The organism is Acinetobacter sp. S40, from assembly GCF_016624705.1.
Lineage (GTDB): Bacteria > Pseudomonadota > Gammaproteobacteria > Pseudomonadales > Moraxellaceae > Acinetobacter.
On record NZ_JACVTU010000017.1, the window covers coordinates 1 to 48,219 of the forward strand.

Genomic DNA, 48,219 nt, shown 5'->3' on the forward strand with positions numbered 1-48,219 from the left:
TGTTTCGCGTCGGGATGCTGCGTATTCTATACATTTTGTAAATCAACGCAACCCCTGAAAGCATTTATTTTCAATAGATGCGCTTTTTTTCATCGATTCCGCTTTAAGCGTTCAACAAATGAACGTAAATTGATTATTCTTCAAACCAATCATAAAAAAAGTACATGTGAACATGTACTTTTTGGAGTGTATTACCCATATGATGAGTCAATGAATATGGTAATTACCTCGTACATCAATGACTTCTCGAATCATTTGCTGTCTACCCACATAGCTTTCCCCAAAGAAAAATAGTTTTGCTCGGTAAGGTAATCTTGACATGACCATACTCGATAATTGGTAATTTTCAACAACATCTAATTTATCTAGATAATAATGTGCTAATAAATACTGTTGTTCTTCGATAGCAACAGGATCTGTGTCAAATAAAAAAGTGATTAGCCAGTTGAGGTGTTGTTGATCAAATCCCATGGATAGCTCTCCTCTCGTTGTTTTTATCCACTAAATCATAGTTTTACTACATGCATATCATTTTCATTGAATAAATTTTATCTAAATGTTGCGGGTAGATAATGTATTCTCCTTAAACATGTAGCAGATTTTCTGTTTAATTTATTTATACCGTAGTTTTTTATTTTTTACAGGATTTATTTGGCTTTTGCTAAAAGAATAAAATGGATCTAATTTCCACTGTGTTTGCACTATTTTTATGTATTTATGCTAATAATCAAAGTGATAATCACCATAGTTGTACAGGCCATATTCATAATTTAACAAAGCCTTATATTTGATAAATAAAAAAAGCAGACTTAAAGCCTGCTTTTTTTAGGAAGTTAACAAACTTAATCTGTAAATATTACTCGAGCAATGGCTTTTTTACCCGCCTGAATAATATATGTCTTGTTCTCTTTCACTGAAAAATTTGCATCGACCACATTCCAGTCAACTTTAACTGCTCCGCGCGCTACGGCATCTTTGGCTTGAGCGGCATTTTTGGTCAGACCTGCCAAACGCAGAATAGAAGCAATAAAGATTTCTCCAGCAAACTCACCACGAGAAATAATAATTTCAGGCGTATCTTCTGGCACTTCACCGTCAGTAATAATATTACCTGCGCCTTTATGAGCATTTGCTGCTGCTTTGGCGCCATGAAAACGTTCTACTAGTTCAATTGCAAGAATTTTCTTCAATTCTTGTGGATTACGACCATCAGCCATTTCTTTAAGCAGACTTTGAATCTCATCCATGGATTTAAAGCTGAGCAACTCAAAATAACGTTCAATCAGCGTATCCGGCATAGATAACACTTTTTGATACATCGCACCTGGTGCATCAAATACGCCAATATAATTGCCCATTGATTTGGACATTTTATTGACACCATCTAAACCTTCAAGAATTGGAACAGTAATACAAACCTGAGAGTCCTGCCCATAACGCCCTTGTAAGGTACGTCCCATTAATAAATTAAAGGTTTGGTCTGTTCCACCTAGTTCTACATCAGCTTCAAGTGCAATCGAATCGTAACCCTGTACCAGTGGATATAAAAATTCGTGAATCGCAATCGGCTGATGGTTATTATAACGCTTCGTGAAGTCATCACGCTCTAGCATACGTGAAACAGTTTGCTGACTAGCTAATTGAATGAGATCAGCTGCTGATCTTTGATTAAACCATTCTGAGTTAAAACGAACTTTGGTTTTATTGGGATCAAGAATTTTAAAAACCTGTTCCTGATAGGTTTTGGCATTAGCCTCTACCTGTTCACGCGTCAACGGCGGACGTGTCGCACTTTTACCCGTTGGGTCACCAATCATGGCAGTATAATCGCCAATTAAGAACGTAACTTCATGTCCTAGATCCTGAAAAGTTTTGAGCTTATTGATCAACACCGTGTGACCAAAATGCAAGTCTGGTGCAGTAGGATCAAAACCAGCCTTAATTTTTAAAGGACGATTTTCCTTGAGTTTCTTTAACAGATCCTCTTCGGAAATAATTTCATGAGTGCCTCGTTGAATGAGGGCAAGCTGTTCTTCAGCAGGCAAGAAATTTGACATCACAAAACCTAAACACATCAGTTATTCAATTTGTGCGATATACTAACACTTTTTCAGCAGATTGCAGGCGAAGTTACTCATGACATCGATCTATATTGGGGTAATGACCGGTACCAGCATGGATGGGGTCGATTTCGTTGCTGCCTCATTTGATCCCTTACATCTTCATGCAACTTTGACTATTCCTTTTGAACCTGAGTTACGTGATGAGCTTATGGCGCTTACTTTGCCAGGGGATAATGAAATTGATCGAATGGGTAAGGCTGATGTGACACTTGCCACGCTGATTGGTCAAGGTATTAATAAACTGATCGAAAAGAATCAATTAGATCGTAATCAAATTAAAGCAATTGGCTCGCATGGACAAACTATTCGTCATCGTCCTGAACATGGATTTACCCTGCAAATTGGTGATCCCAATATAATTACGGAAATTACTCAGATTCCTGTGATTTCTGATTTTCGACGTCGCGATATGGCTGCAGGTGGACAGGGCGCGCCTTTAGTACCTGCATTTCATCAAGCGATTTTTCAACATTCAACGATTCACCGCGTTATTTTAAATCTGGGTGGCATTGCCAATGTCAGTATGCTGCCCGCAGGGCTGCCTGAAGATGTCTATGGCTTTGATACAGGACCTGCCAATATTTTAATGGATGCATGGTGCGAACGTTATACTGGCCACCCTTATGATGAAAATGGTAACTGGGCAGCTTATGGTCAACCCATTCGCGGACTATTAGAACGTTTGCAAGCCCATGAGTTTTTTTCAAAGGAACCGCCAAAAAGTACGGGCCGTGAAGACTTTAATATTGACTGGTTAGATGATCAGCTTGCAGACTGGCGTAATGATGAGCTGGAATATGATGAGCTAGAAGATACCCCAGAAAATGTACAAGCAACTTTACTGAAACTCACCACTCGTGCGATTAAAAAAGCAATTTATCGTTCTGATCTTGATACGGGTGAAGTTTACGTGTGTGGTGGTGGTGCTTATAACTCACATTTATTGGAGCAATTGCGCTGGCGTTTGCGCAAACACAATTGGTCAGTACAAAGTACCAGTGTGCTAGGATTATCTCCAACATGGGTTGAGGCGACCGCATTTGCATGGCTAGCTATGCGCTTCATGACACAGCAAAGTGGTAACTTGCCTTCTGTTACAGGTGCCAAAGATTTTCGTATCTTAGGCACTATAACCTGTGTTTAAGCTATCGATCCATTTTGACAAAAAATCCCCAATTGGGGATTTTTTATGATCATCAGACTATAGAAAATATTTAGATGGAAAAAGATGAACCACAACCACAAGTAGTGGTAGCATTTGGGTTCTGTACAATAAAACGAGAACCTTCAAGACCTTCAAGATAATCTACAACTGAACCTATCAGGTATTGATAACTCAATGAATCAACCAACATGGTGACATCACCATTTTCAAACTTGGCATCATCTTCATTGGCGCTTTCAGCAAAATTAAAACCATAAGAAAATCCAGAACAGCCACCACCCGTCACGTAAACACGTAGCATTAAATCCTGATTCCCTTCGCTGTCACGGAGTTGACGCACTTTTTTGGCAGCATTATCTGAGATAACAAGAGCTTGGGCATTCATGATGGACATTCCTCAACCTAAATCTGATGTCTTAAAAAGAAAAAGACCATATACAGTATAACATACACAATATATGGTCAGTTCTGGAAGTTTAAACTTTATTCAGAGTATTTGTATCAGGATTATTTGTAATTTTCGTCCTGTAAAGCACACTCAAAGTTTTTCGGATTTTCTTTACAGCGGAATTGCCATAACAATTTCATCATGCGTTTATCGTAAACTCCCTTTTTGGTCAGATTAATTCGAGATTCTCGCATTAACTTTTGATAACCTGGTTGATCAGCAGCAGGCACATCCATCCAATATTTTTGTGGAATATCCGCTTTCATTTTTCCCAAAATCGTAAATGCTCTCGGTAATTGTCCTTTGACCCAATCACGTGATTTTTGACCGAATCCCGCAGGGAATTTATCAGGTCGAATGATCAAGTTTCCAGTGACCTGTAAAATAGGGTAATTCACAATCGCACCAGTTGTTCCCAAACCTTTATGTAATTCGAGCGCTTTAAATGCTGCTGCTGGGGCACCAATAATATCAACCTGATGGTTATTAAATTTTGCTCCGAAATTAGTTACATCAGCACTAACAGCCTGCGCACCAATTTGCTGAACCATAATTTTTTGTGCTTCATCATAATCTAAAACAGCAATTTTTTTGCCTGCTGCTTTGGCCACAGTATTGATATTACGGTCATTGACCAATAAATAAGCATCTCCAATCGGAATAACACCCACTACTTCATATTGACCTTGTGTCATATATTTAGAAAATGCAGGACTTGATAATCCCTGCATAATCTTCACCGCCAGCTTTAAGTCAGTAATTGCACCAATCGCATCTAGTGATCCCGTAAAGGCATTAAATTGGCGACCGCGTAAACCCGTGATACTTACTCCATCACATTTACCGGCTTTAAAATCATCTGCAATCACACTTTCATTCTGGCTAACTTTTAGTTCAATATCAGCTCCCCAGCTTTTAGCCGCTAACTGATAGTCTTTCATCAGGCTATAGACATCACCATTTTTTCCCACCAAATCAAAAACACAGATTGTTTGCTTTGCCTGCACTCCCATCGATGCTGCAAACAAACCAGCTGTCATTGCGAGCGTTTTTGACCATTTCATATGCATACCTTCCATTATTGCCTTTGTTCTTTTTTTGCTTGATGAACATGCAGTCCTGCACCTTCACATAGTCCAGTCCAATTAAAATCTATAATTTCACATTGATGTCAAATAACAGGTTTAAAACCATATAGGTTCCCTGCCGTCACTGATCCCTGTGAACTTAATTCTTTAGTTTTAGATTATCAATTTTTAAATCTGCATCAATGGCTTAACTGACAGGATTTTAGAAATAAAAAAACTCGGAAATAATTCCGAGTTTTTTCAATAAAATCAATATTATTCGCCAGGCATTGAACATTCAAAATTGGCTTTATCTACTGAACAGCGCGCTTTTTTCAACACAGACATCATGCCAGCATCATATACACCACGTTTAGTAAGATCGATACGACCATCACGTAATAGTTTTTGATATTTCAATTTGTCTTCTGGTGTTAGATTCATCTTGTATTTTGCAGGAATTTGCGCTTCCAGGCGATTGATCATGGCAAAGCTCTTCGGCAATTGTTTAATGAACCAATCACGAGATTTTTGACCAAAACCAGCAGGGAATCCTTCAGGGCGAATGACCAAGTCAGCAGTTACATGCAAGACAGGAAAATTCATCATCGCACCATTCGTGCCTAAACCTTTATTTAACTCAAGCGGCTTATAGGCATATGCTGGTGCACCAACCATATCAACCTGGCCGTTATTAAATTTTGCAGCAAAGTTAGAAATATCAGATAGAACTGCTTGTGCACCTACGCGTTGTACCATAATTTTTTGCGCATCGTCATACCCCAAGACTGCAAACTTTTTACCTGCCGCTTTTTCTACAGAGTTAATGCTTTTATCACGTACAAAAATGAAAGCCGACCCCAATGGTGCGATGCCAGCGACTTCGTATTTTTTACCGCCCAGATTTGAGGTTAATTTTGCTGCATTACGCGCATCCAGAACATAGGTAATCGCACGTTGCGCAATCTGGTTGTTTGGAACACCGCCCAACGAGTCGATCGAACCCGCAAATTTATTATATTGACGGGCACGCATGGCTGTCATGGTTACTGCATCACATTTACCAGCTTTAAAATCATTATCTGCAACTGCTTCATCCTGACGTGGAACCAGCGTAATATCAGCACCCCAGCCTTTAGCTGCCAATGCCCATTCTTCCATCATTTTATACGACTCACCTGATTTCCCTAGCAAATCGAATACACATACTGTTGCGGCTTGAGCTGTTACCGAAAAACCAGCAAGAGTGGTTGCGGCCAGAGCAAATGCGATTTTTTTCATTTTGTTATTCCTTCGTACCAAATTTCCAGTTAGGAGTATCCTTACACGGCAAATATTAATCGGGTTATTTAAAAAAAAATAGAGTATTTACTCCATTTTTTGTGGAAAAATGAATATTTATTGTACAAAATCGTGAATAATTTCTTGTTTTAAGTAATATTCAGTAAAAAATATATAAACAATACTTTAAAATATAAAGAGTTTTCTTAAACTTTTTTTATTCGATAAGAAAACTCCGAAGTCATTTTAGAAGGTCTTTTATTCGCCGCTTAGAGAACATTCAAAGTTGGTTCGTTCAACTGTGCAACGTGCGCGTTTAAGTACTGTCATCATATTCGGGTCATAAATCCCTTGTTTTGCGAGATCTATACGCCCATCGCGTAATAATTTTTGATATTTTATTTTGTCTTCATTGGATAAATTGATTTTATATTTATCAGGAATACCGGCTTCTAAACGGCGCACCATGGCAAAATTTTTCGGTAACTGATTTAGAAACCAATTACGCGATTGTGGGCCAAAATTGCTGGGAAATTTGTTTTGCCGAATAATCAAATCAGCGGTAATATTGGCAACAGGAAAGTTAATCATGGCGCCATTGTTACCCAAGCCTTTTTGAATTTCTAGCGGTTTATAAGCGTAGGCTGGAGCAGGCACAATGTCGACTTGCCCACTATTAAATCGAGCGACAAAATTTGAAATATCAGAAGCAACAGGAACCGCACCAACACGCTGACTCATAATTTTTTGCGCTTCGTCATACTGCAAGATTGCGATTTTTTTCCCTTTAGCACGTTCAAGATTATTGATATTACGATCACGTACAAACAAATAAGCCTGACCAATCTGCACAATACCGGCGACTTCGTATTTATCGCCATCCATCGTGGTGGTTAATCGATGATTGTTACGTTTATCTAATACGAAAGTAATCGCTTTTTGCGCAATAGAATTATTTGGAACAGCGCCCAGTGCATCCACCGAACCTGCAAACTTGTTGTACGGGCGGGCACGCATAGAAGTGATATACACACCATCGCATTTACCTTCACGAAAATCTTTTTCAGCCTGAGCCTCATCCTGACGTGGAATAAGATTAATATCCGCATTCCACGCTTTCGCTGCTAATGCCCATTCTTCAAGCATTTTGTATGAGTCACCTGCTTTTCCCAACAAATCAAACGCACAGACGTTAATTTGGGCATGAGTGGTCGTCATGCACCCCAACAACACTGTTGTACCCAGTATCGAAAGTCCTTTATTCATCATCGCATTCCTTTTCCGACTTGTTCTTGCTTAGTTTTTGTTCTGTACTTATTACTATAGTAAGCTTAAGTCAATAAAAATAGAGTTTTAGCTCTATTAAGTCTTAAATCCTGTAAATTTTCTGACGAAATGCATAATTTTTTTTGACACATTTCATGTTTTCGTTAAAAAATGCAAAATTGACTAAAACTTTGTCTTCTTCTGCATATCCCTTTAAAATGCTCACTTTCTTTTATGATGTAGCGTGTTCATTTCCATGATTCAGCTTGACCAGTTTTCAATTCGCCGCGGCGGACGTGTTTTATTTCAAAAAGCATCGATGCAACTGCATCCAGGCTGGAAAATTGGTTTAACAGGTGTGAATGGTGCTGGAAAATCTACTTTATTTTCAGCCCTGCTCGGTGGTATTGAAGCAGACAGTGGCAGTTTAAGCCGACCAAATATTTGGACTGTTGCCCACATGGCGCAAGAAATTAAAGCTTTAGACATGAAAGCAATTGATTTTGTGTTATCTGGAGATGAAGAATATTGGACCATTCAGAATCAACTCAATGCTCCAGAACAATTAAATAATGATCAATTGGCTGATTTATATAGCCGTTTTGATGAAATTAATGGTTATTCAGCTTCAGCTAAAGCCTCTCAACTTATGGCAGGTTTAGGTTTTTTTGAACATCAATCGCAATTAGATGTTTCCAGTTTTTCTGGTGGTTGGCGCATGCGTCTCAATTTGGCACGCACCTTAATGAGCCGTTCAGATTTATTATTGTTAGATGAACCCACTAACCACTTGGATCTCGATGCCATTTTATGGCTAGAGGACTGGCTGAATAGTTATGAAGGAACTCTGGTTCTGATTTCACATGATCGGGATTTTTTAGATGCAATTACCGATCATGTTTTACACATCGAAAATCAAGAGCTCACACTTTATACAGGAAACTATTCTACTTTTGAAACAACACGCGCTGAGCGCTTAGCACAACAGCAACAAGCCTTTGAGAAACAACAGGAAACTCGCGCACATTTACAAAAATATATTGATCGATTCAAAGCACAAGCCACCAAAGCACGTCAGGCACAAAGTCGAATCAAACAACTGGAACGGATGCAAGAACTTGCGCCCGCGCATGTGGATACGCCTTTTACGTTTAGTTTTCGTGAACCGACTAAAATGAGTTCACCACTTTTGGCATTGGAACATGCAGATATTGGTTATGCCGCTAAATTAATTGTTACCAATGTGAATCTACAAATTACGCCCACCAGCCGCATCGGATTGCTCGGTATGAATGGTGCTGGAAAATCAACTCTAATTAAATCTTTGGTGGGCGATCTTCCACTTATTCAAGGTCAACGCTATGCCTCCGAGTTACTCAATATCGGTTATTTTGCCCAACATCAAATGGATGCTTTAGATGGTAATGCCAGTCCAATGCTACAACTGTCGCGCATTGCCGATAAAAAAATCAGTGATGCCACTTTACGTGCTTTTTTAGGCAGCTTTGGTTTTAGTGGCGAACGTATGGATACGCCAAGTGAAAGCTTTTCTGGAGGAGAACGTGCGCGTTTAGCACTGGCCCTCATCGTCTGGCAACGTCCTAATGTTCTCATTTTGGATGAACCCACCAACCACTTAGACTTGGATATGCGTCATGCTTTAACTATGGCATTGCAAGATTTTGAAGGTGCAGTGGTACTGGTATCGCATGAGCGTCAATTGATTGCGAGTGTTTGTGACGAACTAATTCTGGTTCACAACGGTCATAGTCAAAGTTTTGACGGTGATTTAAATGATTATGCTCACTGGCTTCGTCAAGCACGTACTGAAATGATCAAAAAAGGGCAGCAACCTGCCACGCCTCTTGTTTCACAAGTTACTGTTCAACCCGCAACTTCAAAACTGGATAAAGAAGCTCTACGTAAAGAAGCTGCACAACGTAGAGAACAAACACGACCTATTCGTAAAAATATTGAAAAATACGAAGCTCAGATTGAAAAATTTCAGCCGCGTTTAGGTGAAATTGAAGTTTTACTGGGAGATAGTTCACTTTATGAAAGCGAGCGCAAAGAGGAACTGCTCAAACTTATGAATGAACAAACTGAACTCAAACAAAAACTGGAGCACGCTGAAGAACAAATGCTAGAACTCATGATGCAGTTGGAAGAACTCGAAAGTTCTTTTGATTAGACAATTGAGTTAGATAGTTTGACCAGAGGGCTGTATCAATTTACAGCCCGACACATTCATTTGCCTAATTTTACAAAGTGAGTGTTTCAATCAAAACATTTAAAAATATAGTCCTTTATTTTTATTAGTTTTTTTAGATTTAAAAAATTAAGATATTGATTTTAAATAAAAATATAAATTAACAGAGCTTACCCGTAATTCCTTATCTTTTGATGAAATACCTATAAAGGCTTACATAAGCCCTGTACACAGCTTCGGAAAAATCCTTAGGCTAAGTCTTAAGGCACAGCACTGATGCTGTTTTAAGTTTGAGTTAATGACTTGCCTACTTGATACAAAGATCAAGTCAATACATGAAACATCATGAAAATATGAGGGACAATCTCATGGCAACTATCAATGTACAAGATATTCAACATCATGCCGAAGTCGTTGGTTCAGATCTGCAACATGTCGGAACTGTCGATCATTTAGATGGTCAGGATAAAATCAAACTGGCTAAAAATGATCAATCTGCAAATGGGCAGCATCATTATATTCCTACTCAATGGGTACAACAGGTTCAGGGTAATCAAGTCGTACTAAATAAAACTGCGGAACAAGTGTTTCAGCAATGGCAATAAGCCAAGTTACAGGACGTGGTTATGAATAGGGAAATTCAAAAAAACAGGCGCAATTAGCGCCTGTTTTTTTGCTATTTAAAAATGCATTTATGCATCAATATCTGCATTAAGTGCATTTTCTTCAATAAAGGCACGACGTGGTTCCACATCATCGCCCATCAAGCAACTAAACATCCGATCTGCTTCAATCGCATCATCAATGGTTACTTGCAACATATTGCGATTCTCAGGATCCATCGTAGTTTCCCAAAGTTGCTCAGCATTCATCTCACCCAGTCCTTTGTAGCGCTGGATCATCATGCCTCGACGTGAATCCTGCAAGATTTGCTGCCAGACCTGATGGAAATTGCTCACATTGATCTTACGATCACCTTTCTGCAAATACGCACCTTCTTCCAGTAACTTAAACCAACTCTTGGAATTTTTCAGTAAACGCGCATATTCAGCTGAATTAAGCAAACCAGCATCTAACAGATAATGATGCGGCAAGTTATGCACATAAACTGTCACACGAGGCCAGCAATGAATTGATTTTTCTCCAGCTGGGGTTTCACGCTCAAAACTTTCCAGACTAATTTCAGGGCGTAAACTAGGCTGTAATTTTTCAATTGTCGCACGTAGCTGTTCAGCCCATTGTTCCACATAAGGACGATCCTGACTTTGATCTGCCTTGAATGGTTCCACTTCCAATAAAGCATCTAGCAAACTGGCAGGATAACGCTGAGTTAAACGTTGTAAACTTTTTTGCGAAACTTGATAATCTTCGATGACTTTTGCCAACGCTTCACCATTAATCGCAGGTGCATTGGCACTAATATGCAATTCTAGATCATCAATCGCATTAGAAATCAGGAAGCTTTCTAAAGCCTCATTATCCTTGATATAGAGTTCCTGTTTGCCCTTTTTCAATTTATACAGTGGTGGTTGAGCAATATAAATATGACCACGCTCTACCAATTCTGGCATTTGACGGAAAAAGAATGTCAGTAGAAGAGTACGGATATGCGAACCATCGACATCGGCATCGGTCATAATAATGATTTTATGATAACGCAATTTATCCGGATTATATTCTTCACGGCCAATACCACAGCCCAGTGCGGTAATCAAAGTACCCACTTCCTGACTGGAAATCATCTTATCAAAACGCGCACGCTCTACATTTAAGATTTTACCTTTGAGTGGTAAAATTGCCTGCATTTTACGATTACGTCCTTGTTTTGCACTACCACCAGCAGAGTCACCCTCGACCAGATAGAGTTCCGACAATGCCGGGTCTTTTTCCTGACAGTCCGCCAATTTACCTGGTAAACCAGCAATATCTAGCGCACTTTTACGGCGCGTCATTTCACGGGCTTTCCGTGCTGCATCACGCGCACGGGCTGCATCGATAATTTTACCTGCAATCGATTTGGCTGCTTGTGGATTTTCTAGCAAATAGGCTGAAAACTCTTTGTTCATTGCTTGTTCAACAGCAGGTTTGACTTCACTGGATACCAATTTTTCCTTGGTTTGTGAAGAAAATTTTGGATCAGGTACTTTAACCGAAATGATCGCTGTTAAACCTTCACGTGCATCATCACCCGTCACGTTGACTTTTTCTTTCTTAAGAATATTTTCATTTTCAAGATAGCTATTCAAGCCACGAGTCAACGCTGCCCGGAAACCTGCCAAATGCGCTCCGCCATCTTTTTGCGGAATGTTGTTCGTAAAACAGCGCACATTTTCTTGATAGCTGTCATTCCACTGAAGGGCCACTTCTACCGTAATGCCATTGTCAGCATCAGCAGTAAAATGAAAAATGTCATTTAAATGATTTTTGCCTTCGTTAATGTATTTCACAAACTCAGATAAACCACCAATGTAGTTGTAAACATGTTCCAGATTAATCCGTTCATCACGCAGGATAATCTTCACACCTGCATTCAAAAACGAAAGCTCACGTAAACGACGCGCTAAAATCTCGACATGGAAAATGGTTTGGCTAAAGGTGTCTGCACTTGGCCAGAAACGTACTGTTGTACCTGTGGTGTCAGTTTCACCAATCACACGCAAGGAATACTGTGGATCGCCATGTTGATATTCCTGCTCATGAATTTGCCCTGCACGATGAATGGTCAGTTGCAATTTGCTGGATAACGCATTAACTACAGATACACCCACACCATGCAGACCGCCTGACACTTTATAGCTATTGTCGTCGAACTTACCACCTGCATGCAAAATGGTCAGAATCACTTCCGCAGCGGATACACCCTCTTCAGGGTGAATATCTGTTGGGATACCACGACCATTATCAGAGACACTAACCGATTCATCTTCGTGAATGGTGACAATAATCTCATCACAATGGCCTGCCAAGGCTTCATCGATTGCATTATCGACCACCTCAAAAACCATGTGATGCAAACCTGTCCCATCATCTGTATCACCGATATACATGCCTGGACGCTTACGCACCGCATCCAGACCACGCAATACCTTGATACTAGAGGAATCATACGCCTTTTCGTGTGATTGTTCTGTTGGAGAGGCAGATTGAGACTCTGAACTCATGGTTTCTCCCTAGTAAATTATGGATCGATCCCCAGCGGGGAAAAAAATCATATGGGGACAGCATGAACCTGACCATGTTCCACATTAAACAATTGATAAGATACGGCCAGATCATTCAAATGCTGTTGTACAGCCTTTTGATCTAAAGTGGTAATAAAAACTTGGCTACCTAACTGGCTTAATCGTTCAATTAATCGCCGCTGTGCGGCATGGTCTAATTCTGCTGTCAAATCATCTAATAATACCACAGTTTCCTTATTACTCGCATGTAACATTGCAATCTGTGAAAGTTTTAAAGCCATCATCAAGAGCTTTTTCTGGCCCCGCGATAGCACATCATCGGCATCGCCTAATGAAGTTTTTAAACGCAAATCAGCGCGATGTGGACCATATTCAGTATAACGACGTTCCACATCTTTAACATGATAATGAATCAAGTCATTTAAGAGCCCTTGTTCCTGATGAAAGCCTGCCTGATAATCCAGTTCAATACTCACTTCAGGCAATAATTTCTGTAAATCCTGTTGTAAAAATAACTGCCACTCCTCAATCATCACCGTACGTTGACTATGCAACATTTCACCATACATGGCCAAAAGTTTGTTCCACGGTTCTAACTCTGCCAATGAAATCTGGCGAGAATGCTTAAGCAAACTATTACGTTGTTTTAAAGCACGAGAATATTGCTGCCAAGTTGTATAAAAATCAGGTTCCACGTGAAACATCAGCCAATCTAGCATTTGTCGCCGAGGCTTAGCCCCATGATCCAAAATATCAGTACTTTGTGGATCAATATGCTGTAAAGGTAATAATTTGGCCAATTGTCCCTGTGTCGCCACTGGATCACCATTGACCTTGATTAATTGTTCTCCTGTCGTCAGCTTACGCATCCCCACTTTTTCAGTGGCTGACTGTGCAAAAACGATCGCATCAGGCATCCCTTGTTGTATATAGTGTTTGGGCGTATAGGTGCGAAAAGAACGTCCTGTCGACAATAAATGAATTGCTTCTAGCACTGAAGTTTTGCCAGAGCCGTTGGCGCCATAAAAAATATTAAACGGCTGCAACCCAGAGAGAGCAACCGTTTTTAAATTGCGCACACGCTCGATATTTAAACGTGTTATATGCATAATCAGATTCGTTCTTTAGACACGCATCGGCATCACTACATACGTTTGATCACTATGTGCAGGATCTTGTACCAAAACAGACTGATTGGCTTCGCTCATGGTCATACTAACATCATCCCCATCCAGTACGTTTAAAACATCCAATAAATACTGGGCATTAAATGACATTTCCATAGAGGTGTTTTGATATTGAATTGCTAAATCTTCAATTGCTTCATCTTGTTCAGGGTTATTGGCACGAAGCTGTAACACATCGGGATTAAAGTTTAAGAATACTCCACGTAATTTTTCATTACTCAAAATTGCCACACGTTGCAAGGATTGCTTAAATACATCATGAGCAATTTGCGCCAGTTTATCTCCTCCACGAGGGATCACGCGGCGATAATCTGGAAATTTGCCATCAATCAACTTGGTGGTAAATCGAACCGTAATATCTCCCTGTTCTTTATCACGACTCGGAGTAGTAATTTTTACATTGAGTAATTCACGACCAATAAGCAAACTTAACTGTTCATCTTCAATGCTGAGTAAACGCTGCAATTCACCAACAGCTTTACGCGGCACAATGGCTTGGACTAATTGTGTCGCATTGGAAGATGCTAAAACCTCACATAACGCTAAACGGTGACCATCTGTAGTGACTGCACGCAATTGATTTTCATCAATTTCTAACAAAGTTCCTGTCAAATAAAAACGTACATCTTGTACTGCCATGGCAAAAGCAGTTTTTTCAAATAAACGTTTGAGTTCACGTTGCGTGACCTGAACTTGTGTACCCTGATTATTTTCAGTATTGAGTAAAGGGTAATCTTCTGCGGGTAAAGTACCCAATACAAAGCGACTATTGCCTGATTTTAAAATACAACGCTGATCTTCAGTAATTTGCAAATCAATCAATGCTGCGGTAGGCAACGATTTACAGATATCCATCAATTTACGCGCTGGAACTGTGGTTTCTCCCGCTTGCAAGCAAGCTCCTTCAGCTAGGGTGGTACTCGCGACTAACTCGACCTCAAGGTCTGAACCAGTAATGGTTAAGGCCTGATCAGTCGCCTGAATTTTAACGTTTGAAAGAATATTTAAGGTATGACGACGCTCCACCGCTCCAACAACATGGGATAGAACATTGACTAAACTTTCTTTAGCGATTTTCAAACGCACAATTCATTCCTCTAACAACTGAAGGCATTATTTCATTTTTTAGCTGTGTACTATGCGGGAGTTGATACGACTTTGCAACTGCCCAGATATTTAACTTTGCAGTAAACGCAATAAGTTTTTATAGTCTTCGTTAAAGATAGGATCTTCATCTTTCAAACTTTGTACTTTTTCACAGGCATGCATGACAGTACTATGGTCACGCCCACCAAAGGCCATACCAATTTCAGGAAAACTATCCCCTGTTAATTCACGAGCCAATCCCATCGCTAACTGCCTAGGACGCGCATAAATCCGAGTACGTTTAGGACCCACCAATTCTTTCAGTGGAATGCGAAAATACTCACTCACCACACGCTGAATATTTTCAACGCTAATAGTACGGGCACGGATAGCCAACACATCTTTTAAAGATTCTCTCACCACATCCAGATCAATCTGCGAGCCTTTAAAACGCGCAATTGCAACGACCTTATTCAAAGCACCTTCTAATTCACGGACATTGGCAACCACTTGCTGGGCAATAAACAAAGCACAATTACGCGGCAAATCAACACCACTGTTTTCAGCTTTTTTTAGTAATATCTCAATACGTGTTTCAATATCAGGTGGTTCAACCCCAACAGAAAGTCCCCAAGAAAAACGCGACACCAACCGTGGATCTAACTCGGTTAATTCTTTGGGATAGCGATCTGAAGTGAGAATAATTTGCTTGGACTCATCCAATAACGCATTAAACGTATAAAAGAACTCCACAAGGCTGGCTTCTTTACCTGCCAATAAATGAATGTCATCCACCAATAATAAATCTAAAGAACGGCAGTTTTTCTTAAATTCTTCTACTTTGCCTTTTTGCAATGAGGATACAAAATCTTGAACAAAGCTTTCAGCGGTCATATACATGACCCGCGCATTTGGCTTGGCCTGTAACAAAGCATTTCCCACAGCCTGCATTAAATGGGTTTTCCCCAGACCTGTCGGACCATATAAAAACAATGGATTATGCTGTGAAGCACCAAGTTGAGTTAATGCCTTACGACAGGTTTCGGCTGCCATCTGGTTAGAACGACCTTCGACAAAAAGCGAAAAAGTGAATAACGGATTAAGTAAACGTTTTTTTGAATTCAAATTTTTTGCAGTTGTTGTGGAGGTGACCTCAACAACTTCTTTTTTTACCCGAGTAGGTGCTGCAACTGTATTTAATGCAGCAGTGGTCGTTGCAGGTTGTTCGGTTGGGGACAAAATTGCCCCAGGGCGTGAATCAACCAAGATATCCACCTGACGAACACGTCCTTCGGATAATTGTTCAGCAAGAATTGAAATTAATTCAAGGTGATGTTCTTGAATATAACGTGTCCAATAAGGATTTGGAGCATATAAACGTAAGGTGTCCTCCGCCTCCTCGGCAACTAGAGGGCGGATCCACATCGCAAAGACATTATCAGAGAGCTCTTGCCGCAAGCGATTTAAGCAGTCTGTCCACAGCATGTGATTCCCCTATTTCTTTTTAAATTCAAAACTACACCTTCCCCCATTCTTTAACGAAGGGGTCGCCATTCTAACCAAGTTATCCACATCTGTCATGAACGAAACGACATAGTTTGTTCAAAAAGAATGCTTTTACGCTTTAAATTTAAATTCAAACCTGCTGTGGATAAGTTTTATCATAAGCTGGGGATAGTTTTACACCACAAGTTATCCACAATCTATAAGTTTTATAAAAACATAGTTATTCACAGCTTAATATCATGATTATTAAATTTAAAATTAAGATTTCCACAGAAAAAATGGTCTCTAATAAGAATAAATTTAAATTTTAAAATTTGAATTTAATTAATAGCATCCAGGTTGCTGTGGATAATTTAGCGAGTTATGAATTTAAATTCAAATACCCAGAGTTTGTTTTAAACCAATGTTAAAACTGTTGATAAATATGAGAATAAGCTGTGGGTATAAATAAAACAAGAGTAAATTTAATGAATTAGACTGTGTATATTTTTTGTAGACACTGATATGAAGTCGGGCTTAGACAAATTTGATTGACCTAGATAACACTGAATAAAATGTAAACTTTTTGATTTTTCATTGACAGCGCAAGTTTAGCACCATAAAATCGCGAACCTTTACAGAAAGATCATATTTGGGAGTTTCGATATGAAACGTACTTTTCAGCCCTCTGAACTAAAACGTAAACGTGTTCATGGTTTCCGTGCTCGTATGGCAACTAAAGCTGGTCGTCAAGTATTAGCTCGCCGTCGTGCAAAAGGTCGTCACAGTTTAACTGTTTAATTTATTTAAATCGTTATTATTACACGATCGGGTGTTATGGCACTTTATAGCTTCGGTACAAATGTACGCTTACATTGCGCTGCTGATTTTAAAAGTGTGTTTGATGGTGCGCTTTTTAAAGTGCATCAACCCCATTTTTTATTTTTGGCAAAACCTTCTGAACAGTGTAAAAGCCGTTTAGGATTGGTTGTTGCCAAAAAAAAAGTGCGTCGTGCGCACGAAAGAAATCGAATAAAACGACTTGCACGTGAAAGCTTTCGTTTGCATCAACAACAATTAGCGCTTATTGATATTGTAGTGATGCCAAAACTGGGCATCGAAACGGTATCTAATGCTGATCTGACTCAGCAACTTCAATTGGCTTGGCGTAAATTAAACCGTCTTGCTCACAAGCATCAAAACGCTGTCTCTCCCTCACATCAAAATTAGAGATGACCAATGGTATCTATCCTGCATTGGTTGATTCGATTTTACCAAATTGCCTTGAGTCCTTTGCTTGGACCTCGTTGTCGCTATATGCCAACCTGTTCGCAATATGCACTAGAAGCAGTTCATTTACATGGTGCGATCAAAGGAAGTTGGTTGGCGTTTAATCGTGTCTGTCGATGTCATCCTTGGGGAGGAAGTGGATATGATCCTGTACCTACAAAAGCAATTCGTTTTATTTCATTTCAGCAAATAGATTCTCAAAAGCCTCACGTTGCTGTACCCTTTCGTGAGCGTTTATTAAACCAAAATCACTTTAACCACTTGGGATAATTGATATGCAACAATGGGCCAGGTTTGCGATTCTCGGAGCCATGTTTGTCACAGCATATTTGCTTATCTTGGCTTGGCAAAAAGATTATGGTCATAGCACAACTTCAGCTCAGCCTGCGCCTGCCGCAGTTGTTGCATCCCATGAAGTTTCTGCGGACCTGCCAAATAGCCAGACTACGGCAACATCGACAGATGTGCCACAAGCGAATATTGCGACGCAACAAGTTACAGATGCCACAGCACCTGTGAATCAACAGCTTATTTCAGTACAAACTGACCTTTATCACCTTTGGATCAATCCTAAAGGTGGTGATATTGTGCGTATTGAATTACTCAATCATGATAAAGACAAAAACAGCGACCAGCCTTTTGTGATGCTGGAAAGCGATGCCAAACGCACTTATGTGGCTCAATCTGGTTTAATTGGATTAAATGGTCCGGATAGTAGTCGCCAAGGTCGTCCACAGTATGAAGTTGAAAAAGCTACGTACACATTGGCAGATGCTAAAGACAGTCAAAACAAAGACGGCAAAACTGAAAAAGTTCTGACGGTACCAATGGTCTATAAAACGGCTGATGGTGTTGAAATCATTAAGCGTTTCACCTTTAAGCAGGGTGATTATCCAGTGGTTGTAAGCTATCAGGTGGTGAACCGTAGTGCGCAAAACTGGCAAGGTCAGATGTTTGGACAGATCAAGCGTGATAACTCAGAAGATCCAGGTAAATCTGACCAGGGTATCTTTACCTTGGGCACTTTCCTTGGTGGCGCTTGGGGGACCCCTGAAGAACACTACAATAAGCTTAAATTTGCTAATTTCTCTGATGAAAAATTAAATGTTGATGCCAAAGGCGGTTGGGTCGCGATGGTGCAACATTATTTTGTTAGTGCTTGGATTCCGGGTCATTTTGGTGATCAAGCGTATACTGCTAAATTAGAATCACGTAAATCTGCCGATAATATGAACTTGATTGGTTTTACTTCGCCGACAATTAATGTCCCTGCGGGTAAAACAATGACGGTCGATGCTACTTTCTATTCGGGTCCAAAAATTCAGTCCGAACTGAAAGATTTGGCGGTTGGTTTGAATCAAACGGTTGATTATGGTTGGTTATGGCCGATTGCTAAATTACTGTTCCTTGGGCTGCAATTTTTCCATAGCATTGTAGGAAACTGGGGTTGGTCAATTATTCTTTTGACCGTTTTAGTTAAATTGATTCTGTGGCCACTATCTTCAAAAAGCTATCGTTCAATGGCAAAAATGCGTGTAATTGCACCTGAGATGCAACGCATGAAAGAAGAGTTTGGTGAAGATCGCATGCGTTTCTCTCAGGAAATGATGGCGCTTTATAAACGTGAGCAGGTCAATCCGCTTTCAGGCTGTTTACCCTTGTTGCTGCAAATGCCAATTTTCCTTGCCCTGTACTGGGTATTAATGGAAAGTGTGGAGTTACGTCATGCACCTTGGATGCTCTGGATTCAGGATTTATCAGCAATGGATCCATGGTTTATCTTGCCATTATTGATGGGGGCGACGATGTTTATTCAGCAAATGCTGAATCCGCAACCTGCTGATCCAATGCAGGCTAAAGTATTCCGTATTATGCCGATCATTTTCACCGTATTCATGTTGTTCTTCCCATCAGGTTTGGTCTTGTATTGGATTGTGAACAACAGTATTACGATTCTTCAGCAATGGTTTATCAATAAAAACGTTGCTAAAAATCGCCCAGCTGCACCAGAAGCGAGTTCTTAAACTTCTTCTGGCTCATAGGGGCTGATAAAATCCGCTTAAGATGATAATCTTGAGCGGATTTTTTATTTCAAAGTTTTGTACTATTTTTAGGTCACCATTATGCATGCACAAACCACCATTACTGCGATTGCCACCCCTCCTGGTCGTGGTGGTGTGGGGGTAATTCGTCTTTCTGGGCCTCAAGCTTTTGCCATTGCTCAGGCTTTAATAGGAAAAACTTTACCTGCGTCACGTATGGCTGGTTTTCGCCAATTTTATGATGCGGTTGGCGAAGTAATGGATGAGGGTTTAGTACTGTGCTTTCCAAATCCACATTCATTTACAGGCGAAGATGTCGTGGAGTTACAGGGGCATGGTGGACCTGTTATTCAAAATGCTTTGCTGGCTCGTTTATTTGAATTGGGGGCTAAGGCTGCCAAAGCAGGTGAGTTTTCCATGCGCGCCTTTGAAAATGGAAAACTGGATCTAGTACAGGCCGAAGCGATTGCAGATTTGATTGATGCTACCTCACAGGCGGCCGCACGTTCCGCTGTTCGTTCGCTACAGGGCGCTTTTTCAACCAAAATTAATACGGTTTTAGAACAGTTAATTCATTTACGCTTACATGTTGAAGCTGCGATTGATTTTCCGGAAGAAGAGATTGATTTTTTGGCTGATGGCAAAATCTTGGCTTTGCTGGATAATGTCAAACAAGCGGTTCAAGCGGTTCAGCAATCAGCACGACAAGGTCAATTGCTACGCGAAGGCTTACAAGTGGTGATCGCGGGTAAGCCAAATGCAGGGAAATCAAGTTTATTGAATGCCTTGGCAGGCAATGAGCGAGCGATTGTGACAGATATTGCTGGTACCACCCGTGATGTTTTGCATGAAAAAATAAGTTTAAATGGGTTGCCAATTACGTTGACTGATACTGCAGGTTTACGGGAAACAGGTGATATTGTCGAAAAAGAAGGCATTCGTCGTGCGATTAAAGAGATCGAACAGGCAGATCTTTTATTACTGGTATATGACTTAAGTCAAAGAGATGATCCTTTGCAGCTTGCAGAGGAATATTTTAAAGATCATCTTGAACCAAAGCGTTTGATCTTAATTGGTAATAAGTCTGATTTAATTGAACAAACAGCACGCAATGATCAATATCAGGGTTTTCGGCATGTCATGGTATCGGCCAAACAAGAAACAGGTGTACAAGGTCTCATAGAGACGATTACAGCGCATGCAGGTTTTCAGCCAGAGGAAGACACATTTATTGCCAGAACACGTCATCTGGACGCAATGAAGCGCACTCAGCACTACCTGGATGAGGCGCGTGAGCAGCTGGTGGTTTTCCATGCAGGTGAGCTTGTCGCTGAATCTTTACGTTTAGCGCAAAATGCATTAGGTGAAATTACGGGTGACTTTAGTGCGGATGATCTATTAGGTAAGATTTTTGGATCATTTTGTATCGGAAAATAAAAAAACACTCATGATGTTTTGATCATGAGTGTATGGAGAGTTTCGGAATCTATTCAGCTTAAACCTATTTCAATTAGGTTGCGTATAAGTTGTGTGAAAATGATTGTAATTTTAAACGACTCAATCTGTGAGTTTAGTTCATTAAAAAAGGTTTCACGTGAAACATAAGACCACTGTTAAAGTTTCAAAGAAAATATAACAGAGCTTCAACCTGTTTATTTTACAATACCGCTTTGATTTATGTTGAGCGTGATGCAATGTATAAAATTTTACTGGCCATCTTATTGGGTACATGGGCTTTTTCAAGTCAAGCCAATGTAGAAAACGTGCAAGCCCAACTAAAACAAAAATATCCTAAGTTAAATATCGAAAATATTCAAAAAACTGAGATGCAGGGCTTGTATAGTGCAACACTGGATAATCAGATTATTTACATGGGTGAAAATGCTGAGCATATCCTGATTGGTTACATGATCCGTTTAAACGATCAGCATAATTTGACTAAAGATTTAGTAGTAAAAAATAAAACGATAGATTGGAGTCGTTTGCCTTTACAGGATGCTATCAAGACGGTAAAAGGAAATGGAAAGCGTCAAATTGCAGTTTTTTCTGATCCAAATTGTCCATATTGTAAGCAACTGGAAAATCAGTTTGACCAACTAACCAATGTCACGATTTATACATTTATTTATCCAATTCGTAGCCAATCTGTGCAACCTTCCAAACAGGTTTGGTGTGAAGCAAACCGAGCCTATGCATGGAATAATCTTATTCGTAAAGGTATTTCCCCGCAAAGTGCAGCAACTTGTGCGAATCCCATTGATCGAAATTTAAAACTTGGTCAGGAGTTAGGAATACAAGGAACACCAACCCTAATTTTTTCAAATGGATTTAAAGCCGCTGGGATTCAATCTGCGCAACAGATTGAGGATTTATGGAAAGAGTTTAAATTACAATAATCAAAAAAATAAATAAAAAAAGCACCGAAAGGTGCTTTTGCTCGAGATTGATCTTTAAGCTGCTTTTTTACTAATTAAATTGTAAATAAACAGGATAATGATGGCTCCAATAATCGAGGCGATAAAACCTGCACTGGAGTTTTCACCGTAAAGTCCCAAAAAGCGTCCACCATAAGTAGCTAATAAGGAACCTGCGATCCCGAGTAAAGTCGTTACAATAAATCCTGCTTTGTCTTCACCAGGATGGATGGCGCGTGCAATGAGACCCGCAATAAAACCGACAACAATAGCAACGATAAATGACCACATAAGATATTCTCCTTGTTGTGCTTATTCTGGTTTTACAAGTGCTTGTTTTGCTATATTGAACTGTTTTAAATCAGGGTGATAGTAAAGGACTGCTACATCCTGTAGCGTTTTTGTGTGATCTGTATCGATAATAATAGCTATAAAAAATGACGCAAAACGCGTCATTTTAAATTAAAGACCAATTTCGCCAATAAAAGGTAAATGACGATATTTTTGATCATAATCGAGACCATACCCGACGATAAATCGGTCTTCAACCTCAAAGCCCAAAAACTTGACTTCAAGCTCAATTTCACGGCGAGAGGGTTTACTTACTAACGTACATAGCTCAATAGAATTAGGCCCACGTGTTTCCAAAATTTCTAGAACTTTGCTTAAGGTATTGCCAGAATCAATGATATCTTCCACTACCAATACGTCTTTGCCGCGAATTTCACCATCCAGATCTTTTAAAATTTTGACATCACGGCTTGAGGTAGTACTACCACCGTAACTGGAAACTGTCATAAAATCTAATTCATGTGGTTTTTCGATCGCTCGGCATAAATCTGCCATAAAAATAAAGGAGCCGCGTAATAAACCAATTAACACCAGATCTTTTTGGCTATTGGCATAGTGAGCATTAATCTGTTCACCGAGTTGTTTGACTTTGGCCTGAATGTCTTCAGTTGAGATCATTACGCTCATTGGAACGGTCATGGGGTAGATACCTAAAACGCAAAAGTTAAAAATAAAAAAGGTGTTGACCTGCAACACCCTGAAATCTTCAATTCATCTGCAAATTTTAAAACAAAAAAACAGATGATGCATCCTTTCTCAGATGATTCATTGTAACTATGGCTTTTTCTGACCAGGTTGATCGCGTTTTAGCAGCAAGCCGCATGCCACTGCTAGAATTGTCCATTTCAGCCACGGTTTAGATTTTACTGCTGATTTATTCGGTTTTTTGGTAGGCACATTGTCCATAAATATAAGTCGCCTCAATATTTCGATCATCACCCATGGTAAACAGAGCAAACAATGCATCATCGAGTGATTTCGCACGGGATTGACGTAAGCTCTGCAATGCTGTGGCTTGCAAGTTAAGAACCACAAAATCGGCTTCTTTACCGATATCAAAGTTACCCAGTTTATCCTGTAAATCTAACGCTTTTGCTCCGCCTATCGTGGCATGATAAAGCGCTTCATAGGCAGACAGCTTATCCCCTTGTAGTTGTTGTACTTTATAAGCTTCATTGACTGTTTGTAACAGATTAAAGGATGTCCCTGCACCAATATCAGTACCCAAGCCTACTTTAACACCTTGTTCCCAGGTTTTTTTCAAGGGAAATAAACCACTTCCTAAAAATAAATTTGAGGTTGGGCAAAAAGCGATGGCTGAGTCAGTTTGATGCATACATTGCCATTCCTCATCTTCTAGATGGACACAATGCGCAAATACAGAACGCTGACCTGTTAAACCATAATGATGGTACACATCCAGATAACCTTTTTGCTCAGGATAAAGTGATTTTACCCACGCAATTTCATCTTTATTTTCACTTAAATGGGTATGTACATAGACATCAGGGTATTCCTGTTTCAGTTGCCCCGCTTTTTCCAGTTGTTCTGGCGTGGATGTTGGGGCAAAACGTGGAGTAATCGCATACAACGCCCTGCCCTTAGCATGCCATTTTTCTATTAATGCTTTAGAGTCTTCATAGGCACTTTGGGGGGTGTCACAGAGGTCTTCAGGTGCATGACGATCCATAAGTACTTTGCCAGCAATTAGACGCATCTGAATGCGTTCAGCCGCTTCAAATAAGGCATTTACAGATTCAGGATGTACCGTACAAAATACTAATGCGGTTGTTGTGCCATTTTTTAAAAGTTCGTGTACAAAAAAATGGGCAATATTTTGTGCATAATCTGCATCTTTGAATTGTAGTTCGGTTGGAAATGTATAGGTATTGAGCCAGCTGAGAAGCTGTTCACCATACGCACCCACCATTTCAGTTTGTGGATAATGGATATGGGTATCAATAAACCCGGGTACAATGAGTTGCTCAGGATAATGTTGAATTTCAATATTTTCAGGAAGATGAGGTTGTGCATCCTGCCATTTACCAAACCATTTAATTTGACCATTTTCGCTGATGAGTACACCATCCTCAACGTAACGAACTTGTTCAGCAATCTGGTGTGCCTGCGTTACCAAAGACTGGATATCTAAAAATCGACCACGAACGATGGTGGTTTGAGCAGAAGAAGACATCTAAGAACCTACAACTTGTAATTTTTTCGATTGATTGTAACGTATTTCCTGAGAATTACAGTGTTTATATGAAAACCAAGACAAGGATTATTGCGAATTGAAGATAAGAGATTTAAGGACTCAATCAAGAGTCCTTAAATCTCGGCTTTTTTTCAGAATAAGATGCAAGGAACTTGCCAAACTGTATAAATTTAATTCAAGAAAATAGATGATATGTCAAAATTTAATAGAATTTCAGCGTCTTATGATCACAAAATTAAATCTCTAATTCTGAGCCAAGCTTTACTATATCAATATTTAAAAGCATTACGCACCATCAATGAACATTGCTATGTGAGTGCTGGGGTAATCCGACAATTAGTCTGGTCTACGTTACATCATCAGTCATATGAGCTTGAACAGATGGAAATCGATGTGATTTTTTATAATCCCGAGGCGAATCAAGATCAAGAACGACAGATTCAACAAGAGTTACAAAGACAATTTCCTTTAAATGAGTGGGATGTGGTGAATCAGGCTACTGTACATCATTGGTATTTAGATAAAAATGGACAGAAAATACCTGCTTATACGTCATTAATCGAGGCACTTTCTGCATGGCCAGAAACTGCGACAGCTGTTGCGGTTCGTCTAAATGTGCACGACCAGCTTGAAATCGTGGCACCTTTTGGACTTCATGATTTATTTGAGTTGAAATTGCGCTGGAATCCACGTTTGGTGAGTTATGAGACTTTTTGGGATCGAATAATTCAAAAGCAATGGCTTCAACGTTGGCCTAAACTTGAGTTGATTGACGATCAAAAATAAAAGCCCTTCTACCATGAGGATAAAAGGGCCAAATGAGGGAAAATCAGTTTAAGATTGAGCCTGTTTTTTATTATGTCGAATCGATAACCAAGCGGTAATGCCCAATACCAAAACAATAAAACTCAATGAAATCCAGATTGGCATATGGAACACATCCAGCAATAGCATTTTAAAGCCAATAAACAGAAGAATAATCCCTAAACCATAAGGTAGGTAATGCATTTTAGACGCCGTACCTGCCAATAAAAAGAACATAGCACGTAAACCCAAAATCGCCATGAGGTTAGCAGTGAGCACAATAAACGGATCGGTTGTCACTGCAAAGATTGCTGGGATAGAATCTACCGCAAAGATTACATCTGAGAACTCGACCAAAATCAGCACGATAAATAAAGGGGTTGCCCAAAGTACACCTTGCTCTTTGACAAAAAAACGATCCCCTTTAAATGTAGGAGTGATGCGCATATGTTTACGTAGCCATTTTAGAAGTGCCATCTCTTCAATATTGGGATTTTCTTCGCCTTGACCTTTCAAAAATTTAAAGCCTGTGTAGACTAAAAAGGCACCAAAGATGTACAAAATCCACGAAAATTCCTGAACAAACCATGCACCAACAAAAATAAAAATTGTTCTTAAAACGATAGCGCCGAGTACGCCATACAGTAGAATTTTACGCTGTAACGAAGGTGGAATTGCAAAAGCAGCAAAAATCATCAGCCAGACAAAGACATTGTCAATTGCTAAAGATTTTTCCAGTAAATAACCAGCGAGATATTCCATGGTTTTTTGATTGGCTATGGCGAGCCCTACAGTTTGTTGTAGGTATAACCATAATCCTCCCGCAAATAGCATGGCGACAGTCACCCATGCCACGCTCCATGCCAATGCCTGTTTAATTGGCACAGATTGATCTTTTTTTTGTTTAAAGCCAAGAAAGTCGATCAATAGCATCGCAAATACGATGCCAAAGAAGACCAAATAGAGCCAAATATTACCGATAGAGTCCATTAATCTCTCCACATCTGGCAATCGGCCACAAAAAAACCTTGACCTGTTGCCAGATGAATATAAAAAAACATCTGTATCAACATGATCAAGGTCTTGCCTACATCAAACTATATTTGATGCTCAGATACCGACTTTTTGCAAAGTGTATTGACGATATCTGACACGTTGTAAAAATACTATTTAAGTACAACGTTTGGAGGAGGCTACTCCCCTTGTCTATATAATTGGGTTTTGGATTAAATCCAAATCTGCACCTAGCATCGCATATTTGTATTATTTGCGCAAATAATATCTGTTTTATGCTTTTTATTTTAAAAGCCCTTTATTGAGTAAAGCTCGAAACATACTTTGATAAATCACAAGAAAAAACTTTAATAAAATTTGACCAAAACGTTGCCAGAAAATTTGACCAAATACATTCACCAAAAAGGCAATTGAAAATGCACCCAACATATCCAGTGGAAAATGTACCCCTAAATAGACTCGTGACCATGCGACAGCAATTGCTGAGAGGAGGAAAATAGCGCTGGCTACAAATCGCTTTGCAAATAAATAAGAAAAACCAATGGTGCTAAAAATGAGCATATGGTTACTGGGAAAAGAAGCGGATGGACGATGTTCAATCAGGGTGCGCCCGATCTCCATCACGAAAGGACGTGGATGGTAGTAAAATAAAGAAATGAAGTAACCGATGCATAACGCAAATGTGGTAAGCATTACGGCGCGAATAGCACGTTCTTTTAATGCCTGATCACCATAACACCATAAAAATAATAAAAAGGCGAACAATACATATAACAGGTCGTTGGCAATAAAAATTGCAAATTCTATGATGAAGTGACTCGCATGGGCAGACGCATTAAGTTCATTGAATAACGTCAGATTGATTGTTTCAAAAGACATCCTTGCTTCACCGTCAAAAAATGAAAGCAAGGAGTATGACCAAGATTAAAATACATTTCAAAATAACCTGTGTTGGGTTGATGAATCATTATCCAAAAATAAAAATGTGAGTGTCGTTCATAGATATATTCACTTATTTTTGAGCTTAAAACGATAAATTAACATACACCATATCACGATAGGTGCCAGCAGGAACTTGGATAGATGGACGATCTTCTAGCCTTACGGAAATGATGTATCTGTTATCTTTATGGGTATTGGCGGTCAGTGGTACATTCCATAAATTATCTACGGGTCCTGCGATCGCTAATCGTGTTCTTAGTTTATAGGGACCGTTGGTAACAAAACTTGAGCCGTCGGTACTACGCAAATTCATACTGCTAAAACGAATGGTGTAGGCGCTGTCACAGTTCACGTGAAATGAAGTTGCCGCCTGACTTTGATAGTAACTGCCTAAACGCATGCGTGGTTCAGTAATTTGTCCCATTGAACATTGACCCGCATAAACGCTGCTTAAAGCACAATATGCAATGATGCCAAGTAATATTTTCATTGTCCTTCTCCTTATTTACAAGTCAACTCAATGACTTGACTGGATGTGGTGGTCTGGGTTTTTTCTGGAATTTGTAATTGGCTATGGCATGCTTTATCTCCTTGTGTGCTGAGTTGATAGGTTTTTGGTAAAAGTCCATACAGATAAACATTGCCTTGTTGGTCTACTGGGTAAACCTGATCAGTATTTTGATCCAGATAAACAGGAGTCGCCCGTGCCAATAAATTTCCATTTTTATCACGTAACTTGACGATAACTTGTTGAGTGTGAATCACTGGGAAATCTATGTAATAGCCGCGTTGGTTGAGTGCGACCATTTTTTTGGAAGAATAATCAATTTTATCTTCAATCGGCAGTTGATCCTGATCAAACGATAAATCATAGGAAATATAAGGCAAAATATCGTGAATAAAGAAATAGCCATTTTTATTGGTACGGCCAACAGGAGATAAAGAACGCATGACATCGACATCTTTATAATCGCCGACTTTTACCAATGCAAATGCGCTATCGACAGATTTGGTCATACTGACTTGATTATTGAGCCAGACCAGTGCACCACGATAAGACACCCGTGAATCATAAGAATCAGAATTTTGTGTATGTTGTAAAGTTAGATCGCCGACATCAGTTTTAAGTAAACCAAATCCATTATAAGTCATGTTTCCATCATGGCGTTCTGCACCCACTGAATAGTCAAAGCCAGTCTGTTCAGGAGAGCTTTTTGCAAAGGTTAAACGTGTATCCCCGTCTGTTGTTTGATCCAGATAAGTGTTTTTATTGTCATCCCAATTAAAAATAAGAGAGAAAAAAGCACCAGAGTCATTAAAATCACCAAAATCCTTGAAATAGGAGGCGGTAAAAGAGAGGCGTCTGGAAAAGCTTTTTGAGATTCCGACAGTTAATAATTTTGAATTATTTCTGGGTACTTCATCATCGGGATAATAGCGCCGTTCAACGTAGTTTAAATTTACGCTGTTTACGTAAGGTACTTTAAAAAAGGATAAGTACGCCAGCGAATCGATACGTGGATTTCTAAAGTCCTGAGTATAGCCCAGTGATTGATAATCTTGCGATGAATAGCGACTGCTGAGCCCCATTGAAAAACTATTAAAACTATTACTTACAGAAGCACCAACCGAATAACCATTATCTCCATAAGCAGAACTGCCTGCTGCGTTAACATCCAGTAAGGCGTAGCGTCCTAATGATTGGGTCCACATCAATCCCAGATTTTTTACATCATCACTATATGAAGCGTTAAAACCGAGTGTGGTATTTGTGGTAAAGCCACGGCGAAAATACACATTCGTGAAAAAATCACGATAATCATTGCTATCATAATCATAGTTGAAGCGTAATTTACCTACAGAAACGTTATATTCATTTAAATCGACTTTTAGTAAACGGTTGTTAATCAAAACAGGAAAGTTTTGTACAGAACGATTTCCCAAAATATCTTCAACCACAATTTGAGCATTGCCAGATTGTTGAATATTTGCGCCCGTCTGCAAGGTATAATCACCGGGAGTAACGTTTTGTCGATAAATACTTACCCCATTGATATATAAGTCAATGGTCGATGGAACTATGGCACTCCCCCGAAGAATCGGAGTATTCCAGTAAATGAAATCGGAACGCTCACTAAAATTAGTCCCAAAGCTGATACCACCGAAACGGAATGAATCGATCAGTGAATTATAAATGCTGGTATTATCCCCTAATGTTAATCTTGTAAAATGTTGAGGAAAATCAATACTCAGAGAACTATTTAAACGAATCACTCCTGTACTATCATCATTGGCATCATTTTTACGGTAAATCAATGAATTATTTAATAACCAGTAATCCTTGAAAATACCCAGCTCATAAAAATTATTAAACTCATAGCCATGATCAAATTTGTCATAAAAGAAATCGTAATTGAGAAATGCCCCTAAAGAAGCTCTATCGGGTTGTAACATCGTATTTTGATTGGAATAACCCAGAAAATATTCTGCAGGAAAATCAATTTTGAGTGACTGGCTGGCATTATCAAAACTGGCATGTATTTGATCATTGCTCACCAGACAGTATTCTTCTCTAGTGGGATGTTTTTGTAATAAAAATACTTTTAAATTGAGAGAATTAAGAATCTGGCATTCGACATAGTATTGATGATCCTGCTGTAAAACCAATGCCTCTGTATTGCGATCCAGTCCATTGATCCACAGATTGGAGAGAATAATATTGTCCGCAGCGTGTACATGAGTCAAAGCACATATCAAGCAGATATGTGCAGAAAGGGTCGACATTTTCATAGCAATCACTCCTTAAGACTATATTCATAAGGCTGATCTTGCTTGTCGGTCAGAACGAGAAGTTTATATTGGTTTGAGTGCGGAAGATTGATTTGTTCAAAGTTAAAGTCGTGCGCTGTGTTTGGTAGTAAATATTTCATTTGGCTTAAGTTTGCAACTTCTTTCTTTGAAGCATCGACTAAGGTTAATTTTAAAATTTGCACATGTGATGGCGAATTATTTTTGATATTGACGATCAGATTATTATTGATTGTTTTAGGTACGACATTGATATTGACTGGATTGAGTTTACCCACAAATAAAGGCACAGAAATATTAAATAAAAATGTAACAGAATCGGTGTCAACAGGAGGCGCTACTTCCTGAAAAATAATACGCCAGGTTTTTTCATCATTGTTGGTGATACCGGCTAAAGGCTGATTGAATCCAACACGGATGACCTGTTTTGAATTTGGGGCAATAATAAAGTTTTTGGGGTTAATAATGATATTGGGATCGGGTTCATAGACATCTTCTCCTTTTTCATTTTGAGACCATTTGACTGCGGTTGCTTCAAACGTTTTAGTGTCCTCCATGTCTTTTGAGTCCATTGTAACCGTTGCACTACGCTGTTTAGTTTTATCGGTAATATAAAGTTGGATTGGACTAATAGATAAACCAGCCCATACCATATGGATATACCCAAATAAACCAAGCATTAATATAAGTAGTTTTTTTTTCATAACCCACCCGCATATTATTTATTTGTAATTAACTTATGTATTTAACGTGATTTCTTATAATGTTATTTAGTTTGGAGCGATGAAGTTGGCTCCATTTCTAGAATAGAACCAACTTAATAAAATAGCAAATAAAACAGATTAGAAGTAAACTGAAATATTATATTTATCAGTATAAGTTCCAGCTGGTTTACTAATACCTAAAGAACCTGATGTTTGTACCGTAATACTATAATCATTAAGTGATGAAGTGCCCGCAGTCATTGGTTCATTATATTTGACTGCACCGAGATTTACGTTATTGGAGCCACGTTTAGTCGTGACTGTAGTCGGAATAGAATACGTTCCATATTTTAATGCAGAGTTATTGGTTCCTGATGTGCGATTATCTGTATCGACCAATAGGTTATACGCTGCATTGGCACCTACACTAAAACCACCAGTACCTGTACCAGTTGTACTGTTTAGAGTGATTTTTGTAGTCACATTTTTAAGTTCACATACTTTAGGAATTGTAATTTCAATGGGGATAGATTTACTTCCACAGAGTTCTGTACACCCTTCTGGATGTTGTGAACCACCACCACCACCAAAACTGTTTGTTTCGACATCAGCCGCATGAGCGATACCAACTACTCCACCAAAAGCCATGACTGATAATATTGTTTTTACAAGCTTGTTCATAACTTATCTCCCATCTTTTATTATTAAGATGCTGTTTGTTATTTATAAATTTACAATGATGAAATCCAGATTCTAAAAATAATCTTAGCTTCATAATCGCACTTTAATCTTATGTTAATCACAGTAATAAACAATAATGTGACACGTTTCACAAAAAGTAAAATTATTAAACATTTATTTATCTTTAAGTGACTGTTATTTATATTTTTTAAATTTTTTATCCAAGACCTTTAATTTTTTAAAAAAGGTTATAAGTTTATTTAGAAAAAATAGTATATTTTTCATTTAAATAAAAATTATTTTAAATTAGTAACTTATAAAAATAATAAAGAAATAAAATTTTGTTTTTTGATATAAATTGTTACGTGTTATTGGGTTTATTGATCAAATCCTATTTTTTTAATCAATTTTAATCAAAAATAATATTTTTTTAATCTATATATCTATAAAAGAATGGATATTTCCATTATATTGTATTTTTTCTATTTACAATTAAATAAATATTAAGGTTTTAATGGGTAGATATTATATGAATAGTCATCAATTAAAACCCGTTTTTATATAGATTAAAGTATTGTATGTTTAGGGTGTGCGTAAATATTTAATAGAATATTAATTAAAAAATATATTTTTTATTCATTCGATTAAATAAATTTATATCGCAAACAAATTACTTTAATTGAGTCATTATTGAAGAAAAAAGTTTAAAACTAAAAGGAGTCCAAAAAAAGGACTCCTAATGAACATGAAAAAATCTAAAAATGTCAGCAAGTTTTGATGGGGTGTTATGAGAGTTTCAACGCATTTAAAAGTTTTTGATGTAGTCCACCAAATCCTCCGTTCGACATAACCACCACTGCATCACCCTCACCTGCTTCATTCACGATACGTGCAATAATCTGATCCAGTGAGCGACTGACGTGGGCATGATTGGTGGCAGAATCAATGACAGGTTGTAAATCCCAATCCAGACCTTCGGGTTGATACCAGATGACTTCATCTGCTAAACGTGCCGAATACGCCAGACCTTCTTTATGGCTTCCCATACGCATCGTATTGGAACGTGGCTCGATAATTGCCCAAAGTTTTCGTTCGCCCAAACGTTTACGAGCACCATCTAACGTGGTTTCAATCGCTGTGGGATGATGCGCAAAGTCATCATAAACTTCAATTCCCCGGACTGTCCCAAGCAATTCCATACGACGTTTAACGCCACCAAAATTAGATAAAGCATGGCACGCTTGTTCGATACTCACTCCTACATGCTGTGCCGCAGCAATAGTTGCCAAAGCATTGGCCACACTATGTTGGCCTGTCATAGTCCATTGTACTTCGCCTTTGACAACACCCTGATGCAGTACTTTAAAATGACTACCATCTGCGCTGAGTTGCTCTGCACTGAATGCAACATCAGGATTTTGGTTTAAACTGGTACGGACTACAGGCGTCCAGCAACCCATATCTAATACTTCATCAATATTGGTTTCAGTAATTGGAGCAATAATGCATCCTTCACTTGGAATAGTGCGCACCAAATGATGGAATTGTTTTTGGATGGCTGCCAGATCATCAAAGATATCCGCATGATCAAATTCAAGATTATTTAAAATCGCCGTTTTAGGATGGTAATGAACAAATTTTGAGCGCTTATCAAAAAAAGCCGAATCATATTCATCTGCTTCAACACAAAAGTACTGACCGCCGCCCAAACGTGCACTTCCACTAAAACCAAGTGGTACACCACCGATCAAAAATCCAGGATTAAGTCCCGCGTGATCCAATACCCAAGCAAGCATGGTGGTCGTGGTGGTTTTACCATGTGTACCTGCCACACCCAAGACATGTTTACCTTGTAAAACATGATCAGCCAAAAATTGTGGACCAGAGGTATATGGCAGACCTTGGTTGAGCATATATTCAACTGCGTCAATCCCGCGTTTCATGGCATTTCCCACAATCACCAGATCAGGATGCGGTTGTAAATGACTGCGGTCATAACCCTGCATGAGTTCAATGCCTGCATTTTCTAATTGGGTTGACATAGGAGGATAGACGTTGGCATCGGAACCGGTTACTTTATGTCCTAAATCTCGTGCTAAAAGGGCCAAAGAGCCCATAAAAGTGCCACAAATACCCAAAATATGCAGATGCATAACTCGTCTACTCCACTGCCCTGAGCCAGCATTTTATTTATATACGCTAGCATCAATATCAATTCAAATTGACAGCAACGATAACAAGGCTGCTTAGGAAAAGATAGTCATAAATCACGCTATTCAGGTGTTTTGCTGTTGCTTTTGAGTGAAATGACAAGGATTAAATTTTGATGAAAGAATTATTTTTTTGAGATTTCCCTTTTATAATAAATTTCACTGTTCTCATGCTGATCGCGGTCTATTGTGATCAAGGATATTCACTTGAATCCAACATTTATTGCTCTTGGATGTTTAATTATCTCAAATTGCTTTATGACCATGGCTTGGTATGGACATTTGAAATTTTTACATCATTCCCCCTTGTGGCAAGCCATACTATTTGGCTGGCTGATTGCTCTACTAGAATATAGTTTTATGATTCCTGCGACCCGATTATTGGATCAGCAAAGCTGGAGTCTGGGTGAAATGAAAATTACTCAGGAAGTCGTGACTCTGATTGTCTTTGTGCCTTTTATGATGTTTTTATTTAAACAACCGTTCAAACTGGATTATTTGTGGGCAATGCTGTGTTTACTAGGCTGCGTCTATTTTGTTTTTCGGAGTCAATAAAAATGGCTACGATCGAATAAAAAAAGCCCGACATCCTGTCGGGCTTTTTCGTATCTTGCTGCTAGGTATAACTCCTGTCGTACCTCATGATCCTGATGGAAGAACTTATGGTTTTTGTTTTATGTTCTGGAACATCCTGTTCCTGATGAATTGATCATAGGGCAAAATAAAAATCAGATATAGACGCAATTTTCTGAGAATTTTGTCAGTAAATGCTTACAAGTTTATCTCTCTTAACTTTGGACTGATACCCCCGATATTTTTAACTTAATTTGAATTAAAACCCAGTAAAAGCATCAAACTTGATCAATTCATATCAAATTGCTCCAGAGTTTTGGAGCTGTTGAAAAAAACCGCTATAATGCCGCCCATTCTCATTCCTTTCTTGGTGTAAGCCGAGATCTCTATTTTTTATCTTTGATACTTTGGAAATGCCAATGAACGCGGTCGCAGCGAAAGATGCTCAACCCTTAGTCGGAATTATTATGGGTTCTCAATCGGATTGGGCAACGCTAGAACATACTGCCAATATGCTTAAACAATTGGGTGTCCCTTTTGAGGCTGAAGTCGTTTCGGCACATCGTACACCCGATCGTTTATTTGAATATGCAGAAACAGCGCGTGAACGTGGTATTCAAGTGATTATAGCGGGTGCGGGTGGAGCCGCACATTTACCAGGAATGTGTGCGGCTAAAACAGATTTGCCAGTTCTAGGTGTGCCCGTGAAATCTTCGATTTTAAACGGCGTTGATTCTTTACTTTCAATTGTACAAATGCCAGCAGGAATAGCCGTGGGAACTTTAGCAATTGGCCCTGCGGGAGCAACCAATGCGGCGATTATGGCAGCTCAGATTTTAGGTTTACAAGATCCTGAAATTGCGAAAAATGTTGTTGATTTCCGTGCGGCACAAACGGATAAAGTCGCAAGTAAAAATATTCCAGGTCAAGTATAAAGAGGCAATCATGGATAAAACCATCGGAATATTTGGTGGTGGTCAACTGGGTCGTATGATGGCTCAGGCTGCTTTACCATTAAATATTCAATGTACTTTTTTTGAAGCCCAGCAAGATTGTCCAGCAGCAGCGCTTGGACCAGTTTTTTCAAGTCAGGCAGAACATGGTTTAAGTGCTTTTATTCAAAGTGCAGATGTGTTTAGTCTTGAGTTTGAAAATACGCCGCTTGAAGATGTCGATGCGCTGAATCAGACCAAGTCTATTTATCCGCCACGTCAGGCGCTTGCAATTGCTCAAAATAGACTCTCTGAAAAGACTTTATTTAATGAGCTTGATATTCCAGTAGCGCCTTTTAAAGCAGTAGATAGTCTGGATTCACTGAAACAAGCTGCTACTGAGCTAGGTTTACCAATTGTACTGAAAACTGCAACGGGTGGTTATGATGGCAAAGGGCAATTTGTTTTGCGTGAGCATGGGCAGATTGAACAAGCATGGGCAGAACTCGGGCCTGCAAAATCATTGATCGCTGAAAGTTTTGTAAATTTTTCTCGTGAAGTCTCTATTATTGCAGTGCGGGGACAAAATGGAGATGTGAAAACTTGGCCTTTAGCTGAAAATCACCATCATCACGGGATTTTATCGCATTCGATTATTCCTGCGCCGAACAGTACCGATTTGCAACCTATCGCACAGGATTACATTACGCGGTTATTAAACCATCTAAATTATGTAGGTGTATTAACGCTCGAATTGTTTGTGACAGAACAAGGCTTATTTGCCAATGAAATGGCACCGCGCGTACACAATTCAGGGCATTGGTCAATTGAGGGTTCGGTTTGTTCTCAGTTTGAAAACCATATTCGTGCTGTTGCTGGCTTGCCACTTGGTTCAACAGAGGTTGTGCGCCCAACAGTTATGGTCAATATTATTGGTCAACATCCAAAATCTGAGGATGTTTTGGCTTTAAATGGCGCACATTTACACCTGTACAATAAGACAGAACGTGAAGGTCGTAAACTTGGTCATATTACCTTGATGCCTGTTAAGAGTGAAGATTTAGTGGATTTATGCCGTCAATTGGCACAAATTTTACCTGAGCCTTTGGCGTTAAAAACAGATATGACTTTGTAATCGTACGACCTAAATGTTTGTATGTAGGAGCGATCAGAATATTGATCGCTTTTTTATGCGATTTATTTTAAATACACTTTATTTGGATCTGACCTTTTATCTAATTTTTCTCGTCAAATAGCATTTATTTGTCTATTTTTAACATCATTCTTAAGATGAAAATACAAATAAACTCGACATAAAACACTAAAAATTTGAATTCAAATTTTAGATATCTTTCATAAGTTTTTTGAATTCAAAAATGTGAATGTATTTTGAATTTAAAAATACCTTGTTAAAATTTCTCTGTTTTAAATTCAAAAGCTGCCATAAAGTTATCCACAAGTGCTAAGGGTCATTTTTTTAAATTTAAAAGTCACATAGAGATGGCAGATGCCATTTGAATTCAAAAAGTTGCTTTCCTCGATAACTAAAAAATTAGCTAACTTGATATTTATGCTGTAAAAAATTTGCATAAAATGTGCTTAAGTTTCAATTTTAAAAGTAAATCTAAAATAGTTTGAATTTAAATAAATAGGGTTTGATTTAAATTTAAAATAAGAGTGTGGATAAGTTTAAATTCAAAAAGGTGTGCGCGTTTTGAATTCAAAAGTTACGAATTTTATCTGTCATTGAGCTATCTAAATGCTAAGGTAAAATCAAACTTTGAATTCAAAAATGGTCATGATAACAATGCGACGTTTGCCTTTATTTTTTTCTTCCTGTTTTTTTCTTGCAACTCAGGCTCAAGCTGAATTAATTATGAATGGTGCAACAATTTCTGCAACCACCACGACACAAGCATCAAGTAGTTTTTCCCCTCAGAATGATTTTCAAAGCTGTATTGCCAATTTACGTTCGCAGGCAATTGCATCAGGTGTGAGTGCAACAACCTATGATCGTTATACTCAAAATTTAAGTCCTGATTATTCCGTGATTGACAAGTTAAATTATCAGCCTGAGTTTTCAACGCCGATTTGGGATTATCTCTCAGGGTTAGTCGATAATGAGCGGGTACAGACTGGTCAGCAAAAAATGGCGCAGTATCGGGATGTATTAAATCGTGCTTCACAAGTTTATGGTGTATCGTCAGAGACTATTGTTGCTGTGTGGGGTGTGGAAAGTAATTATGGAGATATTTCTGGAAAATATCCGTTATTACAGGCTTTAGGAACACTGAGCTGTGAGGGGCGTCGTCAAAGTTATTTTCGAGGTGAGTTTTTCGCAACGCTACGAATTTTACAGCGTGGTGATTTAAGAGAAGATCAGTTAAAGGGCTCATGGGCAGGGGCGTTCGGTCATACTCAATTTATGCCATCAACTTATGAACGATTAGCAGTTGACTTTGATGGAGATGGTCGCCGTAATCTGGTGTCGAGTGTGCCCGATGCATTGGCTTCAACTGCCAATTTTCTTAAACAGGCAGGTTGGCAAACTGGAATGCCGTGGGGTTTTGAGGTTAAAATTCCAGAAGGAGTGTCTATAAGTAGTGAAGGAAGACGTAATAAAAAGCCTTTGAGCAGTTGGCAACAACAAGGCTTAACACGTATTGATGGTTCGGCACTGGTGCAGGGCAATCTTTCATTATCAACTCCTGCAGGCTTAATGACGCCCGCGGGTGCGAATGGCCCAGCATTTTTAGTCTTTAAAAACTTTGATGCCATTTATAGTTACAATGCAGCTGAAAGCTATGGTTTGGCGATTGCACATTTATCAGATCGTTTACGTGGTGCGGGGCCTTTTGTAAATTCTTGGCCAACGGATGATCCAGGTACATCGCGTGCGGAACGCCGTGAGATTCAGCGCTATTTGATCAGTCGTGGTTATGATATTGGGGAGGTGGATGGTTTAATTGGTGATAAATCTCGTCAGGCCATTCGTCAGGAACAAACCCGTTTAGGGCTGAATCCAACGGGACGGGCAGGGCAGCAGATATTAAAGGCTATCCGCACTGAACAAGCTGTAAAAATAATGCAGTAATTTTTTAAATGTTAACGGTTTAATACAAGGTCTATATGGTTAGACCTTGTATGGTATGGATAGCTTTATTCGATTGGGGATTGATCGAGTTTAACCGCTTCCAGAATATCCATAATCACGGTCGTTACATCCTGACTCAATTCACGATCATTAAAAATTTCATAAGCTGTAATCGTAACATCGGTGTCACTTGGCAGGAGTTTTTGTTCTTCTTCAATAAGATGTTCAATGGGTAATAAGGTTTGTTTGACCTCTAAATGCAGAATATCTTTAAACTCGACATTTTCATCTTCAAGTTCAATTTCCTGTTCATTGAAATAAGGCAATAAAATTGAATGGAGATAAGGCTGAATCTCAATGATGTCAAGGATTTCAATATCCCGTGTTTGCTCAATCGTACTGATTAGATCATTCACTTCAATCAAGATATGATAGTAACTCACGTCGATCTCCATTACATGTTCATTAGACTAATCTAGCACAATAGCATGAATATGAATGCTATTTCGATGCTCATATCGAAATCAATTTTAATCCCCTGAATTAAACACAAAATAAATGCGAAATTAAAGTCGAAAAGCATTTTTAAAAAATTACATTAATGTGGAAGCATAGCAAGATCAGCGGGTTGTAGTCTAAAATTATGCATATCTTGTTGTTTTAAAATAGGATACATCAATGCTTTTGGGTCTTGGTTATGCTGTAGACCTAAAGCATGCCCTAATTCATGGGCTAATGTTAAAACCAAATCCTGCTGCGATTCAAATTCATAAATATTGATTTGTTTTCCATCAAATTCACCTTTATGGAATAAACGACCTTGAAATTTATAGTTATAACTCTGAATATTCTGATTCACTTCCTGATGAATCTGGTTGACTGAGTCGACATTATGATTGATATGTTCCACATTAAAATTATGGGTATTAATTGCTTGCTGCAATTGAGTCTGTTGCTGTTGCAGACTTTGTTTTTGTTGATCCAATGCTATACGTTGTTCAGGTGTCGCTCCACCATTTTGATTGATTTGCTGTACCATCAAATTATATCGTTGCAGATTCGTTTGAAACGCTGCTTGTTGCTGATCTAATGATTGTAGCGAATTATTTAATTGCTGTTGCTGGTGTTGAAGGTGTTGTTGTTCAATAGAGTGTAATTGTTGTTGTTGCTTGATTTCCTGAAATTGTTGGAGACGAAGCTTTGTGTCGGCCTGACGTTCATCGTATATAAAGTTTATACGAAGCTGGGCATTCGGATCATAAATAAATAAAGATTTCCCAGTGCCATTTTGCCAGATATAGCTGGCCTGTTGACTCAAGACAATAATTTGTTGTTCGCTTAGTCCGAAACGTGGATCAACTTGACCAATTCTATAGTGAACTTGTGAATCAAAAGGCTGATGATTCATTGTCTTTTCTTTGTTCAGATAGAAAAAGAGCACACATAAAATTGGAATTAAAATGAACCAGCGCATCTCTCAATGATTCTTTGAAAATAAAATATGATGAGGGTTTTATAACCGTTTTTTTAGAGTTTAATCAATTGTTTTGAAAAGCCTCATAAAAAAACCGTGCATAAGCACGGTTTTTTATGATTCAAACAGACAAATTATTTTTTGTCGTCTTTTACTTCTGTGAACTCAGCATCTACAACACCATCATCTGCTTTTTGTTGCTGACCTGCATCACCACCTTGGAATGCATTTGGATCAAAACCTTCCGTACCGCCAGCACCTTGTGCTTGTTCATAAGCACGTTGAGTGATAGGCATCAAGATGTTTTGTAAAGCCTCAGTTTTTGCTTTGATGTCATCCACATTATTTTCTTTAGTGGCTGCTTCAAGTTCAGAAACCGCGGTGCTGATTGCAGTTTTTTCATCTTCAGTGACTTTATCACCCAGATCTTTTACTGCTTTATTCGAGCTAGAGACTAAAGCATCCGCTTCGTTACGTGCTTTTGCTAACTCTTCAAACTTACGGTCTTCCTCAGCATTCGCTTCTGCATCTTTGATCATTGCATCGATTTCAGCATCAGACAAACCTGAGTTTGCTTTGATCTGGATTGATTGCTCTTTGCCAGTGCTCTTATCTTTAGCCGATACTTTCAAGATACCGTCAGCGTTGATGTCGAACGATACTTCAATTTGCGGTACACCACGTGGAGCAGGTGGAATATCGCCTAACTGGAAGTTACCCAACAATTTGTTTTGTTGAGCCATTTTACGTTCACCTTGGTAAACCGAAATGTCGACCGCAGGCTGATTATCTGCTGCTGTAGAGAACACTTGTGATTTCTTCGCAGGAATCGTGGTGTTTTTCTCAATGATCGGTGTTAATACACCCCCCATTGTTTCGATACCAAGTGTTAATGGAGTTACGTCTAATAAAAGTACGTCAGTTTTGTCACCAGACAATACCGCACCTTGAATCGCTGCACCAATAGCCACAGCTTCGTCAGGATTCACATCTTTACGTGGTTCTTTACCAAAGAATTCTTGTACTTTTTGTTGTACAAGTGGCATACGAGATTGACCACCGACCAAGATCACGTCAGAGATCTCAGAAGTTGAAAGACCCGCATCTTTAAGCGCAATACGGCAAGGCTCAATGGTACGAGCAACCAAGTCAGCCACTAAACCTTCAAGTTTTGCACGTGTTACGTTGATCACTAAGTGTTTAGGACCAGTCGCATCAGCAGTGATATATGGAAGGTTGATTTCAGTTGCATTCGATGAAGAAAGCTCGATTTTTGCTTTTTCAGCAGCTTCTTTCAAACGTTGTAATGCAAGTGGATCATTTTTCAAGTTCACACTTTGTTCTTTTTTGAACTCTTCAACCAAGAATTCAATTAATGCGTTATCAAAGTCTTCACCACCAAGGAAAGTATCACCATTTGTTGACAACACTTCGATTTGTTGGTCGCCATCAAGGTCAGCGATTTCAATGATTGATACGTCGAATGTACCACCACCTAAGTCGTAAACCGCGATTTTACGATCGCCTTCTTTTTTGTCCATACCGAACGCAAGTGCCGCAGCAGTTGGTTCGTTAATGATACGTTTAACATCAAGACCTGCAATTTTACCTGCATCTTTAGTCGCTTGACGTTGTGCATCGTTAAAGTAAGCAGGAACAGTAATCACTGCTTCAGTGACAGTTTCACCCAAGTAATCTTCGGCTGTTTTCTTCATCTTTTTCAAGATTTCAGCAGAAACCTGTTGTGGAGCAAGTTTTTTGTCGTTGACTTCAACCCAAGCATCGCCATTGTCTGCTTTGATGATTTTGTAAGGTACAAGACCGATATCTTTTTGTACGGCTTGGTCTTCATAACGACGACCAATTAAACGTTTGATCGCGAATAATGTGTTTTTAGGGTTAGTCACGGCTTGACGTTTTGCACTTTGACCGACCAAAATCTCACCGTCTTTATAAGCGATGATGGATGGAGTGGTACGTGTACCTTCCGCATTTTCAATAACTTTAACTTTATCGCCTTCAAGTACTGCAACACATGAGTTGGTTGTACCCAAGTCAATACCAATAATCTTTGCCATTTGGTGTATTCCTCAAATTTTTTTGCAATGTTTTGCTTGTTATTCGATATGAGAGTTAATCGTTTTTTTTCAAGGATTTTTATGAAAAAAAATCAAAAAACTCTCAAAATTATGTACTTTTGAGCAAATAAACGCTTGCTCTTGTGGATTATTGACCAACCATCACCATAGCAGGGCGTAACAAACGTCCATTTAAGGTATAGCCTTTTTGTAAAACAGTGCCGATTTCATTTGCTTTGGCATTTGGATCAATACCGACTGCTTGATGTAAATCGGCGTTAAAACCATTTTTCGTATCTGCTTCAACTACGCCAAATTTTTCAAGTGTAGTAAGTAGTGATTTCAAGGTCAGTCTTACACCTTCAAGTACAGGCGTTTCTTCATGACCGGCGGCTTGAATAGCGCGTTCTAAATTATCCACAGAGTCCAATAATTCTTTTGCAAACTTCTCAAGCACAGTTTCTTTATGCTTATCAGACTCACGCTGAATACGTTCAACACTTTTTTGTGCTTCGTAAACTGCATTAGCTGTACGTGCTTTTTCTAATTTTAAACTTTCTTCAAGTTTGCCGATTTGCGCTTTTAAATCTTCAACGCCAGCATCTGTAACTTGCTCGCTATCTTCAGTCTGGATTTGCTCATTATTTTGTGTAGCTTGCTCTGAAGATAAGTCTTGAGCTTGCTCGTTTTGCTCATTAGCCATTGATGATCTCCGTTTAAATGGGTTTTTAAACATGTACAGTCCTTTTGGCACCGGTGTTTGCAACAGCATTATGCTGAACTGCCATGAATTTTGATTCTTGATGAATAACGGATGAGGTATGGGCATCCTTTAAAAATTCAAGCATTCAGTTATATTTAAATCTCTTTAATTTTCTTTATTTAAGTAAAAATCGAGGTGTTCAATTAAAAATGCAATAAATTGCTGAATCATTCTAGGTAAATGTTGCCGGGACACATAAACCAAGGACAGCGTTAAATCGGGTGCAGAAAAATCAGCCAATACGTGTATTAATTTTCCGCGAATTAGATCATTTTGCACCAAACGTGTAGGTAACATGGCGATCCCTTGCGCATTGATACACATATCATACAAAGCATTTACGTCATTACTTTTAAAGGTACTATTTAAAGGGTAATTTTGGGGTTGCTGTGCAGCATTAAACAGTGTCCAGTACTGACTGGCATGGTGATGGGTAATACAGTCATATTGTAAAAGTTGACTTGGATGCAACAGCGGAGGATGCTTGGCCAAATAATGGGGATGCGCACAAAAAATAGATTTAATGTCATAAATAGGTCGAGCAATCAGTCCATCGGCTACTTTTTGAGTAATGCGCAATGCTAAATCGATCTGACTCTCAATTAAATCAACTGTATTTTCAGTAAGAATAATTTCAAATTGAACTTGGGGGTGCTGCAGTTTAAAAGCACGTAAACATTCGTTTAAACCCATTTGATATAAAAATAAACCGCAGGTGAGACGAATCGTACCAGTTTGTTGTTCATGTGCAGCCAACTCATGCAGCAGGGTTTGTTGCTGTAAAATATTTTCGCAATAACGTAAGGCTTTTTCACCCGCAGAAGTAAGAGAAATTTTACGGGTATTACGTTGAAATAAGCGAACTGAAAAAGTTTGTTCTAAATGATCCAGATAACGAGACACCATTGCTCTTGAATAGTTGAGCTGTTCCGCAGCACGGCTCAGGCTGCCTTGTTCTGCGATAGTGACAAATACGTGTATTGCTTTTATGGTATCCATGGTAGTAGATCTTAATTGTTGCAATATCTGCAATAGTTTATCTTGCATTGTCGTGTTTATCTGACACAAATTGCAAATTAAAGTTGTATTTATTTATCTGGATTTGATCATGAGTCGTTTTAAAACGCCCATCTTATTTGCTTTAACAACTACTTTTTTTTCTCAAATAGCGATGGCGCAACCGTTAACTATCCAAAACTTTTTAGCTCAACCCCAACATTTTGGTGTGACTTCAACACTGATTGAAGGGGATAAAGAGGTGATGTTGGTCAATGCACAGTTTTCCAAGTCAGAGGCACTTCGTGTCGCGGCTGAAATTCTGGATAGCGGTAAAACTTTAAATACGATATTTGTCAGTTATGGTGATCCAGATTTTTATTTTGGTCTTGATGTATTTAAGCACTATTTCCCCAACGTCAAAATCATCGCTACGCCAGAAACCATTAAGCATATTCAGGATACACAAGCCTTAAAAGTCAAATATTGGTCACCGCAAATGGGGGCTAATGCACCTGAACAGATTATTGTGCCACAAGCTTTCACAGCAAAAACGCTTAACTTTGAAAATCAAAAGATCGAAATTAAAGGACAAAAAGAATTAACGTATTTATGGATTCCTTCAATTAAAGCTGTAGTCGGTGGCATTCCTGTTTCTTCTGGTATTCACTTATGGATGGCGGACACACCACGCACTCAGGATCGAACAGAAGTAATTCGTGCACTTGAAAGTATTAAGGCGCTACAGCCGCAAACGGTTGTACCTGCGCACATGGTAGAAAATGTGCCACAAGGTTTGGCTGCTGTGAATTTTTCACTGGATTATCTACGAAATTATGAAAAGGCAGCCAAAACCACTAAAACGGCACAGCAGCTTTCTCAAGTGATGCAGCAACAATATCCTGATCTCAAAGAAACAGATACTCTGGATTTGGGTGCAAAGGTCGTTAAAGGTGAAATGAAATGGCCTTAATTTGAGGCATAATTTCAAAACTCTGTGAAATTTCATCTCTGCAAAATGTGCTCATTCAAAACAGTGAGCCTTTTTATAAAGATTAAGATGTAATTTGTTAAATTCACTCTGTAACTATTTATAGTGGTTTTACACGATTTATATAACTTCAAAATTCTAATTTAAAGATTTATAACCTGAATTAAAAAATAAAAAATAAAAGATTGAGAACAAGTTAGCGGACGAATAGCGCTCATAGAACATGATTTTTGAGAAATTAGGTCAAGTTAAAAAAAATTGCAGAACATGTACGTCTATCTCTATAAACACCAACCAATGATGTGAGCTTGTCCTAAAAAAATTGTGAATGATAGGCAGCGCAAAGTTGGACTTTGCAATTTTCGTCATAATGAAAGGAAAGAAACATGAAGAAACTTGGTCTATTGTCTCTGGTATTCGCTGGTGTTGCATTTACAGCAGTAGGTTGCGCTTCTGAAGCAGGTTTACACGCCTCTGGTTCAACTCAAGCTTCTGCAAGCCCAGAAGCAGCGACAGAAACTCAGGGCGGTGTTGCAGTGCAAGCAGATGCTGCTACACAAACTCAACCTGTACAGGCATCTCCTGAAGCGCCTCAAATTGCACCTGAGTCAGCTCCAGTTCAATAATATCTTTTGTCTGATAGAAGATGAATGCATAAAAGTGATTATCGGATGCCACCATAACACTGAATTTCACCTCAGCTGCTACTGAGATGAAGCGTTCAAAACCGACAATCATCGAAGATATGACTCACAAACACAGCTGTTGATTGCTCTTGAGTCAGCTCTAAGCAGTCAATTATAGTATTTCCATAGCGAACAGGATGTTCCAGACTGGTCGTACAAGCAACATGGCAGGATGCCAGAGTACGTTCCAAACAAAAGCCTAAATCTATTGAGATTTAGGCTTTTGTTTATACACTGTTGGCAAACTTAATCACGGTCACCATACCTCCAACGACCATCATCGCGATCCCGACGATCTCTATCCCAACGATTATCATCGCGATCGTTCCTATAATCATGGCTTCTATCATGATCATATCCCACACCATGTCGATGATCATGATCTTCAGGCAAAACAATACAACCAACTGCCAGAAATGCGGTAACAACTGAGATAAAAATTACTTTCATTTTACTGCTCCTTATTTTGCTTCAACCAATGGCAAAACTATCCAGTGCCATATAACGTTTGAGTCAATGACTTTTATTTTGGTTGGGATTAGCGTAGGAAAAATTAAGGAAATGTAACTTGATTAGGTGTCTTGTATGCGCATATAGTCAAGACATGCTCAAATATGTAGAAAAAATGAATAAACAGGAATTCTAAGGGAGAGATTCAGTGAACGTATCGCAGCAAAAGCTTCAGGCATTACTGGAAAAAGGGCAGGGGCCAGCAGCACGTGCATTAGACAAACTCCCTGCTTTTGTGCAGGAATCACTGGTTAAATTATTAGGTTATCCTTATCAATATCCGCAACTCGACAGCTTTACCAAATGTTTGATGGCGGTACAGACTAAACAGGGCTATTCAGGTTTCATCGACGAGAATGTCGATCGTTCCCGTCAAATGTTCGAACTGCAAATGCAGTCTATCCGCCGTAAACCCACCCCTGTAGATTTTGTAGAAGATATTCGGTTACCTTTACAAAGCGGTACTATTTTTGCCAGACATTACCATCCTCATCCCAACAAAAAACTACCGATGATTGTGTTTTATCATGGAGGGGGCTTTGTCGTGGGAAATGTTGATACTCATGATGAAGCTTGTCGTCTCATCGCAAAATCGGCCAATGTACAAGTATTAAGTATTGAATATCCGCTGGCTCCAGAGTTTTCTCCTAAGCATTTAATTCAGTCTTGTGAAGATGCATTGGCATGGGTCTATCAAAACCGACGCTATTTTAAAATTCTTAAAAATCGTATAGCCGTTGCGGGCGATAGTGCAGGAGGCAATATCAGTACCGTTGTTGCCCAACGCACAATTGGGAAATCTTATGCACCACAGGCACAGTTTCTCATTTATCCAGCGGTGGACTTCAAAAGTCGTCATCCTTCTTTTTATGCATATAAAGATGGACTAGTACTGACCGGTCGTGATGTTGATTACGTGACAGATTATTATGCGACCCAACACCATGTAGAATTGACAGATCCTATTATTTCTCCTACTTATGGCAATCTGAAAAAATTAGCACCAGCTTATATTGTGACTGCTGGGCATGACGTTCTTCATGATGAAGGTGAAATCTATAGTCATAAGCTGCGTCAAAATGGCGTTAAGGTTCAATATGATGAATACTTAGATCAAACCCACGGTTTTATAAATCTCACCCCCGTTTCACGTAAAGCTAAAGCGAATCTAATACAAATGAGCAAAGCATTTAGAAAATTCTGGGATAAACACGCTTAAACCCTACCAGATAAATAAAAAAGGTGTTTCACGTGGAACACCTTTTTTTATGATACAAATAGCAATACCTTTAAATCTTTTAAAAATAGGCAATAGATCTATTATGCTAATACTCAAAACGACAGCAAGTCTGATAAGGAAAAACATGTTGAAAAAAATAGCTTTGTTGACCACAGGATGTTTAATGAGCGTAAATCTATTTGCCAATACTTTGGTTGAAATGAAAACTTCTATGGGCAATATAGAAATCGAGCTTTTTAATGATCAGGCACCCATTTCAAGTAAAAATTTTGAAAACTACGTAAAAAGTAACTTTTATACAGGCACAGTTTTCCACCGTGTTATTCCTGGCTTTATGATTCAGGGTGGTGGTATGGATGCAAACCTAAAAGAAAAGACAACTCGACCAGCCATTAAAAATGAAGCAAATAATGGTCTTAAAAATACACGCGGTACTTTAGCAATGGCACGTACCAGCAATCCAAACTCTGCAACCAGTCAATTTTTTATTAATGTTGCCGACAACAACTTTCTTAATGCTTCGCCAGTAGATGCAGGATATGCGGTATTCGGTAAAGTCACAAAAGGCATGGATGTGGTCGATAAAATCGTCAAAGTCCCTACGGCTACTATAGGTTCTTATCAAAATGTACCTAAACAACCCATAAAAATACTAAGTGTGCAAATCAAGCCACAAAAAAGTGCGAAATAATAAACAATAAAGCAGAAATGTGAATATAATATTTCTGCTTTATAATTAAATGGTTACAAAGGTTTTGATTGTAATGTGAGCGAAAAGGGTGCGCAAAAATAGAACATCCAATAAAACAATAAGTTAAAAGCACTTGCTTGTATAAAAAATTGACCTATAATGCACTCATCCCGACGCGAAACACGATGAAGATCTTGGCTATTAAGGGTTAAGATTT

The 48,219-nt window shown here is 38.9% G+C and carries 44 protein-coding genes; 18 read left to right on the forward strand and 26 right to left on the reverse strand.

The window, feature by feature from the left end; translation table 11 throughout:
• Positions 1–207 precede the first annotated feature (207 nt).
• Complete coding sequence (locus IAE19_RS14740; RefSeq protein ID WP_200461670.1) at positions 208–471, reverse strand: hypothetical protein; 264 nt, start codon at positions 469–471, stop codon at positions 208–210.
• Between the two features lie 371 nt (positions 472–842).
• Entirely contained in the window at positions 843–2,075 is a 1,233-nt protein-coding gene (tyrS, locus tag IAE19_RS14745; protein ID WP_200461671.1) for a tyrosine--tRNA ligase, read from the reverse strand.
• A 61-nt stretch (positions 2,076–2,136) separates the two neighbouring features.
• On the opposite strand from tyrS, the gene IAE19_RS14750 reads away from it, so the two are divergent.
• Positions 2,137–3,267, forward strand: a complete 1,131-nt coding sequence (locus tag IAE19_RS14750) for an anhydro-N-acetylmuramic acid kinase (protein WP_200461672.1) — start codon at positions 2,137–2,139, stop codon at positions 3,265–3,267.
• 70 nt (positions 3,268–3,337) lie between these two features.
• Here the strand turns inward: IAE19_RS14750 and erpA are convergent, their stop codons facing one another.
• From erpA to IAE19_RS14770, 4 genes are all read right to left on the reverse strand, one after another.
• The gene (gene erpA / locus IAE19_RS14755) at positions 3,338–3,673 is read right to left on the reverse strand and encodes an iron-sulfur cluster insertion protein ErpA (protein WP_200461673.1); all 336 of its coding nucleotides are present in this window, start codon (positions 3,671–3,673) and stop codon (positions 3,338–3,340) included.
• Positions 3,674–3,795: 122 nt separating this feature from the next.
• Positions 3,796–4,800 (reverse strand): putative solute-binding protein, encoded by a 1,005-nt coding sequence (locus IAE19_RS14760; RefSeq protein WP_200461674.1) that lies wholly within the window; start codon positions 4,798–4,800, stop codon positions 3,796–3,798.
• A gap of 279 nt (positions 4,801–5,079) precedes the next feature.
• Positions 5,080–6,084: a putative solute-binding protein gene (locus tag IAE19_RS14765; protein WP_200461675.1), complete on the reverse strand. Its 1,005-nt coding sequence runs from the start codon at positions 6,082–6,084 to the stop codon at positions 5,080–5,082.
• Between the two features lie 258 nt (positions 6,085–6,342).
• On the reverse strand, positions 6,343–7,350 hold the full coding sequence (locus IAE19_RS14770; protein WP_200461676.1) for a putative solute-binding protein: 1,008 nt from the start codon (positions 7,348–7,350) through the stop codon (positions 6,343–6,345).
• A 256-nt stretch (positions 7,351–7,606) separates the two neighbouring features.
• Between IAE19_RS14770 and IAE19_RS14775 the strand changes: the two genes are divergently transcribed.
• Complete coding sequence (locus tag IAE19_RS14775) at positions 7,607–9,541, forward strand: ATP-binding cassette domain-containing protein (RefSeq protein ID WP_200461677.1); 1,935 nt, start codon at positions 7,607–7,609, stop codon at positions 9,539–9,541.
• Between the two features lie 386 nt (positions 9,542–9,927).
• Positions 9,928–10,164, forward strand: coding sequence for a DUF2171 domain-containing protein (locus IAE19_RS14780; RefSeq protein WP_200461678.1), 237 nt, complete (start codon positions 9,928–9,930; stop codon positions 10,162–10,164).
• An 87-nt stretch (positions 10,165–10,251) separates the two neighbouring features.
• Here the strand turns inward: IAE19_RS14780 and gyrB are convergent, their stop codons facing one another.
• From gyrB to dnaA, 4 genes are all read right to left on the reverse strand, one after another.
• Entirely contained in the window at positions 10,252–12,720 is a 2,469-nt protein-coding gene (gyrB, locus tag IAE19_RS14785; protein ID WP_200461679.1) for a DNA topoisomerase (ATP-hydrolyzing) subunit B, read from the reverse strand.
• A 47-nt stretch (positions 12,721–12,767) separates the two neighbouring features.
• On the reverse strand, positions 12,768–13,850 hold the full coding sequence (gene recF / locus IAE19_RS14790; RefSeq protein ID WP_200461680.1) for a DNA replication/repair protein RecF: 1,083 nt from the start codon (positions 13,848–13,850) through the stop codon (positions 12,768–12,770).
• 15 nt (positions 13,851–13,865) lie between these two features.
• The gene (gene dnaN, locus IAE19_RS16670) at positions 13,866–15,014 is read right to left on the reverse strand and encodes a DNA polymerase III subunit beta (RefSeq protein WP_320159403.1); all 1,149 of its coding nucleotides are present in this window, start codon (positions 15,012–15,014) and stop codon (positions 13,866–13,868) included.
• 90 nt (positions 15,015–15,104) lie between these two features.
• Positions 15,105–16,499 carry a chromosomal replication initiator protein DnaA gene (gene dnaA / locus IAE19_RS14805; protein ID WP_200461682.1) on the reverse strand — a complete coding sequence of 465 codons (1,395 nt, stop codon included), beginning with the start codon at positions 16,497–16,499 and terminating at the stop codon, positions 15,105–15,107.
• Between the two features lie 666 nt (positions 16,500–17,165).
• On the opposite strand from dnaA, the gene rpmH reads away from it, so the two are divergent.
• The 6 genes from rpmH (at position 17,166) to IAE19_RS14835 (ending at position 22,227) form a co-directional block, all read left to right on the forward strand.
• On the forward strand, positions 17,166–17,300 hold the full coding sequence (gene rpmH, locus IAE19_RS14810; RefSeq protein ID WP_000831329.1) for a 50S ribosomal protein L34: 135 nt from the start codon (positions 17,166–17,168) through the stop codon (positions 17,298–17,300).
• Between the two features lie 36 nt (positions 17,301–17,336).
• Positions 17,337–17,729 carry a ribonuclease P protein component gene (gene rnpA / locus IAE19_RS14815; RefSeq protein WP_200461683.1) on the forward strand — a complete coding sequence of 131 codons (393 nt, stop codon included), beginning with the start codon at positions 17,337–17,339 and terminating at the stop codon, positions 17,727–17,729.
• A 9-nt stretch (positions 17,730–17,738) separates the two neighbouring features.
• Complete coding sequence (gene yidD / locus IAE19_RS14820; RefSeq protein WP_200461684.1) at positions 17,739–18,059, forward strand: membrane protein insertion efficiency factor YidD; 321 nt, start codon at positions 17,739–17,741, stop codon at positions 18,057–18,059.
• 5 nt (positions 18,060–18,064) lie between these two features.
• Positions 18,065–19,813, forward strand: coding sequence for a membrane protein insertase YidC (yidC, locus tag IAE19_RS14825; RefSeq protein WP_200461685.1), 1,749 nt, complete (start codon positions 18,065–18,067; stop codon positions 19,811–19,813).
• A 99-nt stretch (positions 19,814–19,912) separates the two neighbouring features.
• Positions 19,913–21,268, forward strand: a complete 1,356-nt coding sequence (mnmE, locus tag IAE19_RS14830) for a tRNA uridine-5-carboxymethylaminomethyl(34) synthesis GTPase MnmE (protein ID WP_200461686.1) — start codon at positions 19,913–19,915, stop codon at positions 21,266–21,268.
• Positions 21,269–21,525: 257 nt separating this feature from the next.
• On the forward strand, positions 21,526–22,227 hold the full coding sequence (locus IAE19_RS14835) for a DsbC family protein (protein ID WP_200461687.1): 702 nt from the start codon (positions 21,526–21,528) through the stop codon (positions 22,225–22,227).
• 54 nt (positions 22,228–22,281) lie between these two features.
• Here the strand turns inward: IAE19_RS14835 and IAE19_RS14840 are convergent, their stop codons facing one another.
• From IAE19_RS14840 to guaD, 3 genes are all read right to left on the reverse strand, one after another.
• On the reverse strand, positions 22,282–22,536 hold the full coding sequence (locus IAE19_RS14840) for a GlsB/YeaQ/YmgE family stress response membrane protein (protein ID WP_200461688.1): 255 nt from the start codon (positions 22,534–22,536) through the stop codon (positions 22,282–22,284).
• A gap of 171 nt (positions 22,537–22,707) precedes the next feature.
• Positions 22,708–23,235, reverse strand: a complete 528-nt coding sequence (gene hpt / locus IAE19_RS14845) for a hypoxanthine phosphoribosyltransferase (RefSeq protein WP_200461689.1) — start codon at positions 23,233–23,235, stop codon at positions 22,708–22,710.
• A gap of 235 nt (positions 23,236–23,470) precedes the next feature.
• Positions 23,471–24,790, reverse strand: a complete 1,320-nt coding sequence (guaD, locus tag IAE19_RS14850) for a guanine deaminase (RefSeq protein ID WP_200461690.1) — start codon at positions 24,788–24,790, stop codon at positions 23,471–23,473.
• Positions 24,791–25,003: 213 nt separating this feature from the next.
• Between guaD and IAE19_RS14855 the strand changes: the two genes are divergently transcribed.
• Entirely contained in the window at positions 25,004–25,597 is a 594-nt protein-coding gene (locus IAE19_RS14855) for a nucleotidyltransferase family protein (RefSeq protein WP_200461691.1), read from the forward strand.
• Between the two features lie 48 nt (positions 25,598–25,645).
• Here the strand turns inward: IAE19_RS14855 and IAE19_RS14860 are convergent, their stop codons facing one another.
• The 7 genes from IAE19_RS14860 to mpl all read right to left on the reverse strand — a co-directional run bounded on the left by IAE19_RS14860 (position 25,646) and on the right by mpl (position 33,917).
• Positions 25,646–26,605, reverse strand: a complete 960-nt coding sequence (locus IAE19_RS14860) for a TerC family protein (protein ID WP_200461692.1) — start codon at positions 26,603–26,605, stop codon at positions 25,646–25,648.
• 306 nt (positions 26,606–26,911) lie between these two features.
• On the reverse strand, positions 26,912–27,508 hold the full coding sequence (locus IAE19_RS14865; protein WP_200461693.1) for an undecaprenyl-diphosphatase: 597 nt from the start codon (positions 27,506–27,508) through the stop codon (positions 26,912–26,914).
• 145 nt (positions 27,509–27,653) lie between these two features.
• Positions 27,654–28,061, reverse strand: a complete 408-nt coding sequence (locus tag IAE19_RS14870) for a hypothetical protein (protein WP_200461694.1) — start codon at positions 28,059–28,061, stop codon at positions 27,654–27,656.
• An 11-nt stretch (positions 28,062–28,072) separates the two neighbouring features.
• Positions 28,073–30,361, reverse strand: coding sequence for a fimbria/pilus outer membrane usher protein (locus IAE19_RS14875; protein WP_200461695.1), 2,289 nt, complete (start codon positions 30,359–30,361; stop codon positions 28,073–28,075).
• Between the two features lie 5 nt (positions 30,362–30,366).
• A complete protein-coding gene (locus IAE19_RS14880; RefSeq protein ID WP_200461696.1) occupies positions 30,367–31,083 on the reverse strand; it encodes a molecular chaperone in 717 nt (238 codons plus the stop codon).
• Between the two features lie 138 nt (positions 31,084–31,221).
• On the reverse strand, positions 31,222–31,764 hold the full coding sequence (locus IAE19_RS14885; RefSeq protein ID WP_200461697.1) for a hypothetical protein: 543 nt from the start codon (positions 31,762–31,764) through the stop codon (positions 31,222–31,224).
• 785 nt (positions 31,765–32,549) lie between these two features.
• Entirely contained in the window at positions 32,550–33,917 is a 1,368-nt protein-coding gene (gene mpl / locus IAE19_RS14890) for a UDP-N-acetylmuramate:L-alanyl-gamma-D-glutamyl-meso-diaminopimelate ligase (protein ID WP_200461698.1), read from the reverse strand.
• A 249-nt stretch (positions 33,918–34,166) separates the two neighbouring features.
• On the opposite strand from mpl, the gene IAE19_RS14895 reads away from it, so the two are divergent.
• The 4 genes from IAE19_RS14895 to IAE19_RS14910 all read left to right on the forward strand — a co-directional run bounded on the left by IAE19_RS14895 (position 34,167) and on the right by IAE19_RS14910 (position 38,573).
• Positions 34,167–34,529 (forward strand): DMT family protein, encoded by a 363-nt coding sequence (locus tag IAE19_RS14895; protein ID WP_200461712.1) that lies wholly within the window; start codon positions 34,167–34,169, stop codon positions 34,527–34,529.
• A gap of 437 nt (positions 34,530–34,966) precedes the next feature.
• On the forward strand, positions 34,967–35,482 hold the full coding sequence (gene purE / locus IAE19_RS14900; RefSeq protein ID WP_200461699.1) for a 5-(carboxyamino)imidazole ribonucleotide mutase: 516 nt from the start codon (positions 34,967–34,969) through the stop codon (positions 35,480–35,482).
• A 10-nt stretch (positions 35,483–35,492) separates the two neighbouring features.
• The gene (locus IAE19_RS14905; RefSeq protein ID WP_200461700.1) at positions 35,493–36,614 is read left to right on the forward strand and encodes a 5-(carboxyamino)imidazole ribonucleotide synthase; all 1,122 of its coding nucleotides are present in this window, start codon (positions 35,493–35,495) and stop codon (positions 36,612–36,614) included.
• A 672-nt stretch (positions 36,615–37,286) separates the two neighbouring features.
• Complete coding sequence (locus tag IAE19_RS14910; RefSeq protein ID WP_200461701.1) at positions 37,287–38,573, forward strand: lytic murein transglycosylase; 1,287 nt, start codon at positions 37,287–37,289, stop codon at positions 38,571–38,573.
• 65 nt (positions 38,574–38,638) lie between these two features.
• Here the strand turns inward: IAE19_RS14910 and IAE19_RS14915 are convergent, their stop codons facing one another.
• The 5 genes from IAE19_RS14915 to IAE19_RS14935 form a co-directional block, all read right to left on the reverse strand.
• Positions 38,639–39,028, reverse strand: a complete 390-nt coding sequence (locus IAE19_RS14915; RefSeq protein ID WP_200461702.1) for a hypothetical protein — start codon at positions 39,026–39,028, stop codon at positions 38,639–38,641.
• A 143-nt stretch (positions 39,029–39,171) separates the two neighbouring features.
• Complete coding sequence (locus IAE19_RS14920; RefSeq protein WP_227612283.1) at positions 39,172–39,981, reverse strand: matrixin family metalloprotease; 810 nt, start codon at positions 39,979–39,981, stop codon at positions 39,172–39,174.
• A gap of 200 nt (positions 39,982–40,181) precedes the next feature.
• The gene (dnaK, locus tag IAE19_RS14925) at positions 40,182–42,125 is read right to left on the reverse strand and encodes a molecular chaperone DnaK (protein WP_200461704.1); all 1,944 of its coding nucleotides are present in this window, start codon (positions 42,123–42,125) and stop codon (positions 40,182–40,184) included.
• A gap of 148 nt (positions 42,126–42,273) precedes the next feature.
• Positions 42,274–42,828: a nucleotide exchange factor GrpE gene (gene grpE / locus IAE19_RS14930; protein ID WP_200461705.1), complete on the reverse strand. Its 555-nt coding sequence runs from the start codon at positions 42,826–42,828 to the stop codon at positions 42,274–42,276.
• A gap of 165 nt (positions 42,829–42,993) precedes the next feature.
• Complete coding sequence (locus IAE19_RS14935; protein WP_200461706.1) at positions 42,994–43,887, reverse strand: LysR family transcriptional regulator; 894 nt, start codon at positions 43,885–43,887, stop codon at positions 42,994–42,996.
• Between the two features lie 109 nt (positions 43,888–43,996).
• On the opposite strand from IAE19_RS14935, the gene IAE19_RS14940 reads away from it, so the two are divergent.
• Positions 43,997–44,857, forward strand: a complete 861-nt coding sequence (locus IAE19_RS14940) for an MBL fold metallo-hydrolase (protein WP_200461707.1) — start codon at positions 43,997–43,999, stop codon at positions 44,855–44,857.
• A gap of 404 nt (positions 44,858–45,261) precedes the next feature.
• Positions 45,262–45,501 carry a hypothetical protein gene (locus tag IAE19_RS14945; RefSeq protein WP_200461708.1) on the forward strand — a complete coding sequence of 80 codons (240 nt, stop codon included), beginning with the start codon at positions 45,262–45,264 and terminating at the stop codon, positions 45,499–45,501.
• A 306-nt stretch (positions 45,502–45,807) separates the two neighbouring features.
• On the opposite strand, the gene IAE19_RS14950 is transcribed toward IAE19_RS14945, so the two are convergent.
• Entirely contained in the window at positions 45,808–46,011 is a 204-nt protein-coding gene (locus tag IAE19_RS14950; protein ID WP_200461709.1) for a hypothetical protein, read from the reverse strand.
• Between the two features lie 208 nt (positions 46,012–46,219).
• On the opposite strand from IAE19_RS14950, the gene IAE19_RS14955 reads away from it, so the two are divergent.
• Both IAE19_RS14955 and IAE19_RS14960 read left to right on the forward strand, forming a co-directional pair.
• On the forward strand, positions 46,220–47,290 hold the full coding sequence (locus IAE19_RS14955; RefSeq protein WP_200461710.1) for an alpha/beta hydrolase fold domain-containing protein: 1,071 nt from the start codon (positions 46,220–46,222) through the stop codon (positions 47,288–47,290).
• A 145-nt stretch (positions 47,291–47,435) separates the two neighbouring features.
• Positions 47,436–48,002, forward strand: a complete 567-nt coding sequence (locus tag IAE19_RS14960) for a peptidylprolyl isomerase (RefSeq protein ID WP_200461711.1) — start codon at positions 47,436–47,438, stop codon at positions 48,000–48,002.
• Positions 48,003–48,219 lie beyond the last annotated feature (217 nt).

Coding starts and splice junctions, on each gene's coding strand:
- IAE19_RS14880 (WP_200461696.1), bottom strand. CDS start 31,083: ATGAAAAAAAAACTACTTATATTAATGCTTGGTTTATTTGGGTATATC.
- IAE19_RS14750 (WP_200461672.1), top strand. CDS start 2,137: ATGACATCGATCTATATTGGGGTAATGACCGGTACCAGCATGGATGGG.
- IAE19_RS14780 (WP_200461678.1), top strand. CDS start 9,928: ATGGCAACTATCAATGTACAAGATATTCAACATCATGCCGAAGTCGTT.
- IAE19_RS14875 (WP_200461695.1), bottom strand. CDS start 30,361: ATGAAAATGTCGACCCTTTCTGCACATATCTGCTTGATATGTGCTTTG.
- IAE19_RS14855 (WP_200461691.1), top strand. CDS start 25,004: ATGTCAAAATTTAATAGAATTTCAGCGTCTTATGATCACAAAATTAAA.
- yidD (WP_200461684.1), top strand. CDS start 17,739: ATGGTATCTATCCTGCATTGGTTGATTCGATTTTACCAAATTGCCTTG.
- IAE19_RS14910 (WP_200461701.1), top strand. CDS start 37,287: ATGCGACGTTTGCCTTTATTTTTTTCTTCCTGTTTTTTTCTTGCAACT.
- IAE19_RS14740 (WP_200461670.1), bottom strand. CDS start 471: ATGGGATTTGATCAACAACACCTCAACTGGCTAATCACTTTTTTATTT.
- mnmE (WP_200461686.1), top strand. CDS start 19,913: ATGCATGCACAAACCACCATTACTGCGATTGCCACCCCTCCTGGTCGT.
- dnaK (WP_200461704.1), bottom strand. CDS start 42,125: ATGGCAAAGATTATTGGTATTGACTTGGGTACAACCAACTCATGTGTT.
- mpl (WP_200461698.1), bottom strand. CDS start 33,917: ATGCATCTGCATATTTTGGGTATTTGTGGCACTTTTATGGGCTCTTTG.
- IAE19_RS14915 (WP_200461702.1), bottom strand. CDS start 39,028: ATGGAGATCGACGTGAGTTACTATCATATCTTGATTGAAGTGAATGAT.
- IAE19_RS14870 (WP_200461694.1), bottom strand. CDS start 28,061: ATGAAAATATTACTTGGCATCATTGCATATTGTGCTTTAAGCAGCGTT.
- IAE19_RS14840 (WP_200461688.1), bottom strand. CDS start 22,536: ATGTGGTCATTTATCGTTGCTATTGTTGTCGGTTTTATTGCGGGTCTC.
- IAE19_RS14935 (WP_200461706.1), bottom strand. CDS start 43,887: ATGGATACCATAAAAGCAATACACGTATTTGTCACTATCGCAGAACAA.
- dnaA (WP_200461682.1), bottom strand. CDS start 16,499: ATGCTGTGGACAGACTGCTTAAATCGCTTGCGGCAAGAGCTCTCTGAT.
- grpE (WP_200461705.1), bottom strand. CDS start 42,828: ATGGCTAATGAGCAAAACGAGCAAGCTCAAGACTTATCTTCAGAGCAA.
- purE (WP_200461699.1), top strand. CDS start 34,967: ATGAACGCGGTCGCAGCGAAAGATGCTCAACCCTTAGTCGGAATTATT.
- gyrB (WP_200461679.1), bottom strand. CDS start 12,720: ATGAGTTCAGAGTCTCAATCTGCCTCTCCAACAGAACAATCACACGAA.
- IAE19_RS14865 (WP_200461693.1), bottom strand. CDS start 27,508: ATGTCTTTTGAAACAATCAATCTGACGTTATTCAATGAACTTAATGCG.
- hpt (WP_200461689.1), bottom strand. CDS start 23,235: ATGACCGTTCCAATGAGCGTAATGATCTCAACTGAAGACATTCAGGCC.
- tyrS (WP_200461671.1), bottom strand. CDS start 2,075: ATGTGTTTAGGTTTTGTGATGTCAAATTTCTTGCCTGCTGAAGAACAG.
- IAE19_RS14885 (WP_200461697.1), bottom strand. CDS start 31,764: ATGAACAAGCTTGTAAAAACAATATTATCAGTCATGGCTTTTGGTGGA.
- IAE19_RS14775 (WP_200461677.1), top strand. CDS start 7,607: ATGATTCAGCTTGACCAGTTTTCAATTCGCCGCGGCGGACGTGTTTTA.
- rpmH (WP_000831329.1), top strand. CDS start 17,166: ATGAAACGTACTTTTCAGCCCTCTGAACTAAAACGTAAACGTGTTCAT.
- erpA (WP_200461673.1), bottom strand. CDS start 3,673: ATGAATGCCCAAGCTCTTGTTATCTCAGATAATGCTGCCAAAAAAGTG.
- yidC (WP_200461685.1), top strand. CDS start 18,065: ATGCAACAATGGGCCAGGTTTGCGATTCTCGGAGCCATGTTTGTCACA.
- IAE19_RS14920 (WP_227612283.1), bottom strand. CDS start 39,981: ATGAATCATCAGCCTTTTGATTCACAAGTTCACTATAGAATTGGTCAA.
- IAE19_RS14945 (WP_200461708.1), top strand. CDS start 45,262: ATGAAGAAACTTGGTCTATTGTCTCTGGTATTCGCTGGTGTTGCATTT.
- guaD (WP_200461690.1), bottom strand. CDS start 24,790: ATGTCTTCTTCTGCTCAAACCACCATCGTTCGTGGTCGATTTTTAGAT.
- IAE19_RS14860 (WP_200461692.1), bottom strand. CDS start 26,605: ATGGACTCTATCGGTAATATTTGGCTCTATTTGGTCTTCTTTGGCATC.
- IAE19_RS14770 (WP_200461676.1), bottom strand. CDS start 7,350: ATGAATAAAGGACTTTCGATACTGGGTACAACAGTGTTGTTGGGGTGC.
- IAE19_RS14950 (WP_200461709.1), bottom strand. CDS start 46,011: ATGAAAGTAATTTTTATCTCAGTTGTTACCGCATTTCTGGCAGTTGGT.
- IAE19_RS14760 (WP_200461674.1), bottom strand. CDS start 4,800: ATGAAATGGTCAAAAACGCTCGCAATGACAGCTGGTTTGTTTGCAGCA.
- recF (WP_200461680.1), bottom strand. CDS start 13,850: ATGCATATAACACGTTTAAATATCGAGCGTGTGCGCAATTTAAAAACG.
- IAE19_RS14905 (WP_200461700.1), top strand. CDS start 35,493: ATGGATAAAACCATCGGAATATTTGGTGGTGGTCAACTGGGTCGTATG.
- rnpA (WP_200461683.1), top strand. CDS start 17,337: ATGGCACTTTATAGCTTCGGTACAAATGTACGCTTACATTGCGCTGCT.
- IAE19_RS14960 (WP_200461711.1), top strand. CDS start 47,436: ATGTTGAAAAAAATAGCTTTGTTGACCACAGGATGTTTAATGAGCGTA.
- IAE19_RS14835 (WP_200461687.1), top strand. CDS start 21,526: ATGTATAAAATTTTACTGGCCATCTTATTGGGTACATGGGCTTTTTCA.
- IAE19_RS14940 (WP_200461707.1), top strand. CDS start 43,997: ATGAGTCGTTTTAAAACGCCCATCTTATTTGCTTTAACAACTACTTTT.
- IAE19_RS14765 (WP_200461675.1), bottom strand. CDS start 6,084: ATGAAAAAAATCGCATTTGCTCTGGCCGCAACCACTCTTGCTGGTTTT.